Origin of the sequence: Mycobacterium barrassiae, assembly GCF_025822765.1 — a bacterium.
In the GTDB taxonomy this organism is placed as follows: Bacteria; Actinomycetota; Actinomycetes; order Mycobacteriales; family Mycobacteriaceae; genus Mycobacterium; species Mycobacterium barrassiae.
Map to the genome: position 1 here is coordinate 344,260 of NZ_JACKUK010000016.1, position 57,671 is coordinate 401,930.

General features: G+C 64.5%; 47 protein-coding genes, 1 tRNA gene and 6 pseudogenes (2 of these 54 only partly in view). 27 read left to right on the forward strand and 27 right to left on the reverse strand.

The features are described 5' to 3' along the window. A protein-coding gene (locus tag H7J93_RS07520) for a 3,4-dihydroxy-2-butanone-4-phosphate synthase (RefSeq protein WP_267305654.1) crosses the window boundary here: on the forward strand, window positions 1-444 show its 3' end. 666 nt of this gene lie to the left of the window's left edge; 444 of the gene's 1,110 nt are visible here — the last part of the coding sequence; its start codon lies beyond the left edge, outside the window; the stop codon is at window positions 442-444. 52 nt (window positions 445-496) lie between these two features. Then, entirely contained in the window at window positions 497-1,267 is a 771-nt protein-coding gene (locus tag H7J93_RS07525) for an SDR family oxidoreductase (RefSeq protein ID WP_267305655.1), read from the forward strand. On the opposite strand, the gene H7J93_RS07530 is transcribed toward H7J93_RS07525, so the two are convergent. After that, the gene (locus tag H7J93_RS07530; RefSeq protein WP_267305656.1) at window positions 1,253-2,458 is read right to left on the reverse strand and encodes a TetR/AcrR family transcriptional regulator; all 1,206 of its coding nucleotides are present in this window, start codon (window positions 2,456-2,458) and stop codon (window positions 1,253-1,255) included. The genes H7J93_RS07525 and H7J93_RS07530 overlap by 15 nt on opposite strands. Before the next feature lie 147 nt (window positions 2,459-2,605). Further along, window positions 2,606-2,998, reverse strand: a complete 393-nt coding sequence (locus H7J93_RS07535) for a limonene-1,2-epoxide hydrolase family protein (RefSeq protein WP_267305657.1) — start codon at window positions 2,996-2,998, stop codon at window positions 2,606-2,608. Window positions 2,999-3,528: 530 nt separating this feature from the next. Between H7J93_RS07535 and H7J93_RS07540 the strand changes: the two genes are divergently transcribed. From H7J93_RS07540 to H7J93_RS07575, 8 genes are all read left to right on the forward strand, one after another. Then, on the forward strand, window positions 3,529-4,314 hold the full coding sequence (locus H7J93_RS07540; protein WP_267305952.1) for an MlaE family ABC transporter permease: 786 nt from the start codon (window positions 3,529-3,531) through the stop codon (window positions 4,312-4,314). A gap of 64 nt (window positions 4,315-4,378) precedes the next feature. Further along, window positions 4,379-5,188 (forward strand): ABC transporter permease, encoded by an 810-nt coding sequence (locus tag H7J93_RS07545; protein WP_267305953.1) that lies wholly within the window; start codon window positions 4,379-4,381, stop codon window positions 5,186-5,188. A gap of 4 nt (window positions 5,189-5,192) precedes the next feature. Next, complete coding sequence (locus H7J93_RS07550) at window positions 5,193-6,566, forward strand: MCE family protein (protein ID WP_267305658.1); 1,374 nt, start codon at window positions 5,193-5,195, stop codon at window positions 6,564-6,566. A 51-nt stretch (window positions 6,567-6,617) separates the two neighbouring features. Then, complete coding sequence (locus tag H7J93_RS07555; RefSeq protein WP_267305659.1) at window positions 6,618-7,643, forward strand: virulence factor Mce family protein; 1,026 nt, start codon at window positions 6,618-6,620, stop codon at window positions 7,641-7,643. Beyond that, window positions 7,628-8,956 (forward strand): MCE family protein, encoded by a 1,329-nt coding sequence (locus H7J93_RS07560; RefSeq protein ID WP_267305660.1) that lies wholly within the window; start codon window positions 7,628-7,630, stop codon window positions 8,954-8,956. The genes H7J93_RS07555 and H7J93_RS07560 overlap by 16 nt, the downstream gene beginning before the upstream one ends. Window positions 8,957-8,967: 11 nt before the next feature. Continuing rightward, on the forward strand, window positions 8,968-10,251 hold the full coding sequence (locus tag H7J93_RS07565) for a virulence factor Mce family protein (protein WP_267305954.1): 1,284 nt from the start codon (window positions 8,968-8,970) through the stop codon (window positions 10,249-10,251). Window positions 10,252-10,289: 38 nt separating this feature from the next. Continuing rightward, window positions 10,290-11,405, forward strand: a complete 1,116-nt coding sequence (locus H7J93_RS07570; protein ID WP_267305955.1) for a virulence factor Mce family protein — start codon at window positions 10,290-10,292, stop codon at window positions 11,403-11,405. A gap of 1 nt (window position 11,406) precedes the next feature. Next, complete coding sequence (locus H7J93_RS07575; RefSeq protein WP_267305661.1) at window positions 11,407-12,867, forward strand: MCE family protein; 1,461 nt, start codon at window positions 11,407-11,409, stop codon at window positions 12,865-12,867. On the opposite strand, the gene H7J93_RS07580 is transcribed toward H7J93_RS07575, so the two are convergent. The 3 genes from H7J93_RS07580 to H7J93_RS07590 are packed head-to-tail and all read right to left on the reverse strand — an operon-like array spanning window position 12,868 to window position 14,698. Continuing rightward, complete coding sequence (locus H7J93_RS07580) at window positions 12,868-13,062, reverse strand: ferredoxin (protein WP_267305662.1); 195 nt, start codon at window positions 13,060-13,062, stop codon at window positions 12,868-12,870. Further along, window positions 13,059-13,466 (reverse strand): nuclear transport factor 2 family protein, encoded by a 408-nt coding sequence (locus tag H7J93_RS07585; RefSeq protein ID WP_267305663.1) that lies wholly within the window; start codon window positions 13,464-13,466, stop codon window positions 13,059-13,061. The genes H7J93_RS07580 and H7J93_RS07585 overlap by 4 nt, the downstream gene beginning before the upstream one ends. Beyond that, window positions 13,463-14,698: a cytochrome P450 gene (locus H7J93_RS07590; protein WP_267305664.1), complete on the reverse strand. Its 1,236-nt coding sequence runs from the start codon at window positions 14,696-14,698 to the stop codon at window positions 13,463-13,465. The genes H7J93_RS07585 and H7J93_RS07590 overlap by 4 nt, the downstream gene beginning before the upstream one ends. 124 nt (window positions 14,699-14,822) lie before the next feature. Between H7J93_RS07590 and H7J93_RS07595 the strand changes: the two genes are divergently transcribed. Beyond that, the gene (locus tag H7J93_RS07595; RefSeq protein WP_267305665.1) at window positions 14,823-16,013 is read left to right on the forward strand and encodes a LuxR C-terminal-related transcriptional regulator; all 1,191 of its coding nucleotides are present in this window, start codon (window positions 14,823-14,825) and stop codon (window positions 16,011-16,013) included. Here the strand turns inward: H7J93_RS07595 and H7J93_RS07600 are convergent. From H7J93_RS07600 to H7J93_RS07615, 4 genes are read right to left on the reverse strand one after another with little or no spacing between them, the layout of a single operon-like run. Next, complete coding sequence (locus tag H7J93_RS07600; protein ID WP_267305666.1) at window positions 16,010-16,972, reverse strand: Gfo/Idh/MocA family protein; 963 nt, start codon at window positions 16,970-16,972, stop codon at window positions 16,010-16,012. The genes H7J93_RS07595 and H7J93_RS07600 overlap by 4 nt on opposite strands. Continuing rightward, on the reverse strand, window positions 16,969-17,850 hold the full coding sequence (locus H7J93_RS07605) for a sugar phosphate isomerase/epimerase family protein (RefSeq protein WP_267305667.1): 882 nt from the start codon (window positions 17,848-17,850) through the stop codon (window positions 16,969-16,971). The genes H7J93_RS07600 and H7J93_RS07605 overlap by 4 nt, the downstream gene beginning before the upstream one ends. Beyond that, window positions 17,847-18,854, reverse strand: a complete 1,008-nt coding sequence (locus tag H7J93_RS07610) for a Gfo/Idh/MocA family protein (RefSeq protein WP_267305668.1) — start codon at window positions 18,852-18,854, stop codon at window positions 17,847-17,849. Before H7J93_RS07610 ends, H7J93_RS07605 begins: the two co-directional genes overlap by 4 nt. Then, window positions 18,851-20,014, reverse strand: a complete 1,164-nt coding sequence (locus H7J93_RS07615) for a phytanoyl-CoA dioxygenase family protein (protein ID WP_267305669.1) — start codon at window positions 20,012-20,014, stop codon at window positions 18,851-18,853. The genes H7J93_RS07610 and H7J93_RS07615 overlap by 4 nt, the downstream gene beginning before the upstream one ends. Before the next feature lie 153 nt (window positions 20,015-20,167). Here H7J93_RS07615 and H7J93_RS07620 point away from each other — a divergent pair, with 153 nt between their 5' ends. The 6 genes and pseudogenes from H7J93_RS07620 to H7J93_RS07645 all read left to right on the forward strand — a co-directional run bounded on the left by H7J93_RS07620 (window position 20,168) and on the right by H7J93_RS07645 (window position 27,200). Next, window positions 20,168-21,172, forward strand: a complete 1,005-nt coding sequence (locus tag H7J93_RS07620; protein WP_267305670.1) for a LacI family DNA-binding transcriptional regulator — start codon at window positions 20,168-20,170, stop codon at window positions 21,170-21,172. A 314-nt stretch (window positions 21,173-21,486) separates the two neighbouring features. Continuing rightward, the gene (locus tag H7J93_RS07625; RefSeq protein ID WP_267305671.1) at window positions 21,487-23,436 is read left to right on the forward strand and encodes a 2-oxoacid:acceptor oxidoreductase subunit alpha; all 1,950 of its coding nucleotides are present in this window, start codon (window positions 21,487-21,489) and stop codon (window positions 23,434-23,436) included. Beyond that, window positions 23,433-24,503, forward strand: a complete 1,071-nt coding sequence (locus H7J93_RS07630) for a 2-oxoacid:ferredoxin oxidoreductase subunit beta (RefSeq protein WP_267305672.1) — start codon at window positions 23,433-23,435, stop codon at window positions 24,501-24,503. The genes H7J93_RS07625 and H7J93_RS07630 overlap by 4 nt, the downstream gene beginning before the upstream one ends. Window positions 24,504-24,513: 10 nt before the next feature. Next, window positions 24,514-25,104 carry a molybdenum cofactor guanylyltransferase gene (mobA, locus tag H7J93_RS07635; RefSeq protein WP_267305673.1) on the forward strand — a complete coding sequence of 197 codons (591 nt, stop codon included), beginning with the start codon at window positions 24,514-24,516 and terminating at the stop codon, window positions 25,102-25,104. Between the two features lie 1,116 nt (window positions 25,105-26,220). Next, window positions 26,221-26,454 (forward strand): annotated as a pseudogene (locus H7J93_RS07640) (transglycosylase family protein); the annotation flags it as partial. Window positions 26,455-26,672: 218 nt separating this feature from the next. Beyond that, complete coding sequence (locus H7J93_RS07645) at window positions 26,673-27,200, forward strand: transglycosylase family protein (protein ID WP_267305674.1); 528 nt, start codon at window positions 26,673-26,675, stop codon at window positions 27,198-27,200. Here H7J93_RS07645 and H7J93_RS07650 read toward each other — a convergent pair. Both H7J93_RS07650 and H7J93_RS07655 read right to left on the reverse strand, forming a co-directional pair. Continuing rightward, on the reverse strand, window positions 27,166-27,750 hold the full coding sequence (locus H7J93_RS07650) for a VOC family protein (RefSeq protein ID WP_267305675.1): 585 nt from the start codon (window positions 27,748-27,750) through the stop codon (window positions 27,166-27,168). The genes H7J93_RS07645 and H7J93_RS07650 overlap by 35 nt on opposite strands. After that, window positions 27,747-28,913 carry an FAD-dependent oxidoreductase gene (locus tag H7J93_RS07655; RefSeq protein WP_267305676.1) on the reverse strand — a complete coding sequence of 389 codons (1,167 nt, stop codon included), beginning with the start codon at window positions 28,911-28,913 and terminating at the stop codon, window positions 27,747-27,749. The genes H7J93_RS07650 and H7J93_RS07655 overlap by 4 nt, the downstream gene beginning before the upstream one ends. Window positions 28,914-29,053: 140 nt before the next feature. On the opposite strand from H7J93_RS07655, the pseudogene H7J93_RS29395 reads away from it, so the two are divergent. Then, a pseudogene (locus tag H7J93_RS29395) lies at window positions 29,054-29,395 on the forward strand (helix-turn-helix domain-containing protein); the annotation flags it as partial. A 136-nt stretch (window positions 29,396-29,531) separates the two neighbouring features. Here the strand turns inward: H7J93_RS29395 and H7J93_RS07660 are convergent. The 9 genes and pseudogenes from H7J93_RS07660 to H7J93_RS07700 all read right to left on the reverse strand — a co-directional run. Beyond that, window positions 29,532-30,185: pseudogene (locus H7J93_RS07660) on the reverse strand (IS256 family transposase); the annotation flags it as partial. Continuing rightward, window positions 30,158-31,452 (reverse strand): IS3 family transposase gene (locus H7J93_RS07665; RefSeq protein ID WP_267305677.1). Its coding sequence is split into 2 segments (ribosomal slippage): window positions 30,158-31,179 and window positions 31,179-31,452, totalling 1,296 coding nucleotides; the frame shifts between segments, so codons are not numbered across the junction. The pseudogene H7J93_RS07660 and the gene H7J93_RS07665, both read right to left, overlap by 28 nt. Before the next feature lie 50 nt (window positions 31,453-31,502). Continuing rightward, window positions 31,503-31,940: pseudogene (locus tag H7J93_RS07670) on the reverse strand (IS256 family transposase); the annotation flags it as partial. Between the two features lie 17 nt (window positions 31,941-31,957). Then, window positions 31,958-32,353, reverse strand: a pseudogene (locus tag H7J93_RS07675) (transposase); the annotation flags it as partial. A gap of 150 nt (window positions 32,354-32,503) precedes the next feature. Further along, window positions 32,504-33,457: pseudogene (locus H7J93_RS07680) on the reverse strand (acyltransferase family protein); the annotation flags it as partial. Between the two features lie 245 nt (window positions 33,458-33,702). Beyond that, the gene (locus tag H7J93_RS07685; RefSeq protein WP_267305956.1) at window positions 33,703-34,773 is read right to left on the reverse strand and encodes an NAD-dependent epimerase/dehydratase family protein; all 1,071 of its coding nucleotides are present in this window, start codon (window positions 34,771-34,773) and stop codon (window positions 33,703-33,705) included. Window positions 34,774-34,878: 105 nt separating this feature from the next. After that, on the reverse strand, window positions 34,879-37,833 hold the full coding sequence (locus H7J93_RS07690; RefSeq protein WP_267305678.1) for an MMPL/RND family transporter: 2,955 nt from the start codon (window positions 37,831-37,833) through the stop codon (window positions 34,879-34,881). Window positions 37,834-37,842: 9 nt separating this feature from the next. Further along, window positions 37,843-40,725: an MMPL/RND family transporter gene (locus tag H7J93_RS07695; RefSeq protein WP_267305679.1), complete on the reverse strand. Its 2,883-nt coding sequence runs from the start codon at window positions 40,723-40,725 to the stop codon at window positions 37,843-37,845. Continuing rightward, complete coding sequence (locus tag H7J93_RS07700) at window positions 40,722-41,153, reverse strand: MmpS family transport accessory protein (RefSeq protein WP_267305680.1); 432 nt, start codon at window positions 41,151-41,153, stop codon at window positions 40,722-40,724. Before H7J93_RS07700 ends, H7J93_RS07695 begins: the two co-directional genes overlap by 4 nt. A gap of 625 nt (window positions 41,154-41,778) precedes the next feature. Between H7J93_RS07700 and H7J93_RS07705 the strand changes: the two genes are divergently transcribed. Continuing rightward, window positions 41,779-42,117 carry a hemophore-related protein gene (locus H7J93_RS07705; RefSeq protein ID WP_267305681.1) on the forward strand — a complete coding sequence of 113 codons (339 nt, stop codon included), beginning with the start codon at window positions 41,779-41,781 and terminating at the stop codon, window positions 42,115-42,117. A 147-nt stretch (window positions 42,118-42,264) separates the two neighbouring features. Here the strand turns inward: H7J93_RS07705 and H7J93_RS07710 are convergent, their stop codons facing one another. Continuing rightward, entirely contained in the window at window positions 42,265-43,044 is a 780-nt protein-coding gene (locus H7J93_RS07710; RefSeq protein WP_267305957.1) for an alpha/beta fold hydrolase, read from the reverse strand. Between the two features lie 164 nt (window positions 43,045-43,208). Here H7J93_RS07710 and H7J93_RS07715 point away from each other — a divergent pair, with 164 nt between their 5' ends. The 5 genes from H7J93_RS07715 to H7J93_RS07735 all read left to right on the forward strand — a co-directional run bounded on the left by H7J93_RS07715 (window position 43,209) and on the right by H7J93_RS07735 (window position 47,192). Then, window positions 43,209-44,255: an acyltransferase family protein gene (locus H7J93_RS07715; RefSeq protein ID WP_267305682.1), complete on the forward strand. Its 1,047-nt coding sequence runs from the start codon at window positions 43,209-43,211 to the stop codon at window positions 44,253-44,255. 63 nt (window positions 44,256-44,318) lie between these two features. Beyond that, on the forward strand, window positions 44,319-45,614 hold the full coding sequence (locus H7J93_RS07720) for a sensor histidine kinase (protein ID WP_267305683.1): 1,296 nt from the start codon (window positions 44,319-44,321) through the stop codon (window positions 45,612-45,614). Continuing rightward, entirely contained in the window at window positions 45,605-46,249 is a 645-nt protein-coding gene (locus H7J93_RS07725) for a response regulator transcription factor (RefSeq protein WP_267305684.1), read from the forward strand. Before H7J93_RS07720 ends, H7J93_RS07725 begins: the two co-directional genes overlap by 10 nt. Window positions 46,250-46,266: 17 nt before the next feature. Next, window positions 46,267-46,725, forward strand: a complete 459-nt coding sequence (locus H7J93_RS07730) for a DUF6197 family protein (RefSeq protein ID WP_267305685.1) — start codon at window positions 46,267-46,269, stop codon at window positions 46,723-46,725. Beyond that, window positions 46,722-47,192 (forward strand): hypothetical protein, encoded by a 471-nt coding sequence (locus tag H7J93_RS07735; RefSeq protein WP_267305686.1) that lies wholly within the window; start codon window positions 46,722-46,724, stop codon window positions 47,190-47,192. Before H7J93_RS07730 ends, H7J93_RS07735 begins: the two co-directional genes overlap by 4 nt. A 399-nt stretch (window positions 47,193-47,591) precedes the next feature. Here H7J93_RS07735 and H7J93_RS07740 read toward each other — a convergent pair. The 3 genes from H7J93_RS07740 to H7J93_RS07750 all read right to left on the reverse strand — a co-directional run bounded on the left by H7J93_RS07740 (window position 47,592) and on the right by H7J93_RS07750 (window position 51,938). Next, window positions 47,592-47,665: transfer RNA gene (locus tag H7J93_RS07740), tRNA-Met, on the reverse strand. Between the two features lie 161 nt (window positions 47,666-47,826). Beyond that, entirely contained in the window at window positions 47,827-50,835 is a 3,009-nt protein-coding gene (locus H7J93_RS07745; protein ID WP_267305687.1) for a UPF0182 family protein, read from the reverse strand. An 80-nt stretch (window positions 50,836-50,915) separates the two neighbouring features. Next, a complete protein-coding gene (locus H7J93_RS07750; protein ID WP_267305688.1) occupies window positions 50,916-51,938 on the reverse strand; it encodes a YlbL family protein in 1,023 nt (340 codons plus the stop codon). Window positions 51,939-52,125: 187 nt separating this feature from the next. On the opposite strand from H7J93_RS07750, the gene H7J93_RS07755 reads away from it, so the two are divergent. Genes H7J93_RS07755 through H7J93_RS07765 form a run of 3 tightly spaced genes read left to right on the forward strand, consistent with a single transcriptional unit; the run spans window position 52,126 to window position 55,771 of the window. Continuing rightward, the gene (locus H7J93_RS07755; RefSeq protein WP_276021455.1) at window positions 52,126-53,493 is read left to right on the forward strand and encodes a zinc-dependent metalloprotease; all 1,368 of its coding nucleotides are present in this window, start codon (window positions 52,126-52,128) and stop codon (window positions 53,491-53,493) included. 57 nt (window positions 53,494-53,550) lie between these two features. Next, a complete protein-coding gene (locus tag H7J93_RS07760) occupies window positions 53,551-54,387 on the forward strand; it encodes a cyclodehydratase (protein WP_267305690.1) in 837 nt (278 codons plus the stop codon). A gap of 43 nt (window positions 54,388-54,430) precedes the next feature. Further along, window positions 54,431-55,771, forward strand: coding sequence for a macrolide-binding ATPase MABP-1 (locus H7J93_RS07765; protein ID WP_267305691.1), 1,341 nt, complete (start codon window positions 54,431-54,433; stop codon window positions 55,769-55,771). Between the two features lie 95 nt (window positions 55,772-55,866). Here H7J93_RS07765 and H7J93_RS07770 read toward each other — a convergent pair whose 3' ends face one another. The 3 genes from H7J93_RS07770 to H7J93_RS07780 form a co-directional block, all read right to left on the reverse strand. Beyond that, on the reverse strand, window positions 55,867-56,181 hold the full coding sequence (locus H7J93_RS07770) for a WhiB family transcriptional regulator (protein ID WP_267305692.1): 315 nt from the start codon (window positions 56,179-56,181) through the stop codon (window positions 55,867-55,869). Window positions 56,182-56,337: 156 nt separating this feature from the next. Next, entirely contained in the window at window positions 56,338-56,532 is a 195-nt protein-coding gene (locus H7J93_RS07775; RefSeq protein ID WP_264073137.1) for a hypothetical protein, read from the reverse strand. A 128-nt stretch (window positions 56,533-56,660) separates the two neighbouring features. Further along, on the reverse strand, window positions 56,661-57,671 hold the final stretch of the coding sequence (locus H7J93_RS07780; protein ID WP_267305693.1) for an ATP-dependent DNA helicase UvrD2. The gene runs 1,092 nt beyond the window's last position; the window shows 1,011 of its 2,103 coding nt (coding positions 1,093-2,103); its start codon lies off the right edge, out of view; the stop codon is at window positions 56,661-56,663.

The following is a 57,671-nucleotide window of genomic DNA, read 5'->3' on the forward strand; positions in this document are numbered from 1 at the left end:
GCCGCCCGCGTGATCGGCTTCCGGGATGTGCGTAACGGCGGCGAGCACCTGGCCGTGATCATCGGAACGGCCTGCGCCGACGTGCCGATGCTGCTGCACGTCCACGTCGAGTGCCTCACCGGCGACGTCTTCGGATCCACAGGGTGTCGATGTGGCGCCGAACTCGACCGCGCGCTGACGACGATGAGGGCGCGGGGGAGCGGCATGATCGTGTACCTACGGCCATCCGGACAGCTGCACGCCTGTGGACTGCCCGGCCGCGACGAAATGCTGGCAGGCGAACCCGTCTCGCAGACCGTGGCGTGGATCCTGCGGGATCTCGGGGTGCACAGTGTCCGGCTATCCGACGACGCGCAGGGGTTCGGCCTTGTGATGTTCGGGTCGATCCGGGAACACGGTCTACAGGCTGGCGGCACAGTCACGCCGTTGGCGTCGGCAGGGTGAGCAGGATGAGGATGAGAAAGACTACAGCGCAGACACATTCACGAGGGGACTCATGACGCACCCAGACCTGGCAGGCAAGGCCGCGATTGTGACGGGTGCCGGCGCCGGGATCGGTCTCGCGATCGCGCAGCGGCTCGCCGACGAGGGCTGTCGCGTGCTGTGCGCGGACATTGACGGTTCCGCCGCCGAAGCCGCGGCGATGAAGATCGGTGGCGGCGCGATCGGCCACCGCGCCGACGTCAGCGACGAGAGCCAGGTGGTCGGAATGGTCGAAGCCTGTGTCGCCGAGTTCGGTGGCGTCGACAAGCTCGTCGCAAACGCGGGCATCGTGCATTTCGCTCCGCTCACCGAGACGACCGTCGAGGACTTCGACCGGGTGATCGCGATCAATCTCCGTGGTGCGTGGTTGTGCACGAAACATGCGGCGCCCAGGATGGTCGAGCGGGGCGGCGGGGCGATCGTCAACATGTCATCGCTGGCGGGCCAGATCGCCGCCGCCGGCTCGGCCGCCTACGGCATGTCCAAGGCCGGGATCATCCATCTCAGCCGCATCACCGCCGCCGAATTACGTTCGAGCAACGTGCGTTCCAACGCGGTGCTGCCCGCATTCGTCGACACACCGATGCAGCAGACCGCGATGACGATGTTCGACCAGGTGCTGGGCGAGGGTGGGGCGGACACGATGATCGAACGCCTCCAGGGTCGGATGGCCGGACCCGAAGAGATCGCAGGCGTCGTCGCGTTCCTGCTGTCGGACGACGCCTCGATGGTGAACGGAACCGCTCAAATCGCAGATGGCGGAACCCTTTCAGCGCTGTGGTGAGCTCCTGCTCATCAGGATGGCCAGCACGAGGGCGGTGATCTCATCCTCGACGCCGACGTAACGCCGAAGATGCCAGGTCCGGACGGCGTCGTCGATGAAGTTGGTCGCGGCCGCGACGAGCAGCCGAGCCTGGGGGACGGTGGTCTGCGGTACCTGCTGACAGATGAGGTCGATCCAAACCGCCTCGCGGTCGGCCTGATTTCGCGTGTAGCCGTCGCTGACTTCAGTGGATGCGTGCGACAGCTCGGTGATCGACACCGACACGAGGTCGGGATCGTCCAGGCTGATGCGGGTGCGGCCCTCGATGAGGCTACGCAGGCACTCAGCCGGTTCTTGATCCCTGCGCAATGCGCGGATGGTCTCGAGGTTCCACCACTCGTCGAGACGCCGGATCAGCGCGTCCAGAATGGCCTGTTTGGACGAGAAGGTGCGGTACAGGCCCGGCCCCGCAATCCCCGCGCCCTTTCCGATCTCGCTGGTGCTGACGGCGGGGTAGCCCTGGGCGCGGAACAGCCGTGCGCCGGTGGCCAGCAAGGTCTCGTGGCGGGAGAACAGCGCACGTGTCTCGTCCGGCGCCGCATCCAGCGGCGCCAATTCACGAACTGGCGGGGTCAGTGCCGCAGCCATGCACGCTCGTGACAGGAGGTCTGTCAGCTCGTCTTTCGGCAGGGTCAGGTTGTGCCGGCCGAGGCTGGTCAGCGTGCTGGCCACCGCCCACGCGCGAAGTTCGGTGTGTGCGGGGCTCAAGTCGCCGGTCTCGAGCCGGACCCCTTCGTGCATCCCGGCGACGATCGCATTGATGCGTCGGCGCACCTCGGCCCGCTCGGTGTCGTCGAGGTAGCGGGCCTCGCGCTGCCACAGCACCGACAGTGATCGAGACGCGACGGCTGCAGCGATCAGGTCTTCCAGCTCGGCGCTCAGCGGCTTGGGGGTCGACGGTACGTCGCCCTGGGCGTCCATCCGCGCGCTCTGGTACTGCTCCTGGCCCATCTGGATGGCCGCGGCAAGCAACGCCTGCTTGTTGTCGTAGTGGCGATACAACGCGCGCGCGGTGACGCCGGCCGCCTCGGCGATGTCCTCGAGCTTGACCGAGTGGAAGCCACGATCGATGAAGAGCCGGACCGCCTGCTCCAGGATCTGCTGCTTCCGGTCCTTCGGCCTGCGCTTGACGGTTGAGACCGCGGGCTCCACCGCGCGTTGCCCCCCTTCTCGCTTGCTCGGATCACCAAATCCTGCCAGACGCCTCCGTTTTTGAGCGGACGCGACCTGCGCTGGCGCAGGGGACGAATTGCGGGGCATGGCGAATGCGAGGACGTCGAACCGGGGCCGTCTCAGCGCCTACAGCTTGAATCCGCTTTGGCGTTCGAAGTCCGCGAGGTCGAAATAGTCGGAGAAGCGGGTGATTTTGTCGTTCTTGACGACGAACACCCCGGTGACCGGCAGCACGACCTTCCTGCCGTCTTTCATCGTGAAGTAGTCGACGCGCTCGGCGAGCACCAGACCCGGTTCGGCCGCGAGCGTGATGATGTCGAGCTTGGCTTCGGCGAACGCGTCGAGGAATGCCTGAAAGATCGCGCGGATGCCGGCGATGCCCTCGATCGGCTTGACGGGCACGTTGTGGTACACGGCGTCGTCGGCGAAGGCACCGCAAATGGTGTCGAGGTCGCGGCCCTCCCATGAACCGAGGAAGTCGCGGACAAGTTTCTCGCTGGCCTGCTTGGTGGGGGTCATCTGGATGCCTCCTCGGTGGCGATACGAGGCGGCCTCACGCTCACCACCTCAAGTGTGACGTACCAAACAGTACTATCAAGATACATCTATGAGCACAAGTAGCGATTTTCATCGTGCTTTGCCAAGCAATGAACTATAAATAAGCGTATTAACTATGGACATAAACGGATACAGCCGCGTACCCTCTCGGTTGTCACCGACCGACTTCGACCTGTCCGGATGGCCACTATGAGCTGCTCCACTCGTCGTCGCGCCGTCGCACCCGTGTGGTTCGCGCAGGCGCTGCCATTCGTGGTGGCAGCGTCGTCGCACACTCCGCAGCAAACCGCAGAGACGCCTCTGCGCATAGGTCTATGCCTCGTACGGGAGAGACTTATACCTCTTTCTGGAAGCAGCAACCGGCCCACCAAGGTCGATAGCGTTCCGCCTATGCCGTCCGGCGCTGACGACTTCCCGCAAAGATGCAAGGTCCCGACGACCCGTTGCTCGGTGGGTGCTTCGCGCCGTCCTCGCCCCGGGACGGCCACGCGATGGACGCGAACATGGTGATCTCTACGCAGACGGCGACGAAACCTGTCCGGGCGGTCGGCGGGTTCTTCGCCATGGCCCTCGACACTTTCGTGCTGATGTTCAGGCCGCCGTTCGCTTGGCGTGAGTACTTGGCGCAATGCTGGTTCGTTGCGCGGGTATCGACTCTCCCTGCGGTCCTGATGACGATCCCGTGGGCGGTGATATCGGGGTTTCTTTTCAACGTTCTGTTGGCCGATATCGGTGCCGCGGATTTCTCAGGAACCGGAGCGGCGATCTTCACGGTGTCCCAAAGCGGCCCGATCGTCACGGTGTTGGTGGTCGCCGGCGCGGGCGCGACGGCCATGTGCGCCGACCTTGGCGCGCGGACCATTCGCGAGGAACTCGATGCGCTTCGGGTGATGGGCATCAACCCGATTCAGGCGCTGGTGGTTCCGCGCGTACTCGCGGCCACCACGGTGTCGTTGGCGCTGAGCTCGGTGGTCATCATGACGGGTCTGGTCGGAGCGTTCATCTGCTCCGTGTATCTGATGCACGTCTCGGCGGGCGCGTGGGTGGCGGGACTGACAACGCTGACTCACATGACCGACGTGATCATCTCGATGATCAAGGCGACCCTGTTCGGATTGATGGCGGGGCTGATCGCCTGCTACCAAGGCATTTCGGTGGGTGGTGGCTCCGCCGGCGTGGGCCGTGCGGTGAACGAAACGGTGGTGTTCGCCTTCCTCGTGCTGTTCTTGATCAACATCATCGTCACCGCGGTCGGCGTCCCCTTCATGGTGTCGTGAGGTGCAATGAGGTGATGTCGTGACGTTGAGTGTTCCGAGCGGGCTCTATCCGCGGTTGCAGCGCATGAGGCACACCGTTGTGTCGGGGTGGGACCAGGTGGGTGCGCAGACGCGGTTCTATGCCACCACGTTGGCCGGGATTCCCGATGCCGTCGTCAACTACCGCAGCGAGTTGTTACGGGTGGTCGCCCAGATGGGTTTGGGCAGTGGGGCTCTCGCCGTGATCGGCGGAACCGTTGTGATCGTGGCCTTCCTGACGATGACCACCGGCGCGATTGTCGCTGTGCAGGGCTACAACCAATTGGCGTCGGTTGGTGTGGAGGCACTGACGGGCTTCGCGTCGGCGTTCTTCAATACCCGCGAGATCCAGCCGGGAACCGTGATGGTGGCGCTGGCGGCCACCGTCGGCGCAGGCAGCACCGCCCAGCTGGGGGCGATGCGAATCAACGAGGAGATCGATGCGCTGGAGGCCATCGGCATTCGCAGTGTGAGCTATCTGGCGTCCACCCGGGTGCTGGCCGGGGTGATCGTGGCGATTCCGTTGTTCTGCATCGGGCTGATGACGGCGTACTGGGCCGCCCGTATCGGCACCACCGCCATCTATGGCCAGGGCTCCGGTGTCTACGACCACTACTTCTATACGTATCTGAGCCCAACCGACGTCCTGTGGTCGCTGGGCGAAGTGGCCGCAGTCGCGTTGATGATCATGTTGCTGTGCACCTACTACGGCTACACCGCGCGCGGTGGGCCGGCGGGTGTGGGTGAAGCCGTCGGTCGGGCCGTGCGCGCATCGATGGTCATCGCGTCGGTCTTGATCCTGGTCATGACGCTGGCCATCTACGGGCAGTCCGGCAACTTCCACTTGGCCGGCTAGTGGCATGAAGCGCAGGGCAGGGACGTACCGCATCGCCACCGGTTGGTGGACGGTGATCTTGTTGGCGGCGATTGTCGCGTTCCTGGCGGTGACCGCGGCGTCGTTCGACGAGACCTTCCGTTCGTATGTGCCCGTGACGCTGAAATCGGATCGGGCGGGCTTGGTGATGGATACCAACGCCGATGTCATGATGCGTGGTGTCCAAGTCGGTCGGGTCAGTGAAATCGGCGGCGGGAAAGACAAAGCCAGCCTGAAGCTGGAGATCGATCCGGAGCAGATCCGCTTCATCCCGGCCAACGTGGAAGCTCAGATCAGCGCGACGACCGCGTTCGGCACCAAGTTCGTCGAGCTGGTGTATCCGCCGGACCCGAGCCCCAAGCGGCTGGCCGCCGGCGCGGTGTTGCATTCGAAAAACGTCAGCACAGAGATCAACACAGTCTTCGAGAACGTCGTCGAACTGCTCAAGCTGGTTGATCCGCTGAAGCTCAACGCGGTGCTGACCGCGGTCGCCGAGGGGGTGCGTGGCCAGGGTCCCAGGATGGGCCAAGCCGCAACGGATCTCAACGAGGTCTTGAAGGCACTGACTGCGCGTGCCGACACCATGAAAGAGAACTGGCGCTCGTTGAAGGATTTCGCCGATACCTTTGACGCCGCCGCCGAGGACATCGTGTCGATCCTCGACACCGTCAGCACCACGAGCACAACCATCACCGACCACGCGAGCGCGCTGGACGGGTTACTGCTCAACGTCACCGGTCTTTCGACGGCCGGTACAAATCTGCTGGCCTCCAGCAAGGACAATCTCGTCAAGGCGGTCAACACCCTCGAGCCGACGACGAACCTGCTGCTGCAACACAATCCGGTGTACACGTGCTTCCTGAAGGGCACCACGTGGTATCTGGAAAACGGCGGCTATGCGGCGTGGGGCGGCGATGGCCGCACTCTTCAACTCGACGTCGCCCTGCTGCTGGGTAACGATCCCTACGCGTATCCGAACAATCTGCCGATCGTCGCCGCCAAGGGCGGACCCGGCGGTGCACCCGGTTGCGGGTCGCTTCCGGACGCGACCAAGAACTTCCCGGTGCGCCAGTTGATCACCAACACCGGTTGGGGCACCGGACTGGACATCCGGCCCAATCCCGGTATCGGGCACCCGTGCTGGGCGAATTACTTCCCGGTGACCCGCGCCGTGCCCGAGCCGCCCAGCATTCGTCAGTGCCTTCCCGGCCCGGCGATCGGACCGGTCCCGTATCCGGGCGCACCGCCGTACGGCGCGCCGTTGTACGGGCCGGGTGGGGTGCCGTTGTGGCCGGGAGTGCCGCCGGCCCCGCCGCCGCCTCCGGCGCCACTCGAGCACAACGGGCAAGGGCCACCGTGATCGCCGAAGTCATCGCGACCGTCGACGATCCACCTGGGGAGGGGAGGTGCCGTGGCTGACTTCAGGGGGACCATTTGGCGGCTGGGCATCTTCCTGGCCGTGTGTGCGTTCGTTGCGTTCCTGACGCTGGCGATCTTCGGGCAGTTTCGCTTCGGCGGGGGCAACAGCTACTACGCCGAGTTCACCAATGTCTCCAACCTGAGGAAAGGCACGATCGTGCGGATCGCTGGGGTGGAGGTCGGCAAGGTGGAGAACATCTCGATCAACCCCGATGCGACTGTGCGCGTGCAGTTCTTCGCCGACAAGTCGGTCGTGCTGACGCGAGGCAGCAGGGCGGTGATCCGATACGACAACTTGTTCGGCGACCGCTATCTGGCACTGGAGGAAGGCACCGGCGGAGTCGAGACCTTGAGTCCCGGAGCGACGATCCCCCTGACCAACACCCAACCCGCGCTGGATCTGGACGCGGTGATCGGCGGTTTCAAGCCGCTGTTTCGCGCGTTGAACCCGGAGCAGGTCAACGACCTCACCCAGCAGTTGATAGAGGCGTTCGAGGGGCAGGGCCCCGCGATCGGGACCTTCCTGCAGCAGGCCGCGGTGGTGACGAATACGTTGGCGGACCGCGATCTGCTGATCGGACAGGTCATCGACAACCTCAACGTGGTGCTGGGCACGCTCGGCGGGCAGAGCGACCGGTTGGACAAAGCCGTGACATCGCTTTCCGAGTTGATCGGCGGGCTGAACGCACGCAGGACGGACATCGTCAACGCGGTGGCATACACCAACGCCGCCACCGAATCGCTGGCCGACCTGTTGGCGCAGGCCCGTGAACCGTTCAAAGAGGTTGTGGCACAGACCGATCGGGTGGCAAAGATCGCGGTGGATGACCACGAGTATCTCGACAACCTGCTCAACACGCTGCCCGACAGGTACCAGGCGCTGGTGCGGCAGGGGATATACGGCGACTACTTCAGCTTCTACCTGTGTGACGTCGTGCTCAAGCTCAACGGAAAAGGCGGTCAGCCGGTGTACGTCAAGGTAGCCGGGCAGAGCACGGGGCGGTGCGCGCCCAAGTGAAGTCATTCTCCGAGCGCAGTCCCCTGGTCATCGGTGCCGCGGGCATCGTGACCGTCGTCGTGATGGTGGTGGGCGCGCTGCAGTATCAGAACCTGCCGTTCCTCAACTCGGGCAGGCAGTACTCGGCGTATTTCGCCGACGCCGGCGGGTTGAACTCCGGTGCAGGCGTTGAAGTCTCGGGCTTCGTGGTGGGCAACGTGTCGTCGATCGAACTCGACGAGACCGGGGTGCTCGTCAAGTTCACGATCGACTCCGATGTGCGTCTCGGTGACCGCACCGAGGCCGCGATCAAGACGAAGAGCTTGTTGGGCGCCAAGATCGTCGACGTGACACCCCGGGGGAGCGGGGCACTCGACGGGCCTATTCCGCTCGACCGCACGGTGTCGCCGTACCAGCTGCCCGATGCGCTCGGTGACCTGGCGACGACGATCAGCGGCCTGAACACCGACCAGCTGTCGGACTCTCTGGCCACCTTGGCGAACACCTTCTCGGGTACCCCGCCCGCGCTGCAGGACGCGGTGGCGGGCGTGGCGCGGTTCGCGCAAGTACTCGACACGCGCGACACCCAGCTGCGCAAGCTGCTGGACAACGCGGCCCAGGCGACGGACGTGCTGGCAAAACGCACCGACCACATCGTGAGCCTGGTGAAGGACACCAATGCGCTCCTTGCGGCGCTGCGGACACAAAGCGCTGCCCTGGACCAGATTTGGGCGAACATCTCGGCGGTGTCGCGACAGCTGAACGGGTTCATCGCGGAGAACCGCGAGGAGTTGCAGCCGGCGCTGGACAAGCTCAACGGAGTATTGGTGATCATCGATGACCGCAAGGAGCGGGTGCAGCAGTCCATCAAGCTGATCAACACCTATGTCATGTCGCTCGGCGAGTCGCTGTCGTCCGGCCCGTTCTTCAAAGCCTATGTGGTCAACCTGTTTCCGGGTCAGTTCGTGCAACCGTTCGTCGACGCCGCGTTCTCGGATCTCGGGCTGGATCCGGCCACGCTGCTGCCCTCGGAGCTGACCGATCCGCAGATCGGCCAACCGGGGACACCGGCGATGCCGGTGCCGTATCCGCGAACCGGTCAGGGCGGGGAGCCGAGGCTGCATCTGCCCGACGCGATCACCGGTAAACCGGGGGATCCGCGCTACCCCTACCGCGAACCGCCCCCAGCCCCACCGCCTGGCGGCCCACCTCCTGGACCGCCCGCGCCGCCGCCGCCCGGGATGGCGTCGGTGCCCGAACCCGTTCCCTCACCGGTTTACATGCCCGCGCCGGGTGAGGCGCCCCCCGTCGCGCAATCGGAGGCCCGCCCATGATTCGGGCCCAGATGAGGTCGCGGCGCACCGCCCGTGTCATCCTCGCGGCGCTGCTCGTTCCGGTGCTGGCCGCGGGTCTGATCGCCGCGGCCCGCATGCCCGCGCAGATCGCGCGGACGACCGTCGTCGCCTATTTCGAAAACAGCACAGGGTTGTTCGCCGGCGACCACATCCTCATCCGAGGCGTGCCCGTCGGCAAGATCGAAGCGATCGAACCCCAGCCCGAGCGCGCCAAGATCACCTTCTGGTTCGACAGCAAGTACAAGGTGCCGGCAGACGCCAAGGCCGTGATCCTGGCGCCGCAGTTGGTCACCGGCCGGACGATCCAGCTCACCCCGCCCTACACGGGCGGGCCGACGATGGCCGACGGCGCAGTGATCCCGAAGGACCGCACCGCGGTGCCCGTCGAATGGGACGACCTACGCGTTCAACTCGAACGGCTGACCGAGCTGCTCAAGCCGACCAAGCCCGGTGGCGTGAGCACGCTGGGTGCACTGATCAACACCACCGCGGACAACCTGCGCGGGCAGGGCCCCACCATCCGCGACACGATCATCAAACTCTCACAGGCGGTTTCGATCCTCGGCGATCACAGCGATGACATCTTCGCCACGTTCAAGAACCTCTCGACGCTGGTATCGGCCCTGAGTGACAGCGCCGATCTGCTCGAAGCGCTCAACCGCAACCTGGCTGAAGTGAGCACGCTGCTCGCCGACGATCCGGACAAAGTCGGACGTGCGGTCGAGGACCTGAACGCGGTCGTGGCTCACGTGAAGGACTTCGCTGCCGACAACACCGAGGCGATCGGCACGGCATCGGACAAGATGGCCTCGGTCACCCAGGCATTGGTCGACAGCCTCGACGACGTCAAGCAGACACTGCACATCGCCCCGACGGTGCTGCAGAACTACAACAACATCTACGAGCCCGCCAACGGTTCACTGACCGGCGCACTAGCCATCAACAACTTCGCGAACCCGATCTCGTTCCTGTGCGGTGCAATTCAATCAGCATCGCGGCTGAACGCCGAACAGTCGTCGAAGTTGTGCGCGCAGTACCTGGCGCCCATCGTGAAGAACCGGCAGTACAACTTCCCGCCGCTCGGGGAGAACCTCTTCGTCGGCACGCAGACCCGGCCCAACGAGGTCACCTACAGCGAGCCCTGGATGCGGCCCGACTTCGTACCGCCTGCCACCACACCGCCGCCGGGCGCCGCGTTGGCCGCCGAATCATCTGCCACCGACCCGGCCGACGGTCTGCGAGGCATGATGGTGCCGCCCGGAGGTACCCCGTGACCCGGCGACGCTGGCAGCGCGGGGCTGCCAACCTGACGATGGTCCTGATCGTGGCTGCGCTGGCCGGATGCGACTGGCGCGGGCTGAACTCGCTGCCGCTGCCCGGCACACAGGGCAGCGGCCCCGGTTCGTTTGTCATCCAGGCTCAATTGCCTGACGTCAACAACATCGAGCCGAACTCGCGGGTGCGGGTAGGTGACGTCACCGTCGGCCACGTCACCACGGTCGAGCGCCAGGGGTGGCACGCGTTGCTGACCATCCGCCTCAACGGTGATGTCGACCTGCCCGCCAATGCCACCGCCAAGATCGGTACCACCAGCCTGCTGGGTTCATTGCACATCGAGCTGGCGCCACCGACGACCGAACCGCCGAAAGGCAAGCTGCACAACGGATCACTTATCCCGCTGTCGCAGGGCGGCGCCTACCCGAGCACGGAGCAGACGCTGGCGGCGCTGTCGATGGTGCTCAACGGCGGGGGTCTGGGCCAGGTACAGGACATCACCGAGGCGTTCTCCACCGCGTTCCGGGGCCGCGAACAAGATGTGCGGAGCCTGATCACACAGCTGAACGAATTCACCGCCCACCTCGATGACCAGACCGGCGACATCATCGCCGCCACCGAGAGTCTCAACCGCCTCGTCGGGAAATTCAGTGCGCAGCAACCCGTTCTGGATCGCGCGCTCGCCACCGTCCCCGATGCGCTGGAAGTGCTCAACACGGAACGCGACAACCTGGTGCAGGCCGCCGATCAGCTGAGCAAGTTCAGCGCGCTGACCGTGGACACCGTGAATCAGACGAAGGAGAACCTCGTCAAGGAATTGCAGCAGGTCGGTCCGGTGCTGGACTCGCTGGCCAATGCGGGCCCAAGCCTGACCCGGTCGCTGAGTCTGCTTGCCACCTTTCCGTTTCCGAACGAGACCTTCGAGAACTTCCAACGCGGTGACTATGCCAATCTGACGGCCATCGTCGACCTGACGCTCAGCCGCATCGATCAAGGAATCTTCACGGGTACCCGATGGGAGTGCGATCTGACGTGGCTCGAGCTGCAGTGGGGCCGAACGATCGGCCAGTTCCCCAGCCCCTGCATGTCAGGCGGTCCGAACACCCCCGGGAATCCGCTTGCGATTCCTTACCGGTGGGATCAGGGGCCCTGACATGCATTTGAGCAGACGGGTCTGGATCCAGCTGACCATCTTCACGGTCGTGGCGCTCACCGCGGTCGGGATGATTGTGCTGCACTTCATCAACCTGCCCGCGATGCTGTTCGGGGTCGGCCGGTACACGGTGACGATGGAACTGCCGAGATCCGGTGGGCTGTACGAATCGGGCAACGTCACATACCGAGGTACCAAAGTCGGCCGGGTCGAGGCGGTGCGGCTGAGCGATACGGGCGTCGAGGCGGTGCTGTCGCTGCAGTCCGGCATCGAAATCCCGTCAGACCTCAGAGCCGAGGTGCACAGCCAGTCCGCGGTCGGTGAATCGTATGTCCTGCTGTTGCCGCGCAACGGCACCTCGCCCGCGTTGAAGAACGGTGACGTGATCCCGCTTGCCGACACCTCGGTACCGCCGGACGTCAACGCTCTACTCGCCGCCGCGAACACCGGCCTGCTGGCTGTACCCCGCGACAACCTCGAGACCGTGATCGACGAGGCTTACACGGCTGTCGGCGGGCTCGGCCCGGAGTTGTCACGCGTCGTCCAGGGCGCATCCACCCTGGCGATCGACGCTCGCGAGAATCTCGATCCGCTGACCACGCTGATCGACAAGGCCGACCCGGTGTTGGATTCGCAGACCAACACCTCGGATGCGATCCAGACGTGGGCTGCGCAGGTGGCCAGGGTGACCGCCGAATTGGAGACCCACGACGAGGCCGTCGCCAGCCTCATCGAAGAGGGCGGCCCCGCGGCCGCTCAGGCGCGCCAGCTGATCGAGCGGGTGCAGCCCACCATGCCGATACTGATGGCCAACCTCGTCAGCGTCGGGCAGGTCGCGCTCACCTACCAGAACGACATCGAACAGCTGCTGGTGGTGTTCCCCCAGGCCATCGCCGCGGGACAGGCCGGCATCGTCGGCAATCTCAACACCAAACAGGACTACAAGGGCCAGTACCTGAGCTTCAACCTGAACCTCAACCTGCCGCCACCGTGCACCACCGGGTTTCTGCCTGCCCAGCAGCAGCGCGTGGCATCGCTCGAGGACTATCCGCAGCGGCCGCCCGGCGACCTGTACTGCCGGATCCCGCAGGAATCGCAGTTCAACGTGCGCGGTGCCCGCAACATCCCGTGCGAAACGGTGCCGGGGAAACGTGCGCCCACGGTCAAGTTGTGCGAGAGCGACGAGGCGTACGTCCCGCTGAACGACGGGTTCAACTGGAAGGGGGATCCCAACGCCACGTTGACGGGGCAGGGGGTCCCGCAGTTGCCGCCCCCGCCGCCCAAGGCTGCGCCGCCCGCGACGCCGGTCCCCGTCGCGTCGTCCCCGATCGCCGCCGCCGAATACGACCCTGCGACAGGTAGTTTCATCGGGCCTGACGGTCGCCGGTACACCCAAACGGATCTCGCTGCCGGCGCGTCGAGCGACAAGACGTGGCAGACGATGCTGCTGCCACCGAGCTGATCAGTCGGACACGATACGAAGCGCGCCGGACGGGCACATCCTGACCGCGTTGCGGACGAGCTTCTCCTCGCCGGCAGCCACCTGATCGGAGGTGAGCACCACGATGCCGTCGGCGTCCTGGTCGAAAGTCGCGCCCGCGGTCATCACGCAAACGCCGGTGCCCATGCAGATCTCACGGTCACCCGCGATTCTCATCGAGAAAACGCCTGCAGGGTCAGCGCCGAGTTCATGAAGTCGCGGAAGTAGAGCCAGCGGCCGGCACGCAGCGTGATGATGTGCGCGAACTCCGATTCCCATTCGTACCCGTTGTCGAGGCGTCGGAATCGTTGGTGGCCCCACGTCGCCAGCTCGTCGCCCTGGGCGATGAACTTCCAGGCCTCCATCTCGGTGATGGCGATCGATTCCCCGACCCTGGTGAAGAACTTCACCGCCTCATCGAAGCCCTGGTAGTCACCCGCGTAGGGAATCCCGTCGGTCCCGTAGTAGGTGATGCGCACCTCGGGATCGAGGAGATCCAACGCGGTTTGGAGATCGCCTGCGGGCACCGCGGCGTAGATGGCTTTGGTCGTCGCGATGTTGGTCGCCTCGTCGGGAGTCATGAAAGGTGAAGGGGGAGGCGAACATAGGCATGGGTGAGCAGGCTCGCGGTCTGCTTGGTGCCGGGGTCGTCGGTCAGCGAGATCGTCTGATACCGATCGAGCACCGCGTTGATCACCGCCACGACCTCGAGGCGGGCTAGTGATGCGCCGAGGCAGAAGTGCAGGCCGTGCCCCATCGACAGCTGCTGGCGGATGTTGGGCCGGTCGATGTCGAGCTTGCCGGGATCTGGGAACACGTCGGGATCTCGATTGGCCGAGCCGAAAAACAGTGCGACCCAGTCACCTTTGCGGATCTGCTTTCCGCCGACCTCGACGTCCCGGGTGGCGATGCGGAACAGGCGCTGCGGCGGCCCGTCGACCCGCATCGCCTCCTCGACGAAGACGTTCACCAGTGTGCGGTCGTCACGCAGCCGCGCGGTGGTTTCGGGGTCGCGCGCCATCGCATGCAACAGGTTGCCGATCAGGAACGTGGTGGTCTCACTGCCCGCCACCACCAGCGTCACGCAGAATCGCACGATCTCCTCGGGCGTGAGGCGCTGCCCGTCGACCGCGGCCCGCAGCAGTGCGGAGATGAGGTCCTCGGCGTCCTCGACATCGTCGGTGGGGGTGCGCTCCGCCAACCGGGCGGTGTGCTCGGCGAGCCGGGTGGCGAACGTCGTCACCATCTCCTCGTTGCTCGCGATGCGTTCCTCAGGGGTCAGGGACGACGACAGCATGAACGCGTTGGCCCACCGACGGAAGCGGACGTGATCGCCGTCGGGCAAGCCCAGCAGCCGCACCATCGCGCGGGTCGGGATTTCGGCGGCGAACTCCATCACCTCGACATCGCCTTCGCCGAGGTCATCGAGCAGTTGCGGCACCAATTCGTCGAGCCAGGACTCGAGGCGCTTGACGCGGCGCGGCGAGAAGGCCTGGCTGACCAGTTTCCGTTCGACCTCGTGTTTGGGCGGATCGGTGTTGACGAGCATGAGGCTCGGCGCCGACGACGCCTCCTGCAGCGGATCACGCGACGAGAACGTCGCGCTGTCACGTGCGGCCTCGAAGACCTGGTCGTAGCGGAACAGCGCCCACGCGGTGACCGGTTCGTCGGCACCGGGGATCGTGCCGGGTGGCCAGTCGCGGTAACCCGCGACCGGCGACAGCGCCCGCAGCTGGTCGTACAGCGGATACGGATTGGCAATGCCCGCAGGCGTGGTGAGCAGCTCGAGGGCCGAAACGGTCGTTGATGACATGGCAATAGCCTGTGTCAGCGACCTGGGCAAATCGATCCCCCGATGGGGAGGACTCGTACCCCCTTACGAGGTTAATTGGCGGATCCGACCCCATTTACACAGTGTTGGGAGGACAGTCAAGGGCGTGAGTGCTGTGACCGAAGAGCCTGATACGCCCGAGCTCGGCACCCTGACAGATGGTGATCATCCGGGTTGGGCGTCGCGCCCGGTGAAGGAGTCCGAGGCGGCGCGCCGGTATCGGGAGACGTTCGAGGGCTGCGAGATAGACCCCGCCGAGGATCCGTTGGCGGTGGTGGCCGAGGCGGTCGACGCCAAGGCGACCCTGGTGCGCAATTCGCTGGAAGGGGTGGGCGACGAGGACGCACTGAACGCGCTCGACGCGGTGCTCGATCTGGTTGCGCTGGAACGCGAGTTGATCGAGGACGGTGCGCGACGGCGCACCTTCGCGCTGTTGGCCGTACAAGAAGGGCTGAGCAAGCTGCGGGTCATCGACGACGTCGCCACGATCGTCGACCGTGCGCCGCGCGAGTTGGTGGAGTCGTGCGGCTTCGACCGGGCCGTGCTGTTCCGCGTTCACGAAGGCCGGATGGTCATGGAGTCAGCGTATTTCGGCGACGACTGCGAGGGCGCGAAGAAGATGGTCGCCTTCGCGCAGTCGGTGGCGCCGCCGCTGAACCACATGCTCCTGGAGACCCAGATGATCCGTCGCCACGCGCCCGCGATTGTGCGCGACGCCCGCAACGATGCACGCGTCAACCGGCCGATCGTCGATTTCTCGCTGACGCATTCCTATGTGGCGGCGCCGGTGATGCCGACGGGCAAGGTGATCGGATTCCTGCACGCCGACCGGCTCTACTCCGGTCGGACCGTCGACGAGATCGACCGCGACACCGTGTGGGCGTTCGCGGAGGGCTTCGGGTACGCGTACGAGCGCACCGTTCTGCTCGAGCGCATGCGTCGCCAGCGGGCAGAAGTCCGGCGCGCGTTGGCATCTGCCGACGAGGCCGCACGCGCGCTCCAGGATGCGGATCTGGACCTCGCCAAGATCGAGCCGGTCGAACGCAGCCCGGCTGCGCAGTCGCTGGCCGAGGTCCAGACGCGGGTGATGGCGATGCTGACTCGTCGCGAGATCGAGGTCCTTCGCCTGATGGCGGCTGGCCGCACGAATCAGCAGATCGCCGACGAGCTCGTGATCTCTGCCGGCACAGTCAAGTCTCACGTCAAGCGGGTACTGAGGAAGCTCCATGCGACCAACCGCGCCGAGGCCGCTTCTGCATACGTGCGATTGGCCAGCATCCCGCAACCAAACGGCTAGCGCGGATCCATACCCGCTGCGCGATACGCGGCGTCGACGTAGGCCATGTTCTCCACCGCGTCTGCGGTGTCGAGCGGCAGCGGCGCGCCGTGAAGCACGTGCGCGGCGAACGCCTCCAACTGGTAGGTGTACGACGGGCGCGTGCCCAGATGGTCGACGGTGGTGCCGGCCGGCGTGCGGACGGTGATGCGGTCGTCCTCGTGGGGCTTGATGAAGTTGTGCACGTGCACATCTCCCTTGGTGCCGACGATGTCGATCGTGAACGCGTAGTCGTCGGCGACCATCGAGTTGGTGCTCAGTCCCGTCGCCCCGTTGGGGAAGGCGAGCTCGACATCGCACCACGCGTCGATGCCGGGGCGGTACTCCTTCGCATGTGCCCGCACGATCGACGGATGGCCCAAACGCCGCATGATGTGTAATCCGTAGCAGCCCAGGTCCATCAGCGCACCGCCCGCCAGCTCGAGCGACCACCGCGGGTCGTCGGCGCCCGGTTCCGGCATGGCCATGTGCACCTCGGCGCGGGTGATGTCGCCAAGGGTGCCGTCACCGGCCAGTTCCAGGGCGCGGCGCGTCACCGGGTGGAACAGATAGTGAAATGCTTCCATGACGGGGACGCCGGCCGCGTCGGCTGCCTCGGCGACGCGTATCGCCTCAGTACGGTTGCGGGCGAACGGTTTCTCGGTGAGCACCGGCTTACCCGCTGCCACCGCCGCGAGATTCCACGGCGCGTGCAGCGCGTTGGCCAACGGGTTGTAGACGACATCGACCTCGGGATCGTCGATCACATCCTGATACGTGGCCACCACGCGTTCCACGTCGTGTTGTTCGGCGAACGCCTGCGCGCGGTGCTGATCGCGCGCCGCCACGGCCACCAGCCGGTGACCCAGTTCGCGTGCGGGGCAGACGATCGCGAACTCGGCGATACGGGAGGCCCCGAGCACGCCGATGCGCAAGCTCATGCCGGCACGCGGCCGCACACGTCATGCAGGAACGCCACACTGGTGCGCACGTCGCGCACCGGACCCTCGTCGGTGGGCTCGCCATCGAGGATGGTGTCCTGCTCCATGACGAACCAGCCGTCGAAACCGTTGCTGCGCAGAGCGGTAACGATGCCCGCGATGTCCACGTCGCCCTGCCCGAGCGGCGTGTACATGCCCTGCCGTACCGCCTCGGTGTACGTGAGCTCGCCGGACTGTACCCGGGTGGCGAGTGCCGCATCGACATCCTTGAGATGCGCGTGTGCGATTCGACTCGGCACCTCACGGGTCAGCGCCAGCGGATCCGTGCCGCCGATCAGCAGGTGCCCGGTGTCGAGGCACAGCTTGATACTGGTGCCCTCCAGCACCCGGTCCACCTCGGCGCGCGTCTCGACCATGGTGCCGACATGAGGATGGAGCACCGCGAGCACGCCGCGCTCGGCGGCCGCATCGGCGAGGCGGTCGAGATTGGTCAAGAGTGTGGCCCATTGGTTGTCGTCTAGCGTCGGCCGTGCGTCGTACCCCTCTGCGCCCGTCGCCGCCGCCAGCACGAGCACGTCGGCGCCACAGGCGATCAGCGCGTCGAGCGGGCCCGCGATGTCGGCCACCGGGTCATGGCCGGCGTCGTGAAGCACCACGGGGACGAACATGCCAACGCAGCGCAGGTCGTGTGACGCGAGCAGCGCGGTCAGCTCGCCCGGCTCGGACGGCAGAAAGCCCTCAGGTCCCAACTCGGTGGCGGACAACCCGACCTCGCGCATTTCGGTGAGCACGCGATCGGCGTCGAGCTGATGGCCCCAGCCGGATACCTCACATACTCCCCACGAAATCGGTGCGCCTGCGATCTTCAGTGTGGTCACCGTGACCTGACCTCCTTGATGCTCACGGGAACTCGGCGCTGCAGTGACTCGGTGGCCGCTTCGGCCAGCCAGGCGACCTCGACCGCGTCCGCCACCGTGCATGCCGGGGCGGCCTCGCCCTTGACCACGTCGACGAACGCGCTGAGCTCTGCGCGGAACGCCGCGGTGAAGCGGTCCATGAAGAAGTGGTGGGCGGGCCCGTGCGGAAAGTCGTTGCCGGGGTCGACGTTTCGCACCGGTACGCCTTGATCCCAGCCTGCGACAACCGTGTCGTGGAACCCGTGCACCTCGAGACGGCAGTCGTAGCCGTGTGCGTTGTACCGCGCCGCCGACACCACTCCGAGCGTGCCTTCCTCGAAGGTGACGACAACGGCGGCGGTATCGACATCGCCCAACTCGGCGAACTTCGGGTCCCCCTGAACGCTTCCAGTGGCGTACACCTCGACGGCCTGTTGCCCGGTGATCCAGCGGAGCACGTCGAAATCGTGTACCGCACAGTCGCGGAAGATCCCGCCCGAACCCGCGATGTACTCCATCGGCGGGGGAGCCGGGTCCATCGTCGTGCTGCGCACGGTGTGCAGGGCGCCCAGTGAACCGTTGTCGACCGCACGCTTGGCGGCGGCGAACGCGGCGTCGAACCGTCGCTGGTAACCCACCTGAACCGGTACGCCCGACCGCGCGATGACGTCGGCCACCCGCGCGCTCTCCACCGCCGTCGAGGCGATCGGCTTCTCGCAGAACGTGGGCAGCCCCTTGGCGACCGCGGCAAGCGTCAGCTCCGCATGCGCCGGCGTCGCCGCCGAGACGACGACACCGTCCACGCCGGACGCCAGCAGTGCGTCAACCGAATCGACAGGTTTTGCACCGTATTTGGCGGCCACGGCGGTGACGACCTCGGGACATTCGTCGGTGACGACCAACCCGTCGATGCCCTCCAGCCCCGAGAGGGTGTCGGTGTGGAAGGCGCCGATGCGGCCCAATCCGATCACGCCGAGGGTGGTCATGGCAGTCTCCGTTCTTCTTGGGTGCGCAGGACAACGTCGAGTTCGTCTGCGCTGAGGTCATCGGCGAGCGCCGCCAGCACCGTGTCGACCTGGCTGGGCGGGGCCAGGCTGCCGATGGGCTGATCGCTGTCGAGGTTGGTGGGGAAGGCGTAGCCCTCCGCGGTGGCGACCACCGCGTTGTAGAGGTCCCGCCGCGGGCGACCGGCGGCCTTCATCGCCAGCAGCGAGGGATAGATCGCGCGGATCATCGCCGTGCGGTCCAGTGCTTCCATCGCCCGGCCGAATGGTGACGAAATCTGCAGCAGGTTCGCGATCCGGCGGATGTCGCTCGAAACATTCGACCCCGCACCGTGATACAGGGCCGGGTTGAAGAACACCGCATCGCCCTTGCGCAGGGGGAGCTGCACGTGATGGTCGGCGAAGAAGCTGACGAACTCGGGCCGATTGAACGCGAGGTATCCGCCTGCGAACCGCTGCGAGTACGGCAGGAGCATCGTCGGGCCGCTCTTCACAGGCATGTCGCAGTGGGCGACGGCGCCCTGCAGCGTCAACACCGGAGATGTGCGGTGCAGATGCGCCGGGTACTGCGCGAGATGCTCGGCCGGTACGAAACCCAGGTGATAGTCACGATGCGGAACCTGCTGTATGCCACCGGGGTTGACGACGTTGGCCTGCGAGGTGACCTGGTAGCGCGGCCCCAGCCAGGCCTCGCAGACGATCGCGAGGGTGTCGTTGGCGTAGTACTCGGCGAACACATCGGGCGCGTGCAGCGCCAGCTTCTGTGCGGCGTTCCAGATCCGGTCGTTGGCGCCGGGCCTGCCGAAATGATCGCCCGCGGCCGTGCCGGCGTCGCGCTGTGCGGCGATGATCGAGAAGAAGCCTTCGTTGGCGCGGTCGACGACGTCGGGGGAGAAGGCGTTCTCGAAGACCACCACGCCGGGGCCGTCCGCGAGGGCGTGGATCAGCTCGGACTGCAGGTCGCGCCGGTCGGCGTCCGCCACCGCCGCGGCGGAGTACACCGGCACGTTGTGTCGCACGTCGCTGGCGTTCGGGTAGTCGCCGGGTGCCGTGTCGCGAAGCACCTGGGCGCGGAAGTCGTCGAGCCGGCAGTCGGACTCGTCGATCCACGCTGCGTGAGTCGTCGTCGCTGGTGCGGCCATGGCAGTTAGTCTTGCTGTGATACTCGCCGCAATCAACGCCATAAATCCATCAAAAACACCTCAAGAATCGTGGCGAGCAGACGCAAACTGCCCCGTTCTGCGGCGTGTCGGGGGACCTTTACGTCTGCTCGCGCGAAACAGGGGGACCGCGCGATGGCGCATCGCTACAAGATCCGCGAGATCGCTCAACAGAGCGGGCTCAGCGAAGCGACGGTCGATCGCGTCCTGAACAAGCGTCCCGGCGTCCGCGCGAACACGAGGGCCGAGGTCGAGCAGGCGATCGCCGATCTCGACAAGCAACGGGCCCAACTGCGCCTCAACGGCCGCCGCTACCTCATCGACGTCGTGATGCAGACGCCTGCGCGGTTCTCCGACGCGTTCCGGGCCGCCGTCGAAGCCGAACTGCCCGCGTTCGCGCCGGCCATGCTGCGGGCCCGGTTCCGGCTATGGGAGTCGGGGACGACGGAGCAGATGGTCGAGGCGCTGAACCGCATCCGCGGCAGCCACGGCGTGATTCTCAAGGCGCAAGACGATCCCGCCGTGGCCGAGGCCGTCGACCGCCTGGTCGAAAGCGGTGTGCCGGTGGTGACGTACACGACCGACATCCCCGCGAGCGCGCGGTGCGCCTACGTGGGCATCGACAACCATGGAGCCGGGGTGACGGCGGCTTATCTGATGCGCGAGTGGCTCGGCCCGGCGCCGTCGGACATCCTCATCACGTTGAGCCGCGCCGTGTTCCGCGGCGAGGGGGAGCGTGAGGTGGGCTTCCGCTCGGCGATGCGCGGTACAGGCCGAACGATCGTCGAAGTCACCGACAGCGACGGCATCGACGCGACCAACGAGCGGTTGGTGCTCGAGGCGCTCGAGCGGCATCCGGGAGTCGAGGCGGTCTACTCGGTCGGCGGGGGCAACACCGCGACGATCGCGGCGTTCGAGCGACTGGGACGTGATTGCAGAGTGTTTATCGCCCACGACCTCGATGCCGACAACAGAAAGCTGCTGCGTGACGGCCGTATCTCGGTGGTTCTGCACAACGACCTACGTGCCGACGCACGCCTGGCGATGCGGCTGATCCTCCAGCAGCAGGGCGCGTTGCCGGCCGAGCAGGCCCGGCCCGTCCCGATCCAAGTCATCACTCCTTACAACCTGCCGCCCTGAGCATTAGGCGAGTGCTAGCAACGCGCTACTGATCGGTAGCAATTTCCTTATTAATGACACCGAGTGCCACGTGACGCAAAACACAATTCTGTCTCGTGCGGCCGACTGAGACGGGTGCTGAGCAGCGGCTTCGGTAAGCCGACACCTGCAGGTAACCCGCGAGTCGTGTGAAGGCCTACCTAAGAGAAGTGCAATAATCGGTACTGCCAGTGACATCAAATTTCAGTGGACGTCCAACGACGGCGCGTCGCCACGACCGCGACTCGGAGAGACGTTCGCCGGGATAGCTCGGATCAGAACGGAAGGCGGTCGCAGTGGGGGCCAACGGCAACGGGGTCAGCCCGGGCACTAGGCAGAAGCTCGAGAAGGTCGTCATCCGATTCGCGGGCGACTCCGGCGACGGTATGCAGCTCACTGGTGACCGGTTCACCTCCGAGGCCGCACTGTTCGGCAATGACCTTGCGACACAACCGAATTACCCCGCTGAGATCCGCGCTCCACAGGGCACGTTGCCCGGTGTGTCGTCGTTCCAGATTCAGATCGCCGACTACGACATCCTGACCGCGGGCGACCGCCCCGACGTCCTCGTCGCGATGAACCCCGCCGCCCTGATGGCCAACGTGTCCGATCTGCCGCGCGGCGGGCTGATCATCGCCAACTCCGACGAGTTCACCAAGCGGAACCTGGCGAAGGTCGGCTACGAAGGCAACCCGCTGGAGAACGACGAGCTGAGCGACTACGTCGTGCAGGCCGTTCCGATGACCACACTCACCCTCGGCGCGGTCGAGGAGATCGGCGCGTCCAAGAAGGACGGTCAGCGCGCCAAGAACATGTTCGCCCTCGGCCTGCTGTCCTGGATGTACGGCCGGGAACTCGAGCACAGCGAGGCGTTCATCCGCGAGAAGTTCGCCCGCAAGCCCGACGTCGCCGAGGCCAACGTGCTCGCGCTCAAGGCCGGCTGGAACTACGGCGAGACCACCGAGGCCTTCGCGAGCAGCGTCTACGAAGTGGCGCCCGCCAAGCTCAAGAGCGGTGAGTACCGCCAGATCTCGGGTAACACCGCGCTGGCGTACGGCATCGTCACGGCCGGCCACCTCAGTGATCTGCAGGTGGTGCTCGGCACCTACCCGATCACCCCGGCGTCGGACATCCTGCACGAGCTGTCCAAGCACAAGAACTTCAACGTCCTGACCTTCCAGGCCGAGGACGAGATCGCGGGCATCGGCGCCGCAATCGGCGCGTCGTACGGCGGCGCACTCGGCGTCACCAGCACCTCCGGCCCCGGCATCTCGCTGAAGTCGGAGGCGATCGGCCTGGCCGTGATGACCGAGCTCCCGCTGATCGTCATCGACGTGCAGCGCGGCGGACCGTCGACCGGCCTGCCTACCAAGACCGAACAGGCCGACCTGCTGCAGGTGCTGTTCGGGCGCAACGGCGAGTCCCCGGTCGCGGTGTTGGCGCCGCGGTCGCCGTCGGACTGCTTCGACATCGCCGTCGAGGCCGCGCGTATCGCCGTCAACTATCACACCCCGGTGGTCATCCTTTCCGATGGGGCGATCGCGAATGGCTCTGAGCCGTGGCAGATTCCGGACGTCACCACGTACGAGAAGATCGAACACACCTTCGCCAAGTCGGGTGAGCCGTTCCAGCCGTACGCGCGCGACCCGGAGACGCTGGCCCGTCAGTTTGCGGTCCCGGGCACCCCAGGACTCGAGCACCGAATCGGCGGGCTGGAGGCGGCCAACGGGTCGGGCAACATCTCGTACGAGCCGAAGAACCACGACCTCATGGTGCGGTTGCGGCAGGCCAAGGTCGACGGCATCAAGGTGCCGGACCTCGAGGTCGACGACCCGACCGGTGACGCGGAACTGCTGATGCTCGGCTGGGGCAGCAGCTACGGCCCCATCGGCGAGGCCTGCCGTCGTGCGCGGCGCAAGGGCATCAAGGTGGCCCAGGCGCACCTGCGCAATCTCAATCCCTTCCCCGCCAACCTCGGCGAGGTGCTGCGGCGCTACCCCAAGGTGGTGCTGCCGGAGATGAACCTCGGTCAGCTGGCGCTGCTGCTGCGCGGCAAGTACCTCGTCGATGTCCAGTCGGTGACCAAGGTGGAGGGGATGGCGTTCCTGGCCGACGAGGTCGAAGGGATCATCGACGCCGCGCTCGATGGAACGTTGAGCGACAAGGAAATCGACAAAGCCAAGTTCGCCCGGTTGGCGGCAGCCACCATCGAAACCGAAGCGACTGGTGTGGGAGCAAGCGCATGACTGACCTGATCGGTGTGGATCTCGGGCTGACGTCCGGGACCGGCCTGGTTCCGACGACGGACGAGCCGCAGAAGTCCAAGGACTTCACCAGCGACCAGGAAGTCCGTTGGTGCCCGGGCTGCGGTGACTACGTCATCCTCAACACCATTCGCAACTTCCTGCCCGAACTGGGGCTGCGGCGCGAGAACATCGCGTTCGTCAGCGGCATCGGCTGCTCCAGCCGGTTCCCGTACTACCTGCAGACCTACGGCTTCCACTCGATCCACGGCCGTGCGCCGACGATCGCGACCGGGTTGGCGCTAGCCCGGCAGGACCTGTCGGTGTGGGTTGTCACCGGTGACGGTGACGCGCTGTCGATCGGCGGCAACCACCTGATCCATGCGCTGCGGCGCAACATCAACCTGACGATCCTGCTGTTCAACAACCGGATCTACGGCCTGACCAAGGGGCAGTACTCGCCGACGTCGGAGACCGGCAAGATCACCAAGTCCACCCCGATGGGCTCGCTGGACTACCCGTTCAACCCCGTGTCGCTGGCGCTGGGTGCGGAGGCCACGTTCGTCGGTCGCGCGCTGGACTCCGACCGCAAGGGCCTGAGCGAGGTCCTTCGCGGCGCAGCGCAGCACCGCGGTGCCGCGCTCGTCGAGATCATGCAGGACTGCCCGATTTTCAACGACGGTTCCTTCGACGCGCTGCGCAAGGAAGGCGCCGAGGAGCGGCTCATCAACCTGACCCACGGCGAGCCGATCACCTTCGGCGCCGACCGCGAGTACTGCGTGGTGAAGTCGGGCTACGGCCTCGAGATCGCCAAGACCGCGGATGTCGCGGCCGAGGAAATCGTGGTCCACGATGCACATCTCGCGGATCCGGCGTACGCGTTCGCGCTGTCGCGGCTGTCCGAGCAGAACCTCGATCACATGGTGATGGGCATCTTCCGTCAGGTCAGCAAGCCGACCTACGACGACGCCGCCCGGCAGCAGATCGCGTCGGCGCGCGACGCCAAGCCGCACGACACGGCTGCATTGCAATCGCTGTTGCGAGGCAAAGACACCTGGACCGTCGACTAATCTCACTGACGTGACGTCCCCGGTTCCGGTAGCAGCGATCATTTTGGCCGGCGGGGCTTCCCGCCGGATGGGCCGCGATAAGGCCACCGCCGTGTTCGAGGGCAAGACACTCGTCGAGCGGACGGTGTCCGCCCTGAGTCCTCGATGCGCGCCCGTCTTCGTCGTCGCCGCGCCGGGTCAGGCGCTGCCGACCCTGGAGGCGGAGATTCTGCGCGACGAGGTCCGCGGCGTCGGCCCGTTGCTGGCCACCGGTCGCGGACTGCGTGCCGCCGCACAAGCCGGGCGCGAGTACGCGTTCGTGTGCGCCGTCGACATGCCGTTCCTGTCCGCCGTCCTGATCGACGAGCTCATCGGGCCCGCCGTCCGTCTCGGCGCCGACGTGGTGCTGCCATGGGACGGCCGCACGCACTATTTGGCCGGGATCTACCGCACCGACCTGCACGAACGCGTGTCCGAGCTCGTCGATGCGGGGGAGCGCAGCATGCGGGCCCTGGTCGACACGGTCGACACGCAACGGGTCGTCATGCCCGAACAGCGAGCGCTGACGAACGTCAACACCGTCGCGGAGCTGAGGGACGCGGCGTCCCGGCGAATCGCGTAGCAAACTCGCAAATTCAATTGCACTGAATTCGATGCGATTTGTGCTGAATTCCTGGCACCGAATTGTGCCGATATTTTCCAGTGATTCACGTCGCTGGGTGGCCGGCCCGGGGGTGGAATACGACTTCTTGGCCCGACGGATGCAGTCCGAGTGGTGTTGTGCGACAGGAGCTTCGACCATGCCCCGCCAGGAGTTTGCGGTTATTTGGTCGCTTTCAAGCGCCAATTTCGTTCTGCGGCAAGCGTCGGGGAGCGAATCGCCGCCCTGAAGGGCCTGTTTTTACCGATACGGTTGTCGCGCAGGGCACCCCGGATGTGAGCTTGGCGCAGACCGTTTGGCATCGTGTGACTGTAACCCGTTGTGGAGCAATACTTTTAGGCATTCGCGGCGCGAGTCCGCTATCAGTTGATGCCTGATCCACACCTCGATGTTGTAGGTGAAATACCCAGTGAAACAAGCAGATTGGTCTGTCGTAGGCCTGAGCGCAGTTATGGCTGTCGTTGGCGAACAGAATCGACGATAAGGCGCAAGCCGGCGACTCTTCCACCTGCGCTGGGCGTTTCACCAGCGCCTAAACGCGTTTGACGGCGGTCAAACGGTGTGCTGGGTCACAAAATCCTAGTGAGATGACTCACGGATTCGCGCCTGCTCAACGGAATCCACACCGTCGTCAAACGCGGGGATGACCTGCGTGGACGCTGCGGATCACCCGCCGTGACCGTTCCGTGATCTGTCCGCGACACGTTCTTCACCGAAATGACTTTCGCCGAGTCGGTTTGTACGGTCCCTAACGGCTCCAACGGAGCAAATAATTCAAAAACCACGAACCTGCGTGTGAGTGGGGCCAGCGCGGTGACGACGCCGCCGAAGGCCGCTGGGTGTGATCGCCCGGCGAGGCTGTTCTCGCCTCCCGCTGCCGCACCTAACCGAGATGGTGTGGCCCAAAACCCAAGGCCTGGTGACCAGGCATGTGCCCGTGCGTCCGCGCATGGGTGTCAGTGGTGCGCGCTCGTCCGAAAGGGATCGAAATTGAAGAACATCCGCAAGACACTTGGTCTGGCGACCTTCGCAGGCACGCTCGCCGTCGCGCCGCTGGCGCTGGCAGGCACCGCCAGTGCGGACAGCGTGAACTGGGACGCCGTCGCGGCCTGCGAGTCCGGCGGTAACTGGGCCATCAACACCGGTAACGGCTACTACGGCGGCCTGCAGTTCACCATGGGCACCTGGCGTGCCAACGGCGGCTCCGGCTCGCCGCACAACGCCAGCCGTGAGGAGCAGATCCGCGTTGCGGAGAACGTTCTGCAGTCGCAGGGCATCGGCGCATGGCCGACCTGCGGTCGTCGTGGCTAGTCACGACCAGTAAGACTTTTTCGAGGCGGTGTCCGGGTGAAATGCCTGGACACCGCCTCTTCTTTCTCAGAGGCCTCTTACACCAGATAAGTAACGACTAAAACTTTTGACGCTCTGGTAACACGTGACTTCCCTCACCCGAAACACCGGATAGCCGCATCGAAGCAAGCGCTTCACGCGGGCCTTGAGATTCAAACGGTCGGGGAAGGACCGCAGTGATGAACATTCGTAAGGCTGTTACCAGGGGCCTGATGGCCGCCGTCATCTCCGCTGCGATGGCGATCGTCGCGATGGCACTATCCACCGCCACCGCCAATGCGGATTCGGTGAACTGGGACGCCATCGCCGAGTGCGAGTCCGGAGGCAACTGGAACATCAACACCGGCAACGGCCATTACGGCGGGCTGCAGTTCAAGCAGGCCACCTGGACCTCCAACGGTGGAGTGGGCAACCCCGCGCACGCCTCGCGCGCCGAGCAGATTCGCGTTGCCGAGAACGTTCTGCGTACCCAGGGCCTCAAGGCCTGGCCGAAGTGCGGTCCCCGTGGCGCCCAGCCGGCGGTCTGGCGGAATCCGGGCACGTCGATGCCGTCTGCGCCTGCTACGTCCTCTACGTCCTATACGCCGGCTGCTACCGCCACCGGCTGCGCGTCGATGCCCTCCAGCGGACTCTTCGGCTTCATCAACCCGCGGCAGATGTGCACCGCGCTGCTCAATCCGATGGGCACCCTGGGTACCACACGCTGATCTCGTTGCCATGCGGATCGACCCGCATGCCCGGGTCTGTGCGCAGCGTCCACTGCCAGCGGTTGGGCACCACACGCTCGTCGTCGGTGCGAACGAACTTCCAGATGAGGGTCTCCCATCCGGACGCGCCGTAAAGCCACCGGGGAGTGCCGTCGGGTCCGGCCCTGACTTCGGCGCCCACCGTCTCGGCCCACCACGCGGCGAGCTGCTCGGGCCGGTCGCTGTCGGTACACACCGCGAAGGCACGCGCCGGCGGCTCGTCAGCGAGCTGCGCATCATGAAATGCGCAGAACTCGTTGCCCTCGACATCGGCCAGGGTGACCCAGTCGGGAAATTCGGCCAGGATCCGGGCGCCCAGATCCACCAACGGCGCTATGGCGCCGACATATAGGTCAAGGTGCACCCGGTTCTTCACGGTTTTGGGTAGTTGTTCGGGGCGGAAGCTCAGCAGGGCTTGTTGTGTGGGCGCACCGAGCGCTCCGGCCCAGAACGTTTGCATGGCGGCCGGATCGGCAGCCTCCACCAGCAGGGGGCCGAGGGTGTTCGTCATGCCGGTGCGAGGTCGCGGTCCGTCGGCAGCACGAACGCCGACCGGGCTGCCACCGAGGCCAGATGCCGTGTGAGCAACGCCTCGGGCCCCAGCACGGTCGCACGGCTCACCGCGGCGCTGAGCAATGGCGGCAAATTCACGATCTGGCCGATCAACTTGGATTCGCGCATCAGCGAGCGCACCCGTGGGCGGCGGAATGCCGCAAACCGGGCGAATGCGACGGCCAGGTCATCCGTCCGCTCGACGAACGACGCCAGGATCGCCGCATCCTCGATTCCCTGACAGCCGCCCTGACCCAGATGCGGCCGCATCGGATGGGCCGCGTCGCCGACCACGACGATGGGCCCCCGCGACCACTGCCGGGCCTCATCGCGGTCGTAGAGGTCGTTGCGCAGCACGCGGTCGGGGTCGGTCGCGTCGAGGACCGCCGGGATCGGATCGGCCCAGGTGCCGAATTTTTGTTTCAGATAGTTCAGCTCGCCCTGCGGCGCCTTGCCTCCCTTGGGCGTTCGTTCGGTGGCGAACCAGTAGGTGCTGTTCTCGTCGAGCGGCACGTGACCGAATTCGACGGCGGGACCGAGCACCTCGCCTGCGACATCGGGATCGATGCGGCAGTCGGCCACGCCGCGCCACGCCGTGTAGCCGACGTAGCGGCTGGCGAGTGGTCCGTTGAGGTGACGCGCGACCATCGAATTCGTGCCATCGGCGCCGACGACCGCATCGACGTCGGTCGCCGTGGAGTCCGAGAGGCTCACCCGCACACCGTCGGCGGTCGCCACCATGGACTGCGCCGCGACGCCGTATCGCAGCGTTCCCTCGGCAAGCGCACCGGCGAGCACCGAGGTCAGGGCGTTTCGGTGGATCACCACCAGCGGTTCGCCCAACGCCTTGACCAGTCGTTGCGGCGACGGGCGCCGCAGCCAGGTGCCGTCGTGCCAGCGCATCGCCCCCGCGGCGATTCGGCCTCCGGCCGCGCGGACGGCGTCGCCAAGACCGATTTCGTCGAGTGCGGCCAGCGCGTTGGGCCAGATGCTGATGCCCGCGCCCGACGAGGTGTCGGTGCGCTCCTCGATGACCGTGACGTCGTGGCCCTGCTGTTGTAGCGCGTTGGCGGTCGCCAGCCCGGCGATGCCCGCCCCGATCACCAGGATCCGCTTCGGCATGACTCGAACGTAGCGCGTCCGCCGAGACTGTCCCCAGCTTCGCGGGGGACCCAGGTTCGCCGAGACTGCTCACGGATCGCCATTTTTCGGGCGGGCTCAAGCGGTCGATGCAACACCTTTTCGATGAGGAGTGTTGTGTCATGGCTCATGTGCCGTTTCTGTCTCGGATGCCGGCGTTTTGGGATCACATCAGGCAGGGGTTGAGTCCGGCTGATGCCGGGGGCGCCGTCGGCGTGTCCGCGGGGTGTGGGCAGCGGTGGTTCCGTGAGGCTGGCGGGGTGAAGCCAGCTAAGTCGGTACGGAAGTCGTCGGGGCCGCGACCACGGTTGACCCTTGAGGAGCGCATCGAGATCCAGGCCGGGGTGTATGCCGGTGAATCGTTGCGATCGATGGCACAACGCTTGGGTCGGGCGCCCTCGACGATCAATCGCGAGATCGACAACAACGGTGAGCGGCGCAATCGCTGTACCGAATCCAGGAGCTTGTCAAGATTNCTGTGTAGGTGGCCGTTATAGGTAGGGGTTGATTCGTTCGGGGTAGGTCAGGGCCAATGCGCCCAGCGCTTGTTTCCAGCCGTTGGTGCGTGCGCCTTCGACCAGACGCCTGTGTAGGTGGCCGTTATAGGTAGGGGTTGATTCGTTCGGGGTAGGTCAGGGCCAATGCGCCCAGCGCTTGTTTCCAGCCGTTGGTGCGTGCGCCTTCGACCAGACGCTTGTTGCGTGAGCGGTCTCCGGTCTTGAGTGGGTCGTCGTAGAACTTCTGGCGTTCCCGAGCGCGTTTGTCCTCGATGTTGCAGATCGCCAGCCACAGCAGCTTGACCGCGGCCTGATCGTTGGGAAAGTGTCCGCGGTTCTTGATGATCTTGCGCAACTGGTAGTTCAGCGATTCGATCGCGTTGGTGGTGTAAATGATCCGCCGCAGATCCGGGGGGAACGCCAGGAACGGGATGAACCGCTCCCAGGCGTTACGCCAGGCGATCACTGTCGTCGGATTCGACTGTCCCAGAGGCGAATTAGCGAACTCGTCGAAAGCCTCAGCCGCCGCGTCAGCGGTCGGAGCGGTGTAGACGGTCTTGAGCGCGGCCGCGACCTCCTTGCGCTTTCCGTAGGACACAAACCGCATCGAGTTGCGGATCAGGTGCACCACACAGGTCTGCACGGTGGCCTGCGGCCAGGTCGCCTCTACCGCCTCGGCGAACCCGGTCCCGCGATTGGCCAGCTCGGCACAGTGAACCATCCCGGGTTTCATGCACCCTCGGGATTCTGTGAGCCAGCCGGTTGGCTGGCGTCCAATCGATCGTAGTATTCGACTTCCGCTTCGGCGGGCGGGATGCGTCCGAGGCGGTGCATGAGGCGCTGCTGGTTGTACCAATTGACATAGTCGGCGGTGATGAGCTCGACGTCGGCGAGGTTGCGCAGCGGGCCGCGCCGGAACGGTGAATCGGCCCGGATGCATTCGTTCTTGTAGAGCCCGATAGTCGTCTCGGCCAGGGCGTTGTCGTAGGCATCACCGACGCTGCCGATCGATGGCCGCAGCCCGGACAGGGTCAGCGTCTCACCGAAATGTATTGCCGTGTATTGCGATCCGGCATCAGAGTGGTGGATCGCGCCGTCGATGCGGCGACCTTGCCGGGCGCGTAGCGCAACGGCTTGACGGATCGCGGACTCAACGAAACGGGTCTGCTTGACGCCGGCGGCTTCCCATCCGATGATCGCCCCGGCGTAAGCATCGATGACGAACGCCACATAGACGAACACGCCGGTGACGAGCTTGACGTAGGTGAAGTCAGCGACGACCAACGCATTCGGGGTGGGCACCCGGAACTGGCGATCCACCAGATCGGGTGCCCGCTCGGCGGCCGGGTCGCTGATCGTGGTGCGCACTGACTTCTGCCGACGCACGCCCTGCCAACCGTTACGGCGCATCAGGCGCTCCACGGTGGACTTGGCCACCGGGAACCCCTGCCGCTGCAGGTGAGCCCACATCTTCACCGACCCGTACAACGACTCGGGTGTGCGGCGGCCGTCGACGTCGGGCTCGTAGAAGCCGGCCAGCACTTCGGTGATCGCAGCGTCCCACAAGGCCCGCTTCGAGGGCGCCCGCGAGGCCCAGGCGTAGAAGGTGCGCGGGGCGATCTGGATGCCGTGCTCGGTGAGCACGCGGCAGATCGGAGCGACCCCGAAACGGCCCCTATGGTCGGCGATGAAGGCGCAGACCGAACTGGTCAGCGGCGGCTGTGCGGGTCGCTCTCCCGCACGAAGAAAGACGTTGCCGCCTTGAGGATTTCGATGGTCTGTTCGAGTTCGGCATTGCGACGCTTGAGCGCCTTGATCTCCGCGGCGGCCTCGCTGGTGACCCCGTCACGCGCCCCGTCGTCGACCTGTTGTTTGCGGATCCAGTTGCGCAGCGTCTCGGCGTTCATTCCCAGCCGTTTGGACACCGCGGTGATCGCGGCCCACTCACTGGGATAGTCCTCGCGATGCTCCAACACCAACCGGACGGCCTTCGCCCGCGTCTCCGGGTCGTACTTGCTCGGCATGAAATGCACCTTCCCAAGAAAGGAGGTGCGCATCAAACGCGGGACGGTTCACAGACCCCGGCCCAGAACTTCGCGCCTTCGTTGGCCGTCACCCAGATTCCCAGCACGTGGCGGATGCCGTCGAGATCCACACCGACGGCGATGTGGGCTGCCCGGTTCTTGACCTGGTGCCCACCGTCGCGGATCTTGATCACCAGGGCATCGAGGTAGACGATCGGATACAGCTCCTCTAGCGGGCGTTTCTGCCACTGGAGGACCTCCTCGAGGACCGCGTCGGTGATCTTGGAGATCGTCTCGTGGGAGAGCTCGGTGCCGATCGTGGTGGCCAGATGATGCTGGATATCGCGGATCGTCATCCCGCCGGCGTAAAGCGAGATGATCATGTCATCCAGGCCGCCCAGGCGCCGTGCGCCTTTGGGGACCAGCGTCGGGGTGAAACTGCCGTCGCGATCGCGTGGAATCGCCAACCCGACATCACCGACCTCGCTGGCCGAAGCGAGATGATCATGTCATCCAGGCCGCCCAGGCGCCGTGCGCCTTTGGGGACCAGCGTCGGGGTGAAACTGCCGTCGCGATCGCGTGGAATCGCCAACCCGACATCACCGACCTCGCTGGCCACGGTCTTGGGCGTGAAACCGTTGCGAGCATTGGGTAGCTCACGCCCGATCGGATCGCCCTTCTCATAACCCAGGTGATCAGTCAGCTCAGCTGCCAGCCCGCGCTCGAGAACGGCTTTGACCATCTCGGGCAGAAACCCGCCTTCACCGGTCAACNGCAACTGGCCTGCGTCGATCTTGGCCAACACATCGTCCAACACACCCGCGGACTTCAACGCCTCCATGGCATCAGCGCCCGACATCGGCTCGTCAGTAGTCACATCCATCGATACTGCTCCATTCATCAGGAGCCACTGCTACACAAACCATCTGACACGCCCACACACCCGCGGACTTCAACGCCTCCATGGCATCAGCGCCCGACATCGGCTCGTCAGTAGTCACATCCATCGATACTGCTCCATTCATCAGGAGCCACTGCTACACAAACCATCTGACACGCCCACGACAAAGAACAAGACCGGCGTCAGAAACGCGAGCCCGGCGATCGCCAACAACTGCTGCATCGGGAACGCGTATATGTAGAGCCCGTAGGAAAGATCGGTGCGCAACGCGAGCCGCTTGTGGCGAAGCAACGTCCCGGAGACGATGACGGCGTACGCCAGCGGCAGCGCGCCGACAACCCGATAGTCGGGCAGCAGGATGCCCGCCAGAACAACAATGACCACGCTGACCCCCACCAGCGACCATTTCGCCGGGATCACATCTCGCCACTGATACATCACCGCCCCGGCCGCAAACATCATCACGCAACGCGCAAGCAACTGAGGAATGGTCCACACGCCGGGAAATGTGAGGGGCGGCAACATCAATGCCCCCACCAATGCGAACCCCAGGATCAGCGGCGAAATCCACCGGCGCGTGGCGAGCCCGACGATTCCGAGAACGGCGACCGCCAGGTAACACAAAACCTCCCAAATCAGCGACCACAGAGAGCCATTCCAATCGCCGGCGAACCCGACCCCAAGCGGTGTTCCGCCGACATCATGCTGAACGTAGATCACGGCGCTGTTCTTTAGGACGTACTCAAAAGGCGCCGTTGACATCAGCAGCTTCCCTGGCGAGCCTCCTTGAATCACCAAGCTAAGCGGAGCGATTACGAACGCGGTCACGATGAGGCAGACGTAAAACCCGGGAAGTATGCGCAGGGCCCGAGCACGGAGATATTCACCCACTCGCGGATTATTGAGCCAACTCCTTGCGATGAGGAACCCGGAGATCGCGAAGAACCCGTCAACCCCTACAGCGAAGAGAAGCTGAAGAAGTGCCGCAGGCGGCATGCGGCCGGTGATTGGGAAGGAGTGGAACAGGATCACCTCGGCGGCCAGGGCCAACCTCAAGGCATTCAGGGCATTGTTGCGCGGGTCGAAGGCCTGCTCTAGTTTCATCGACTTCCAGTTTCAGGACCCCCGATGGCCCCCGGCACCGCACTAGCGAACGATCGTATCGTCACTATCGAGAGCAGTCTTGCGGTTGCCTTCCCAACAACCTACAAAGCGACGTCGACTCGCGCCAGCTTGACACCTACGCGTTAGAGGAGAAGACGCCGAAAGCCTCGATGTCGTCACCCGGCTTACGAATAGCTGAGGTGGTTGGCGCAAACCATAGACAGCGCGGCTCAGCCTTGTCTGGCCTAGGTCTGGCCGGGATCGACGTGCGGCTGTTCGGCGATCCAATCGAGCAGCGACTGCAGACCGTCATCCAGCGCAGTTTTCGGACGCCAGTGCAGTTCCGTGTTCGCCGACTCGATGGTGCAACTGGCCGCGCGTACGTCCCCGTCGCGGAATTTTGGCACGACCACCGGTTCGGGGGCCTGACAGACCGCGGCAACCTTGTTTGCCAGCTCATGGATGGTTGTCCCGATTCCCGACCCGATATCGAGACAGCGCGACCCCAATGCAGGCTTCTGCAGCGCAGCGAACAACGCGTCGACGACGTCATCGATGAAGACGAAATCTCGTACGATCCTGCCGTCTTCGTAGACCTCCAATTGCTGCTGCTCACGCGCCAGGCGTGCGAACAGAGCGACGATCCCGGTGTAGGAATTGGTCAGCGACTGGCCTGGCCCGAATACATTCTGCAGACGGAGCACACTGAGGTTGGTATCGTGTGCGGCCACCCACGCAGCCAGCATGTGCTCCTGAGCCAGCTTTGTGGCCGCGTAGATGTTGGTGGGCCGAGGCTCTGTTCGGTCCGCTGAGCTCGGTACCGGCACCGCAGGTTCGTCCAAGGGCCCTCGTGGATCCCAGATGCCGGCGACCAGCTGAGCGTGGCTGCGGGGCGGCGGATAAAAGGTGCCTGTTCCGCACTGCCATGCCCCCTCGCCGTAGACGGCCCTCGACGAGGCAAGGACTAGCTGGTCGGGAACAAGCTTCGAGCGGGTCAGAGCATCAAGCAGCTGCGCGGTGCCGACGACGTTCACCGAGGCGTGACGCGTCGCTTCCGAGAGCGACTGCCCCGTTCCTGTCTCGGCAGCCAGGTGAACGATCTGCGTGGGACGGAACAGCCGAAGCACGGCATCGAGATCAGGCGCGTGAGTAACGTCGCCGGTGAACAGCCGCACTGCCGCCGGCAGATCGATCGCTTGATATCCGGTATGCACCTGGGGGTGAAGGACATCCATCACCGCGACTTCATGGCCGGCCTTGACGAGGCGCCGCGAAAGCGCGGATCCGATGAATCCGGCACCGCCGGTGATGAGCACGGAAGCTGACAAGAACGAAGCCTCTCATCCGTCTACTAGGCAGGCGGACGTCTCCGCCATCGTCCGTACTCTAGGCGAACGCCCCGAAGGCGCCCCCAGCGAACCTTAGACCGTCGGCCTCGGGAATTCGGTGGTCGGTGCATCATCGCCGTAGGTGTCTTCGCCGCGGCGCCCCTCCCCCAGCAAAGCGCGCACCGTCGGCCGGGTGCCCAACGGCTCGAGCAGGAAGCTGGCGGGGCGGGGGCGCACTCGTTGCGGCCACCAGAACCAGCGGCCGAGCAGTGCAGCAATCGAAGGCGTCATAAACGAACGCACAATCAGGGTGTCGAACATCAAGCCGAGCGCGATGGTGGTGCCGATCTGGCCAATGATGCGCAGATCGCTGACCACCATTGAAGCCATGGTGGCCGCGAACACCAGGCCGGCGGTTGTCACTACCTTGCCGGTACCGCCCATGGCGCGGATGATGCCGGTGTTCAGACCAGCGGCGATCTCCTCTTTCATTCGTGACACCAACAGCAGGTTGTAGTCAGACCCCACCGCCAACAGGATGATCACCGACATCGCCAGGACCATCCAATGCAGATGGATGCCCAGAATGTACTGCCAGACCAGCACGGAAACCCCAAACGAGGCCCCGAGCGAAAGCACCACTGTCCCGACGATCACCAGAGCGGCAATGAAGCTGCGCGTGATGATGAGCATGATGGTGAAAACGAGGCAGATGGCGGCGACTCCGGCGAGCCATAGATCGTTTACCGAGCCGTCCTTCCAGTCCTTGGCGGTCGAGGCGGCGCCGGCCAAATAAACCTGTGCGCCAGCGAGTGGTGTCCCCTTCAGCGCCTCCTCAGCCGCCGTCTTGATCTGGTCAACGCGGGCGATGCCTTCCGGAGTGGCGGGGGGACCGCGATGCGAGATGATGAATCGCGCTGCTCTCCCGTCGGGCGACATGAACGAATTCATGGCCTTTTTGAAGTCCTCGTTCTCGAAGACTTCCGGTGGCATAAAGAACGAGTCGTCATTATTGGCAGCGTCGTACGCCATGCCCATTGTGGAGAGGTATTTATTCGAGTAGTCCATCTGGTTGAAGAAGCCAGTGGTCGTACTATGCATGGTGAGGATCATGGTCCGCATGAACTTCATGATTGCGATGTTTTCCGGCATCAGCGCCGCCAGCTGCGGCAGCAGTACGTCCATCTGATCTAGATGGGTGATGAGCTGGTCGAATATGGTGCTGATCCGGTCGATGCCGTCCAATGAATCAAAAAAAGCTCTGATAGACCAGCAGATCGGAATGTTGAAACAGTGCGGTTCCCAGTATAGGTAATTTCGTAGGGGCCGGAAGAAATCGTCGAAATCGGACATGCTGTCACGTAAGTCGACGAGCGTCTCCCTCATCTCATGCGTTTTTAACACCATTTCATGAGTTAGCTCATTCATCCGCAGCATCATTGCGTACTGCGATTCCATGAGTTTGATCATTTTCGCCAAATCTTCGGCCTGTACCAACATGTCTGCCATGCGATCGTTTTGGTACTTCATCACCGTCGCCATATTGGCGTTCTGCAAACTGAGCATAAACGGTATTGACGTATTACCGATCGGTGTTCCCTCGGGCCGGGTGATGCCCTGCACACGAGAGACACCCGGCACTCTGAAAACTGCTTTAGCGATTCTATTCAACACCAAGAAATCCGCAGGGTTCCGCATGTCTCGATTCGACTCGATCATCAGAATGTCGGGCATCAAGCGCGCCTGGGAAAAATGGCGTTCAGCGGCGTTGAATCCCTCATTAGCCGGGATATCCCCCGGTATGTATTCGCGGTCGTTATAGCTCGTCTCGTAGCCCGGCAAGGTCAATAGACCGAGAAGCGCAAGCGCGAGAGAAGCTGCCAGGATGGGAGCGGGCCAGCGGACGATCGCCGTGCCAATCCCCCGCCAGCGATGAACCGCCAGCTTGCGCCTGGGGTCTAGTAACCCGAATCCGCTAGCCAGGGTTACGACTGCAGGACCGGCTGTCACGGCGACGGCGACGGCGACGACCATGCCAATCGCGCACGGAATACCCATCGTCTGGAAGTACGGCAGTCGGGTAAAGCTCAGACAGAAGATCGCTCCCGCGATAGTCAAACCGGATGCAAGGACAACGGGAGTGACGCTGCGGTACATGGTGTAGTACGCGGTTTCCCGGTCCTCACCAAGTTGACGCGCTTCCTGATATCGACCGAAAAAGAAGATTCCGTAATCGGTCCCCGCCGCGATGGCGAGGAAGACCAGCATGTTGACGGCGAACGTCGAGAGGACGAACGCATCGTTGTGGCCGAGAAACGCAACGGCCCCACGGGCTGCTGCCAGTTCCAGGAACACCGTGATCAATAGGAGAATCACTGTGACGATCGAACGGTAGACGAAGAGCAGCACCGCGAAGATGATCACGACGGTTACCGCAGTGATCTTCAAGATGGATTGGTCGCCAGCGCGCTGCATGTCTGATGCGAGCGGCGCGGCGCCTGTCACGTAGACGTCGAGTCCAGCCGGCGGTGGGTTCCGATTCACGATTTCGCGGACGGAGTTCACTGATTCTTCACCCAAGGCTGTGCCTTGGTTGCCGACCAAATTCAATTGGACATATGTGGCTTTGTGATCGGGGCTCTCCACACTCGAAGATGTGAGTCGATCACTCCACAAATCCTGTACATGCTCGACATGTTCGGGATCGTCTCGCAGCTCCTGAACCAGTTTTTCGTAGTACTGGTGAGCGGAATCATCGAGCGGTTGCTGCCCTTCCAGCACAATCATCGCCGAGCTGTCCGAATCGGACTCTTTGAAAACGTGGCCCATGCGTGTCATGGCCTGCACCGATGGCGCATCCTTGGGCATCACCGAAACGGAATGCTCTCGACCGACCTTCTCCAGCGCCGGAATCACCGACCGCCAACTTCCGTCGACGGCTATCAAGGTGGAGATCAAAATCAGCGCCACCCACGCTAAGAGGATGACCGGCGCCAGCGCGCGTGTGATACGCGCGAATACGGGCCGCCGAGAACGTTCGTCGCTCATGGGCCTTCGCTAGTCCCTCAGCAACAACGAACGAACCAACGGGCGCGGGCCGACGGACCGAAGCATGTGGCTGGCCGGGCGGGATCGCACTCGTTGGGGCCACCAGAACCAACGCCCCAGTAACGCGGCGGCCGAAGGTGTCATGAATGCGCGAACAACCATGGTGTCGAACAAAAGGCCCATCGCGATGGTTGTGCCGACTTGGCCGATGGTGAGCAGGTCGCTGACAAGCATCGAGGCCATGGTTGCTGCAAATACCAGGCCGGCTGCAGTCACGACTCTACCGGTACCGCCCATAGCTCGAATGATGCCCGTGTTCAGACCCGCGCCGATCTCCTCTTTCATCCGCGACACCAGCATCAGGTTGTAGTCGGATCCGACTGCCAGGAGCACAATCACCGACATCGCTACCACCACCCAGTGGATTTGGATGCCCAGAAGGTGTTGCCAGACGAGGATGGACAACCCGAAGGAGGCGCCCATCGAAATCACCACGGTACCGACAATCACGAGCGCGGCGATAAAACTTCGCGTCATGAGCAGCATGATGATGAAAATGAGGCACAGCGCGGCAACACCCGCAATCAGGAGGTCGTATCTGGATCCGTCGACAAGGTCCTTGACCGTCGCCGCGGTGCCCGCAAGGAACACACTGCTGGTCTCAAGGGGGGTGCCTTTGAGCGCCTCTTCCGCTGCAGTCCTTATGGGCTCAACTCGTGCCATGCCTTCGGGGGTCGCAGGGTCACCACTCTGCGATATCAGCATTCGCGCAGACTTGCCATCCGGTGACATGAAAATGTCCATGACACGTTTGAAGTCTGCGTTTTCGAAAATTTCGGGTGGCAGGTAGAAGGATTCATCATTTTTTGCCTGATTGAAGGCCTTCGCCATCGCCGTGGCGTTCTCGCTGTTGTCCTGGAACGCGCCGATCGTGCCCGACATAGTGGCGTGCATGGTCAGCATCATGGTTCGCATGCTTTCCATGATCGGAATCATGGGTTCTATTTGGGCGACCATCTGTGGCAGGAGCACGTCCAATTGGTCGAGGTTCCGGACCAGATCCTCCATTTTCAAAGTGATCGCATCGACGCCGTCAAATGCCACGAACAGACTACGGAGCGACCAGCAGATGGGGATGTTGATGCAGTGTGGTTCCCAGTGAAAATAATTGCGAATCGGCCGGAAGAAATCATCGAAATCGGAGAGGGAATCCCTCAAGTCTTCTGTGACATCCTGCAGTTCGTGCGTCGTTCCGACCATGTTGTGAGTAACGGTGACCATCTGCCGCATCAACGCCAACATGCGCTTCATGATGTCAATCGATTTGGACATTTGATTCGCCTGCTCGAGCATGTCATCCATACGCAATTCCTGGAATGGCATGTTCAGAAGTTGGCTCGCGCTCCCGACGCTGATCATGAACGGAATGGTCGTCCTGTCGATCTGCGTGCCTTCAGGACGCGTTACCGATTGAACGGTAGCAACGCCCTGGACGGCGAAGACCGCCTTTGCCAGCTTATTCAAGATCAGCATATCCGCAGGATTGCGCATGTCATGGTCGCTTTGAAGTACAAGCAGATCCGGAACCGTCAACTTTGATTCGGGGAAATGGCGCGCAGCGGCCGCATAGCCCTCATTCGCAGGGATATCTTGCGGAATGAACTTTTGGTCGTTGTAACTCGGATGGTAGCCCGGCAACGTCAATAGCCCGATAAGCGAAACTGCCAGCGTGGCGACGAGAATTGGCGCGGGCCACCGGACTGTCGCGGTTCCGATGCGCTGCCAAGCGTGAGTCCTCATCCGGCGCTTCGGATCGAACATACCGAAACGGCCGCCAGCTGCCATGATCGCGGGAACCAGCGTCAGCGCGACCGCGACAGCAACTAATATGCCGACTGCGCCTGGGATGCCCAACGGCTGGAAGAATGGCAATCGAGTGAAACTCAGACACGCGATTGCGCCAGCGATTGTGACGCCCGACGCCAGGACAACTTTGGCGACGCTCCGATAGGTGATGTAGTAGGCGGTTTCCTTGTCCTCGCCGGCTTGGCGAGCCTCCTGATACCGCCCGACGAAGAATATTCCGTAGTCCGTGCCGGCTGCGATGCCGACGGAAACCAGGAGATTGACCACAAAGGTAGTGAGACCAACGAGCCCATGCAGGCCAAGGAATGCGACTATTCCGCGCGCTACCTGTAATTCGATCAGCACCGTCAGCAAAATCACGATTGTGGTGATGATCGAACGGAAGACAATCGCCAACATTATGAAGATCACCGCGAACGTGACCAATGTGATCAGGATGATGGTCCTGTTGCCGCTCTCGCCCATATCCGCGACGATCGCCGCAGGACCAGTGACGTACGCCTTGACTCCGGGGGGAGCGGGGGTTCGCTCGACGATCTGCTGGAGAGCTAACACCGCCCTGTTGCCTTGGGGCGATCCTGTCGCCCCGACGAGGGAAACCTGGACGTACACAGCTTTTCCATCGGTGCTTTGCGCGGCGCCCGCGGTAAGCGGGTCGCCCCAGAAATCCTCAACGTGCTGCACGTGCGCCGTGTCGGCTTCGAACTGACGAACCAAATTGTCGTAGTACTCGTGAGCATCGGTGCCCAGGGGTTCCTGCCCCTCGAGCACGATCACTGCCAGGGTCCCGACGTTCGACCCCGAGAATGCCTGGCCCATTCGCTCGGCGGCCTTGGTCGACGGCGCATCCTGGGCAATCAGCGGTACCGAATGCTCTCTCTCAACCTGCTCCAAGGAGGGAACGAAGAGCGTCAAAACTACGGTGAGCGCCACCCACAGCAAGATGATCGGGATCGAAAGTCGATGAATCCAACGGGCTGCGAACGGGCGGTGGGTACGTTCTTGTACCGCGTGGCTGGTGCTCATAGTGCCGTCACGCTGCATGAAGTGAAGGCCCTGAACGCATCCTTGGTCTTCTCGGCCCTGACGGCGTTGTCTACGAGGATGCGGCAACCGATGCTGTCGCCCGTGCCTTGCGCCATCACGCTTCCTACCGCTGTCGTGTTACCGAGGGGGAACTCCAACGACCAGGGCAGGGGCACATTTTCGACGAATGTGGGGATGGAATTGACGTCGAAATAGCTGATATCGGCCACGCTGCCAGGCGACCCGAAGACCTCATACGTCACGTGCTTAGGGTTGTACGGCGCCTCTTCTTTTTGCGTGTCGGCGTAGGCAGGACGGTCGTCTGATCCGAAAATGCCGTGCAGGCGCGACACGGTGAACCCTCCGGCTACGGCGACCACCAGGACCACCAGCGGAATCCATATCCGCTTGAAAACCCTGAAAATCACAGACCCCCTCCAGCTCGCTCCGCGCCCGGCACCATGTCGGCGACCATGCAACTACACATCAGCCGCGACACGCCAGTCGGCACCCCCTCGAATGCGGTGTCGCCTTCAGGGTGGGCGACGTTACCGCAAACACGAGGACCTAGGCGAGCGCAAACCGGTCGTGACGAGTAAACCATGCCTGCGGCCTCCGTATCGGGTGGATCCCGACGCAAAATGGGATCGCAATGCGTAGCGCGAGCGTAGCGGTACGGTACGGACATTTCGCACCCGCCCGCAAATCATGAAGGTGAGCTGTATACCCGCCACGGTGAAAGGCACTTTCCAACGTGCGCTCGCTGTAAACCATCCTCCGACCTGGGGTTAGCACGACACATCGATGCCGCGCCCGGCCGAACCCGGCCGTGGGTCCAGGACCGCCGAGCTCGGTCACCAGGAAATAACCAGAACGTGACATTCTTCTGCAGCGGATGTAACACCGCGGAAACCGCGGCCGATATGCGCAGTGCGTCTCGTCGTAGGTTTCAAAACGCCGAGATGATGGTAGTCGTGCCGGTAGTGAACATTTGGCACAGGTACGTGCTGGGCAACTAGAGTTCGTAATAGTCGTGAGGGAGGAAGTTCACACATGAAGAGATCGACATTCACCCGGTTGGCCGTGGCTGCCAGCGGTCTGGCCCTGTCGGTGACCGCCGGCGCCGGTATCGCTGCCGCGCAACCGAATATCGACGCGATGGTCAATTCGCCGTGCACCTACGATCAGGCGATCCGTGCGGTGAACGCCGAGAATCCGATGGCTGCGCAGTATCTGGCTCAGTCGCCGCCGAACCAGCAGTTCGTGCGCGTGTTCTTGAGCTCTTCGAAGGACGAACGCATCTCGCTGCTCAACCAGATCAAGAACAATCCGGGTATCGACCAGGCCATTCCGGTCTTCACCCAGATGATGACCAGCTGCGTCAACTACTGAGCACCGCTCGGTTTGGGGTTTCGGCCTGAACGCCGCGGCCTAGGTTCTGAGGCCGATAGCGGCTGACTTGAGACGCTCCAACGCGGGCACCCTCGCTAATGAGGGTGTCCGCGTTGTCTTTGACAGCGAAACTTGTTGCACCGCAACCTAGGCCGTCTGAAAGAAGTCGAGAATCGCCGAGTTGACCGCATCCGGCCGCTCGAGAAATCCCAGATGGCCGGCGTCGGTTATCTCCAGATACCGTCCATTGGGCAGAGCGGCCGCAACCTCGGCGCCAAGGTGTGGGGGGATCACCAGGTCGTCGGCGAATCCGATGACCAGTACGGGTGTGGTAATCGCCCGGTAGGCCGGCAGCCTGTCGTTCAACGGAGCGACGTCATGCTGCGCGCGGACGCCGGGCGCCGACTCACTAGGCCAAAACGTGAATGTGTCGATCCAGTCCTCTACGAGAACATCGTCGTTGAGCGTTTTCGGCGAAAACCCCTCTAGCAGACGCAGTTTGGCTGCGTAGCTCGGCGGCAACTGGATGCCGGTATCGGCGAACTCTCGTTCGGCCGTATGGAAGAACTCGCGCGCACGATCATGGCGCCCCCGAGTTGCCATGAGCGCTGCCTGACGCACCAACTCAGGCCGCGCCAGCATCAACTCCTGCGCGATGAACGAGCCCATCGAGACCGTCACCAACCGGACAGGGGCGAGGTCGAGTCTCTCGATCAACTCCGCGGTATCGGCCACCATCGTTGCCGTCGTGAAAGCGCTCTCATCCGCCGTCGCGCCCACTCCCCTGTTGTCGAACGTGACGACGCGATAGCCGGCGGCAAGGAATGCGGGCACCTGGTGGATCTGCCACGTGCGTCCAGCACCACCCTGGCCAGCAATGAACAGCACCGGTTCCCCGTCACCGCGGTCATCGACGGCCAAGTTCACCACGGAGAGAAAGTACTACAGTCAGCAAACTCACACTGGGTGCGCCTGGGGGTTAACCCCCCCAAAAGTCTCTGGCAAACCTCCGGGGTTAACCCCCGCGGAAATTCGGCCCTTTTGCCGAGCCGTTTCCTGTCCACTCGCCAGCACGGCTACACTCCCAGCCCATGCGAAGTGCGCTCGGGCAAGTGTTCGATCCGCGCGAGAACGCACTGAACGCCTGGCGACTCGTGCTGGCAGCCGGCGTCATCCTGCAGCATTCGTGGCCATTGACCGGCCGAGAACTCGCCACACCCTTCACAGGGCTGCTCACGCAGGTGTGGGTAGACGCGTTCTTCGTGGTGTCAGGGTTCCTGATCACGGGGTCGTGGTTGAACAACCCCCGATTGCGGGAGTACGCGGTGGCGCGCGCCCTGAGAATCTTTCCCGGCCTGTGGGTCTGCCTGCTCGTCGTCGCGTTTGTGCTGGCCCCCATCGGGGCCGCCCTATCCGGCGGCTCGTTGCGACTGTCATCGCAGATCGCATACGTGCTGAACAACGCGGTACTCAATATCTATTACACGGGTATCGACGAGACCCCCATGAACGTGCCCTGGCCCGGCGTATGGGACGGCCCGCTGTGGACCCTGATCTTCGAGGTGATGTGCTACATCGGCGTCGCAATCCTCGGTGTCGCGGGTCTACTGCGGCGGCGGTGGACGGTTCCGGTCGTGTTCGTGTTGGGGGTCGCCGGCTCGGCAGTCGTGGGCTATCCGGTGATGTCGGTGGAGACGATTCCGCAGATGATGCTGCGTTTCATCGTCGTGTTCTCCGCCGGGGCGCTGGTGTACCAGTACCGTGACCGGATTCCGGCTCGCTGGTGGCTGGTCGCAGTGTGCGCGGCCCTCGTCGTAGTTCTCGGTCTCCTGCCGAACTATCGGGTGTACGCCGCGCTGCCGCTGGCCTACGCCGTGATCGTGTCCGGCGCGTTGTTGAAGAGACCCCGGCTGCGCAACGACCTGTCGTATGGCATGTACATCTACGCCTGGCCGGTGCAGCAGCTCCTGGCTGCGGCGGGGCTGGTCTGGCTGGACCCCCGGCTGTTCTTCGTGGTGGCTACGCTGTGCACGGTGCCGTTGGCGGCCGCCTCGTGGTTTGTTGTGGAGCGACAGGCCATGAAATTGAAGCGACGGGTGCGCCGGAAGGAGTTCGCGGAGTCCGCGCCCGGGGGTTAACCCCCGTCAACTCGGTTGGTAAACGCAGTGTTGCCGTCCCACAGCGATCCGTACGTTCGGAGTATGGTCACACTCGCGGATCAAGAAGCTGAGCCGGAGACGGCAGAGACACCCACGCCGCCGACGCGGCGTCACATCGGTTTTGCGCCAAGCGCGTCGATGATCGCCGGCGCGGCAATCGGTGTCCTCTGGGTGTGGGTGCCGATCATGATCGTCGTTTTCGGAATCTCAGCGATCCCCACCGTGATCGGGTTCGCGGTCGCCCTCGTCGTGTTCGTGTACCTGATGCGCGGCGTGGAGTGGATCGAGCGGGTCCGCAGCGAGGCCGTCTTCGGCATGGGTCTGGCCGTGCCGCCCCGAAAAATGTCTTCCCAAACCGGCTTTTTGCGTTGGGCAAACCAATTGTGGCTGGACCTCAACAGTGCCCGGTTCTGGAAGGGCTGCACACACCACTTCATTCGGCTGGCCTACGACATGGCGGCCGTTGGTCTTGCGTTCGCTCTGTTGGCCTTCTCCTTCTTCGCACCGGCCGGCGCATTCGCCATCAGTCGCAGCGGCCCCAACAGCGGAGTGACATTCCTTCCGCCCATGCTGGCGTGGCCGCTGGCCATCGTCGCGTTCGCCGTCGCGGTCGCGATTATCGTGTTCGCGCCCACTCTCGACGCGAAGATCGACAACTGGTTACTCGCGCCGTCGCCGACCGCAATCCTGAAGCATGAGATGAACGCGCTCGACGACGCCAGGCTGGGCGCGTTGACCTCGGCACAGACCGAGCGCTACCGCATCGAGCGCGATCTACACGACAGCGTGCAGCCGCGGCTCGTGTCGCTGGCGATGACGATCGGCCTCGCGCAGACCAAATTCGACACCGATCCCGCCGCCGCCAAGGAGCTGATCGCTGAGGCCCACGACGACGCGAAAACGGCTCTGCTCGAACTGCGTAACGTCGTCCGCGGTATCGCGCCGACGATCCTCGCGGACCGAGGCCTGGATGCCGCGCTCTCCGCGGTGGTGCAGCGCGCCGCCGTCCCGACACTGTTGAACATCGATCTGCCCCGCCGAATCCCTGAAGATACCGAATCGGTCGCGTACTTCATCGTCGCAGAGGCACTGACCAACGTCGCCAAGCACGCACAGGCGTCGCGGGCCGTCGTCACCGTACGGCTCGACGAGACCGAAAACATGCTCCACGTCTCGGTGTTCGATGACGGCCGCGGCGGCGCGGAGATCACCGACAGCGAAACCGCCACCGGATTACGCGGTCTGGCCGAACGGGTGCGCGCCGCCCGCGGCAAGTTCACGGTTTCCAGCCCCTTCACCGGCTCTACGACCGTCACAGCGGAGCTGCCATGCGCATAGTGATCGCCGAAGATTCGGCGCTGCTGCGCGCAGGTATCGAGCGCCTCCTGACCGACGCCGGCCACGAGGTGGTCGGGAGCGTGCCGGATGCGACGAACCTGCTGCGCCTGGTCAACGAGACCCGCCCGGATCTGGTGATCGTCGATGTTCGGATGCCGCCGACATTCACCGATGAAGGAATCCGCTGTGCAGCCGTGCTGCGCAGTCAGAACCCCGAGTCGCCCGTACTCGTGTTGTCGCACTACGTCGAGGAGCGCTACGCGTCGGACCTGATCACCTCGGACACCCGCGGTTTCGGGTACCTGCTCAAGGACCGCGTCGCCGACGTACCGGCGTTTCTGGACGCGGTCAATGTCGTCGGCAGCGGCGGGACGCTACTCGACCCTGAGGTCGTGTCGCAGATCCTCGCGCGGTCGCATCGCCGCAGCGCGCTCGATCAGCTCACCACTCGCGAGAGCGAAGTTCTTCAACTGATGGCGGAGGGCAGAACCAACTCGGCGATCGCCGCGACGCTACACATGTCGACAGGATCCGCGGAGAAACACATCGCCTCCATTTTCGCGAAACTCGGCCTGGTGCAAGACGACACCGAAAACCGCCGAGTCCTCGCCGTCCTGCGCTACCTCGAGTCGTGATCGAAAGGAATGAAGTCATGACGAACATGAAGTCCGACCGCGAGGTGATCGAGGCCGCCCTCGCGCTGATTGAGGTCGACAACGGCTGGACCCAGGGCACTTACTGGCGTGACGCCGACGGTTACGAGGTGCTGCCCTCCATCGAGACCCCGGGCGAATGGGTGCGGTTGCGCACCGAACATGTCGGCGAGGGTGGCTACCGCGCGCACACCGACGCCGGCACAGCGCCATGCAGCTTCTGCCTCCAGGGGGCGCTGCGCATGGCCGGCGGATGCTGGGGCTTCGGACAGCCCGACGCCGCACACGAACAGATCGAGCGGCTGGAGGCCCTGCTGCTGCAAATGGCCAATTCGGCCGCCACGCCGGGCTGGATGAGCTTGCCCGCCTTCAACGACGACGCGCGCACGACGCATGCCGACGCGGTACTCGTACTCAAGCATGCCGCCGCGCACCTCGAGGCGCAGGAGCAGCCGTGAGCACGGTCGACGTCGCCGAGAAGCCGCCCGAAGTGTCGGGTGGTCACCGCACGATGATGCGGTTCATGCTTGTGGTTATCGCGGTGTTGGTCTCCATCGGCAGCTTGGTCAGCCTCTGCGTTCTTGCGTTCGGGGTGAGCAGCATTCGCGTCGTCACCGACACACAAGCGCTGCCGACCACGACGCGGATGTTGGATATCGACACCGGCGATGTACCGGTAGATGTCCGCTTCATCACCGACGCCACTGCCAAGGAGCCCCGCGTCGACCTGCGTATGGTCACGCGCGGTGACGACACGCATCTGGCTGTCGCCGAAAACGCCGCGGACAGCCGAGTCACGCTGAGCGACAGCGGCTCTGGGTTCCTGTGGTTCAACCGCACCGGTGAGATCAAGGTGATTCTTCCGCCCGATCTTGCGCAGGGCATGAGCGTGAAGGTGAACAATCAGGCCCGCTCGATAGCCTGATCGAGGGCATCGTTGCGTCGTATCGTTCATCCGCGTCCGACCCTCATCGAGAGAGACAGGCACGCACCCATGGCGACGACCAGCCTCAGCCGCGCGAAATAGCATTCCGGGTCGTAGATTCGCCGAAATCGCCGCCCGGAATGCTATTTCGCATAACAACACGAGCCACTAAGCGCGCGTCGGCCCACACATCGGCTCGGTGCACTGGACGACTCCGAAGGAATCGTGCTCTCCGACAATGACGTGGCGCTTGAGGCCATCGATTTGATCGCTCGGACGGATGGCTTCTACGTGCGCGAGCTACCCGGCGCCGGCTGAGCGTGTTACGCCTGGCACCCTACGGGCGGACGCGCATGAGGAACGGCCCTCGGAGTAATCTCCGAGGGCCGTTCCACCTAGTAGCGGGGACAGGATTCGAACCTGCGACCTCTGGGTTATGAGCCCAGCGAGCTACCGAGCTGCTCCACCCCGCGTCGGGTAACCGCAAGGTTACCGAAGGCGCAGCTGCACCTCCAAATCGAGTGCTCAGCCGCCCGGTAGGTCCATGCCGCGCTGCCGCGAGCGTGCGCAAACTCGGACATTTCTGCGGCGTGTCCACCCCAGACACGCACGCTCGCGATTCTGGGGAAACCCGCTAACGGGTCGACTGGTACTTCTTCACCGCATCGTCGAGCCGTTGCAGGGCCTCACCGAACTCGGCGAAATTGCCACTCGTCTGCGCCTCCTGCAGCGCGTCGAGAGCCGTGTTGACGTCTTGCAGCGCTGCGGCTTTGGCCGCCGACAACTGCACCGGCCCACCCGGCGGTACGGCCGCGGGCACTTGCGCATCCGGTGTCCGCTGATTGCCAGGGGGCGGCGTAGCCGATGGCTGGCCGTCGGGCGGCGTGGCCTGCGGCTGCCCGTTGGTCACCGGACCCGTCGGCGCCGGACCGGTGGCGGTGGCGTCCGCACCCGGCCCGAACAGCTCGGTGAGCGCGTCGCGCACCGTCGGTCCGTAGCCGACCTTGTCGTTGTACATCATCGCCACGCGAATCAGTCGGGGGTACGACGACGCCGCGTCGCTGGCACCCGGCGACGCGTATACGGGCGCCACGTACAGCAGGCCACCCTGAGCGACCGGCAGCGTGAGCAGGTTGCCCCACCTGATGCGGTTCTGGTTGTCACGGCCGATCACACCGAGGTCCTGGCTCACCGCGGTATCGGTACTGATCGCGTTGAACGCCAACTTCGGACCGTTGACCTGGCCGGGAATGGTCAGCACCGTGATCTTGCCGTAGGTCGCTGGGTCGGAACTCGCGCTGATGTAGGCGGCGAGGAAGTCGCGACGGAACCGGTTCATCGCACTGGTGAGCTGGAATGACGCCGAACTATCGTTGGCTGCTAGGTCTTTGGCCACGATGTAGTACGGCGGCTGATAGCTGCTCGCGGTGGGGTTGGGATCGAGCGGCACGTCCCAGAAGTCAGACGTGGAGAAGAACGTCACGGGATCGTCCACGTGGTACTTGGCCAGCAGCGCACGCTGAACCTTGAACAGATCCTCGGGATACCGCAGATGCTGTTGCAGTTCGGGGGTGATCTCGCTCTTCGGCTTCACCGTGCCTGGGAACACGTCCATCCAGGCCCGCAGCACCGGATCCTGCTCATCCTGGGCATACAGCGTGACCGTGCCGTCGTAGGCGTCGACGGTCGCCTTGACCGAGTTTCGGATGTAGGACACCTGCTTGTCGATCTGCAGGCGGTTCGCGGCCACCTCGTTGGAATCCGCTGTGGCACTGGACAATGTCGTCAACTGCGAGTACGGGTAGTTGTCCAGCGTGGTGTAGCCGTCCACGATCCACACCAGCCGCTTGTTCACGATGGCCGGGTAAACGGTGGTGTCGGTGGTCAGCCACGGCGCAGCGGCCTCGACGCGCTCAGCCGGGTCACGATTGAACAGGATTTTGCTGTTCGGGCCGATCACGTTGGAGAACAAGAAGTTTCGCTCGGCGAACTTGGCGGCGAACACCGAGCGTGCCAGCCAGCTGCCGACCGGCACGCCGCCACGCCCGCCGTAGGTGTAGTTCTTGGTCTCGGTGTTGGTTTCGTAGTCGTACTCGCGGTCGACGTCGCCGTTCTTACCCACGATCGCGTAATCGGCTGCGGTGTCAGCGATCACCGGACCGAAGTAGATCCGCGGTTGGTCCAGCGGAGCCGGCCCCGGCGAGACGACACTGCCGTTCGCGCCGACGACGCTGGCCAGGAACTCGGGGTAGCCACCGTTCTGGTTCGGATCGTTGGCGACCCCGCGAACGGTGTTGGCCGGCGAGGCGATGAAGCCGTTGCCGTGCGTGTACACGGTGTGCCGGTTGATCCAGTCACGCTGGTTGTCGATCAACCGGTCAGGGTTCAGCTCGCGGGCGGCGACGACGTAGTCACGCAGATTTCCGTCGCGTCCCGTGTAGCGGTCCATCGCCAATTGGTCCGGGAAGTAGTAAAAGTTCTTACCCTGCTGGAACTGGGTGAACGCCGGGCTGACGATCGTCGGGTCGAGCAGTCGGATGTTCGACGTCGTCGCCCGATCGTCGGCCACCTGCTGGGCCGTGGTCTGCGCATCCCCGCTGTAGTCGCGGTAGGTGACCGTTTGATCGGTCAACCCGTAGGCCTGTCTGGTGGCCGCGATGCTTCTGCTGATGTACTCGCTTTCCTTCTGCGCCGCGTTGGGTTTGACGCTGAACTGCTCGACCACCAGCGGCCACCCGGCGCCGATCACCAACGACGACAACAGCAGGAGCACGACACCGATTGCGGGGATCCGCAAGTCGCGCAACACGATCGCGGAGAACACCGCCGCCGCGCAGATGACTGCGATGGCCATCAGGATCAGCTTCGCGGGCAGCACCGCGTTGATGTCCGTGTAACCGGCACCCGTGAACGGCTTGCCGCCGCGGGTGTGACTCAACAGCTCGTAGCGGTCGAACCAGTACGCAACGGCCTTGAGCAGCATCAGGATGCCGACCAACGTGATCAGTTGAATGCGTGCCGCACGGCTCAGTGCCCCGGTGCGACCCGACAACCGAATGCCACCGAACAGATAGTGGCCCAATAGATTCGCGATGAACGCCAGGAACGTGGCGACGAACAGGAAGCTCAGCACCAACCGGTAGAACGGCAGATCGAACGCATAGAAGCCGAGGTCCATGCCGAACTGCGGATCGTTGATGCCGAAGCTGCCGCCATGCAGGAACAGCTGGATGCGGGCCCAGTAGCTCTGCGCCACAATGCCGGCCAGGAACCCGATGAACGCCGGAACGCCGATGCCGACGAGCCGCAGCCGGGTCATCACTGCGGTGCGGTAACGCGCGACCGGGTCGTTCGGGCCGTTGGTCGGGACGAAGACGGGGCGGGTGCGGTAGGCCAGCGCGAGGCCGGCGAAGACGATGGCGCCGATCACCACCGCGGCGATCACGAAGACCACGAGACGGGTGACCAGCTGGGTGGTGAACACCGAGCGGTATCCGAGCTCGCCGTACCACAGCCAGTCGACGTAGGTGTCGATCAGCCGCGGCCCTATCAGTAGGAGCAAGACGAATACCGCGGCGACCACGATGAGTACTCGGCTTCGTCTGGTCAGCTTCGGCATTCTTGCCGCGGGCCGCATACCCACTCGTCAACTCCAGTTTCTAACCGTTGGCAACGTCATCACCGACGTGCCATAACTCTACGCATGCGAAAAGGGACGTCGACCTAGCAATGGGGCCGTTCGCCACCGGCGGACAAAGTCTTGAGCGCGTCGACTGCCTGGTTGAGGGTCTCGACGCGGATCAGCTCCAGCCCGTCCTCGTTGGCCGACTTGGCTTCCTCGCAGTTATCGGCAGGGACCAGGAAGATCGTCGCGCCTGCCTCCTTGGCCGCCAGCATCTTGTGCGTGATGCCGCCGATCGGGCCGACCTCGCCGTCTCCGGTGATGGTGCCGGTGCCCGCGACGAACTTGCCGTCGTTGAGGTCGCCTGTCGTGAGTTTGTCGACGAGCGCGAGGCTGAACATCAACCCTGCGGACGGCCCGCCCACGTTGGCCAGGTTGAAGTCGACGGTGAACGGCGCCCACGGCGCGTCGAGCACCCCGATGCCGAGGAAACCCTGCTCACGGTCGGGATGCTTGCCCAGCGTGATGGTGGCGGCGCCCAAGTCGCCGTTCTTGCGGCGGTAGTCCAGCACCACCGTGTCACCCGGCCTGGTCTCCTTGATCAGCGCCTGGAAGTCATCGAGGTTGGTCACCGGCTTGCCATTGACGTATTCGATCGCGTCGCCGTCCTCGAGCTTGCCCGCCGATGGGCCGTCGTCGTTGACCGACTCGACGGTGACCGTGAGCGGGTATTTGAGGTAGAGCAGTGCGGCGTATTCGGCGCTGTCCTCAGATTGGCGGAAGTCGGTGTTGTTGGCCTCGTCGACCTCGTCCTTCGTCTTGTCGGGCGGGTAGACCAGGTCGCGCGGCACCAGTTGTTCGCGGCCCGACATCCACAGCACCAGCGCCTGCCCGAGCGTCAGCCCGTCCCGCTGCGACACCGTCGTCATGTTCAGATGGCCAGACGTGGGGTGCACCTCGGTACCTTCGATGTGGACGACCGGCTTGCCATCGACCTCACCGAGGGTGTCGAACGTCGGCCCGGGCCCCAGCGCGACGAACGGCACCGTCACCACGGACAGCACGACTCCGAACGCGACGATCGGGATGAGCGCGACGAGCAACGTCAAAATGCGCCTGTTCACGCCGCCCAATGTAGAGGTTGGCGCTCGAGTGGCCACGATCACGATCTCTCTCGGCGAAATCCGGACAGGTCTGTGAGGTGGCTCGATGGAAGCTGGTGACACCGAATCCGGGCCGTTCGGCCGGGCTTCGCTGACGGTGTGACGTGCCCGCTCACGCGGCCACGCACCTGTGAGTACCGTTGAGGGTATGGCTGACCTGCCTTTCGGCTTCTCCGCCGGGGATGACCCCGAGCGAGACAAACGCAAGAAGGACCCGGATTCGGGCTCCGGCGCGAGCTCTGGGGATCCCTTCGGTCTGGGCGGGTCCCAGTTCGACATGTCCCAGCTGGGGCAGATCTTCACCCGACTCGGGGAGATGTTCAGCGGCGCGGGAAGTGTGGCGGCTGGCGGCACCGGGTCCGGCCCGGTGAACTACGACCTCGCCCGGCAACTGGCGTCGAGCTCGATCGGTTTCGTCGCGCCCGTTCCGGAGAAGACCAGCGCGGCGATCGCCGATGCCGTGCATCTGGCTGAGACGTGGCTCGACGGCGTGACGGCGCTGCCCGCAGGCACCACCAAGGCCGTCGCGTGGACGCCCAAGGACTGGGTCGAGAACACGCTGGAGACGTGGAAACGGCTGTGCGACCCGGTGGCCGAACAGATCTCGACCGTGTGGGCCTCGTCGCTGCCCGAAGAGGCGAAGTCGATGGCCGGACCATTGCTGTCGATGATGACGCAGATGGGCGGCATGGCCTTCGGCTCGCAGTTGGGCCAGGCGCTGGGCACGCTGTCACGAGAGGTGCTGACCTCCACCGACATCGGACTCCCGTTGGGGCCCAAGGGCGTTGCAGCGCTGATGCCCGACGCCATCGAGTCGCTCTCCGAGGGGCTCGAACAACCGCGCAGCGAGATCCTCACCTTCCTGGCGGCGCGCGAGGCCGCACATCACCGCCTGTTCAGTCACGTGCCGTGGCTGGCCAGCCAGCTGCTCAACGCGGTCGAGGCTTTCGCCAGGGGCATGAAGATCGATATGAGCGGGCTCGAGGAACTCGCGCAGGGCTTCAACCCGGCCGCCCTGACCGATCCGTCGCAGATGGAACAGCTGCTGAACCAGGGCATCTTCGAACCGAAGGCGACGCCGGAGCAGACCGCGGCACTCGAGCGGCTCGAAACGCTGCTGGCGCTGATCGAGGGCTGGGTCCAGACCGTCGTCACCGCCGCGCTGGGCGACCGCATCCCCGGCACGTCGGCGCTGTCGGAGACGCTGCGCAGGCGGCGCGCCACCGGCGGTCCCGCCGAGCAGACCTTCGCCACCCTGGTGGGGCTGGAACTGCGGCCACGCAAGATGCGCGAGGCCGCGGCGCTGTGGGAGCGGCTGACCGAGGCGGTGGGTGCCGACGCCCGCGACGGCGTGTGGCAGCACCCCGACCTGTTGCCCAGCGCCGAGGACCTCGACGAGCCGGCCGGTTTCATCGACCGCATGATCGGCGGCGACACCAGCGGCATCGACCAGGCGCTCGCCGATCTCGAGAAGTCCGCCGAAAACGACACTGACACAGGCGATTCCGACCACTGACCCGGTGCCTGTGGATAGATCGACGGTGTCGGGTGGATTCCGTGCCAGACTCCACGCATGGGACGCTATGTCCTCGACCCGGCTCGGCCGGTGTTATCGCGACCCGATGGGGTCGTGCAGGTGGGCTGGGATCCGCGGCGCGCGGTGCTGGTCCGTCCGCCGTCGGGACTGACCACGCGGACGCTCGCTGACCTGCTGCGTCGTCTCCAGTCGGGTGCCACGCTGGCGGAGCTGCAGGATCACGTCGACGAGGCGGCTGGCACTAACGTCGCCGATTTGGTCTCCTCACTGGTCGACGCCGGTCTGGTGACCACCACGACGCGACGACGGGCCCGCGCGGCATCCATCCGGATTCATGGGCATGGTCCACTGTCGGATCTGCTCGTCGCGGCGCTGCGCTGTTCGGGTGCCCGCGTCACGCAGAGCAGTCGGACCCATGCGGGCGCAGCGGCCGAGCCGGCCGATCTCGCGGTGTTGACCGACTTCCTGGTGTGCGACCCGCGGGTGGTGCGTGAGCTGCACGGCGCCGGCGTGCCACACCTCCCGGTGCGGGTGCGCGACGGCGCAGGCCTGGTCGGACCCCTGGTCATCCCGGGTGTCACCAGCTGCCTGACGTGCGGCGATCTCCACCGCAGCGACCGGGACGCCGCCTGGCCGGCGATCGCCGCGCAGCTGCGCGACACCGTCGGCAGCGCTGATCGCGCCACGGTGCTGGCAACGGCGGCGCTGGCGCTCAACCAGGTCGACCGCGTCGTACGAGCGGTGTCCCGCGGCGACCAGCTCACCCCGGATGCAGAGCCGCCACCCACGCTGGACGCGACGCTGGAGTTCGACGTCAACGTGGGATCGGTGGTGGCCCGCCGCTGGTCCCGGCACCCGCGTTGCACCTGCTGACAGCGTCTGTAGGCAAGTCGTTGCGGTGGGGTTCAGCGGCGTCGTGGATGATGGACTGGTGAGCGAGATCAAACGGGGTGGGGCCGCGCGTAATGCCAAGCTCGCGGGCCTTGGGGCAGGCATGGCCGGGCGGGCAGCGCTGGGCTTCGGCAAACGCTTGACCGGCAAGTCCAAGGACGAGGTCAACGCCGAGTTGATGGACAAGGCGGCCCAGCAGCTGTTCACCGTCCTGGGTGAGCTCAAGGGCGGCGCGATGAAGGTCGGTCAGGCGCTGTCGGTCATGGAGGCCGCGATTCCCGAGCAGTACGGCAAGCCGTACCGCGAAGCACTGACCAAATTGCAGCGCGAGGCCCCGCCGCTGCCAGCGGCCAAGGTGCACCGGGTGCTCGATCAGCAGCTGGGCACCAAGTGGCGCGAGCGGTTCAAGTCCTTCGACGACACCGCGGTGGCGTCGGCGAGCATCGGCCAGGTGCACAAGGCGGTGTGGGCCGACGGCCGTGAGGTCGCCGTCAAGATCCAGTACCCCGGCGCCGACGAGGCCCTGCGCGCCGACCTCAAGACCATGCAGCGGATGGTCGGTGTGCTGCGTCAGCTGTCCCCCGGCGCCGACGTTCAGGGTGTGGTCGACGAGCTGATCGAACGCACCGAGATGGAACTCGACTATCGACTCGAGGCGGACAACCAGCGCGCGTTCGCCAAAGCGTATGAGGGACATCCGCGTTTCGTCGTACCCCGCATCGTGGCCAGTGCGCCCAAGGTCGTGATCCAGGAATGGATCGAAGGTGTCCCGATGTCGGTGATCATCCGCGAGGGCACCCAGGAGCAGCGCGATCTGATGGGCACGCGGCTGTTCGAGTTGACCTACGACGCGCCCAGGCGCCTGGAGATGATGCACGGCGACGCGCATCCGGGGAACTTCATGCTGTTGCCGGACAACAAGATGGGGGTCATCGACTTCGGTGCGGTCGCACCGATGCCCGGCGGCATCCCCGCTGAGATCGGCAGAGCGACGCGCTACGCGCTCAACGATGACTACGAGAATCTGCTGAAGGAAATGCAGGCGATCGGGTTCGTCCAGAAGGGCGAGCAGGTGTCCAAGCGCGAGATGGACGAGATGATGCGGCAGTACGTCGAGCCCCTCGAGGTGGAGGTGTTCCACTACAACCGTAAATGGCTGCAGCGCCTCACCGCGGTAAACATGAAACCCGACCGTGCGGCGGGCCAGATCAAGGCGGCCCGACAGATGGACATTCCTGCCAAGTTGGCGATTCCGATGCGCGTGATCGCGTCCAACGTCGCGATCTCCTGCCAGCTCGATGCGCACATCCCCGCCAGACGCCTTGCCGCCGAGCTGATTCCGGGATTCGCAGAGGAAGCGGCCTAGCGCCGATCGCCGAAACTGTTGCCAGATCGCGATTTTCGGTGATTTCGCGATCTGTCCGCAGTCTCGGCGAAGTAGCACGGGGCAACCCGACAGCGTTACGCCGCTGCCGGGTTGTCCACAGTGTTCTTGCGCGGTCGCCCGCGCGGACGTTTACGCGCGATGACCATGCCACGGTCGAGAATCTCACCGCCCCAAACTCCCCACGGCTCACCGCGCTCGAGCGCGGCGGCCAGACACTGGCGCCGGATCGGGCAATCCGCGCACAGCGCCTTGGCGCGTTCGAGTTCGACGGGATTCTCGGCGAACCACAAGTCGGGATCACCGATATGACACGGCACCGCAAGCGTCGTCGTCTCTGGGCCTGTCTCTGATGCGATGCTCGTCGCGTGAGCGCTCATCGCAGATGACATGGCTCGTACCTCTGCTTCCTGGGTCGTAGGTTGTCGCATCTGTCTTCTGATGGATCTGTGACCTGGGATTCGGAGGTCCGAATGGTTCCCAAAAAAATTGGCCACGGATCCGGTGACTGCGGGTCCGTGGCCTCTTGGGGCGAATCGTAGGGCTGTCTAGATGTGGCCCCGATCCACGGACGTTCCAGTCGCGGCGGCGGTGCGGCGGCGCTTGGGCTGCGGCGTAATGGCAGCTGCGGCTCCCGCGGCGGCATGCGCCATATAGGCGGGATGCGCCCACGCGGCGGCGGCAGCCGGGACATGGAGGGTCCAGGAACCGCCGGCAATGCGTACGCCGTTAAACGCATTCATGCTCAACATGATCTCGGAACCCTCCTTTCACACGACAAATCACACGGCTGGTTAGGTGCGAACTTGAGGCTAAGGGTAACAGGTGAAACTGACAACCGATTTTCTGACCTGCGGTTTTGGCACGATCTTTACGAGGATTGGCGGCCTTTGACCAGTGCGAGGACGTCGGCGCCGTACTGCTCGAGCTTGCGCGCACCTATGCCGGGGATCGCGACGAGTGCGGCGTCGTCGCTGGGCAGCGTCTCCGCGATGGCGATCAGGGTGTTGTCGGTGAACACCACATAGGCGGGAACGCTCATCTCCTTGCTGGTGCGCAGCCGCCAGTCCTTGAGTTCGGCGAGCAGCGTCTCGTCGATGTCGGACGGGCACCCTTCGCAGCGACGCAAGACGATCGCGGCGGGCGCGGTCAGCGTGGCGTTGCACACTCGGCACCGCGGCGTGACGCCCTTGGATCGTCGGGGCCGACTGGGGGTGTTGTCGCCGGACGCCTGCGGTGCGACACCGTTGAGGAACCGCGACGGCTTCCGGCTCTGCCGCCCGCCCGGCGCTCGGGCGAGCGCCCAGCTGAGCGCCAAATGTATTCGCGCCCTGGTGATTCCGACGTAGAGCAGTCGCCGTTCCTCTTCGACCGGTTCGCTGTCCGGACCGTGCGCCAGAGCGTGGGAGATGGGCAGTGTGCCGTCGGCGAGACCGACCAGGAACACCGCATCCCATTCCAGACCCTTGGCGGCGTGCAACGAGGCGAGTGTGACGCCCTGGACGACGGGTGGATGTCGGGCGTCGGCGCGCTGCCGAAGCTCGACGAGCAGGGCGGGTAGGTCCAGCGACGGGCGCTGTGCGACTTCCTCGTCGACCAGTTCGGCGAGCGCAGTCAGCGCCTCCCACCGCTCGCGGGCCCGGGTACCTGCCGGCGGCTCAGCCGTCAGCCCCAGGGGTTCGAGCACGGCGCGCACGAGTTCGGGAAGCGGGCCCTCGACGTCACGCTCGGCGGCGCGCTGCAGCGCGACCAACGACTGCCGAATCTCCTGGCGGCTGAAGAACCCCTCGCCGCCGCGGACCTGGAAGGGGATGCCCGCCTCGGTGAGCGCCTCCTCGTAGACCTCCGACTGCGCGTTGATGCGGTACAGCACGGCGATCTC

What these genes read in the sequence shown, in the direction of transcription:
- H7J93_RS07525 (WP_267305655.1), top strand. Translation starts at nt 497, where the DNA reads ATGACGCACCCAGACCTGGCAGGCAAGGCCGCGATTGTGACGGGTGCC.
- H7J93_RS07535 (WP_267305657.1), bottom strand. Translation starts at nt 2,998, where the DNA reads ATGACCCCCACCAAGCAGGCCAGCGAGAAACTTGTCCGCGACTTCCTC.
- H7J93_RS07540 (WP_267305952.1), top strand. Translation starts at nt 3,529, where the DNA reads ATGGACGCGAACATGGTGATCTCTACGCAGACGGCGACGAAACCTGTC.
- H7J93_RS07545 (WP_267305953.1), top strand. Translation starts at nt 4,379, where the DNA reads ATGAGGCACACCGTTGTGTCGGGGTGGGACCAGGTGGGTGCGCAGACG.
- H7J93_RS07550 (WP_267305658.1), top strand. Translation starts at nt 5,193, where the DNA reads ATGAAGCGCAGGGCAGGGACGTACCGCATCGCCACCGGTTGGTGGACG.
- H7J93_RS07565 (WP_267305954.1), top strand. Translation starts at nt 8,968, where the DNA reads ATGAGGTCGCGGCGCACCGCCCGTGTCATCCTCGCGGCGCTGCTCGTT.
- H7J93_RS07570 (WP_267305955.1), top strand. Translation starts at nt 10,290, where the DNA reads ATGGTCCTGATCGTGGCTGCGCTGGCCGGATGCGACTGGCGCGGGCTG.
- H7J93_RS07575 (WP_267305661.1), top strand. Translation starts at nt 11,407, where the DNA reads ATGCATTTGAGCAGACGGGTCTGGATCCAGCTGACCATCTTCACGGTC.
- H7J93_RS07580 (WP_267305662.1), bottom strand. Translation starts at nt 13,062, where the DNA reads ATGAGAATCGCGGGTGACCGTGAGATCTGCATGGGCACCGGCGTTTGC.
- H7J93_RS07585 (WP_267305663.1), bottom strand. Translation starts at nt 13,466, where the DNA reads ATGACTCCCGACGAGGCGACCAACATCGCGACGACCAAAGCCATCTAC.
- H7J93_RS07590 (WP_267305664.1), bottom strand. Translation starts at nt 14,698, where the DNA reads ATGTCATCAACGACCGTTTCGGCCCTCGAGCTGCTCACCACGCCTGCG.
- H7J93_RS07600 (WP_267305666.1), bottom strand. Translation starts at nt 16,972, where the DNA reads ATGAGCTTGCGCATCGGCGTGCTCGGGGCCTCCCGTATCGCCGAGTTC.
- H7J93_RS07610 (WP_267305668.1), bottom strand. Translation starts at nt 18,854, where the DNA reads ATGACCACCCTCGGCGTGATCGGATTGGGCCGCATCGGCGCCTTCCAC.
- H7J93_RS07615 (WP_267305669.1), bottom strand. Translation starts at nt 20,014, where the DNA reads ATGGCCGCACCAGCGACGACGACTCACGCAGCGTGGATCGACGAGTCC.
- H7J93_RS07620 (WP_267305670.1), top strand. Translation starts at nt 20,168, where the DNA reads ATGGCGCATCGCTACAAGATCCGCGAGATCGCTCAACAGAGCGGGCTC.
- H7J93_RS07630 (WP_267305672.1), top strand. Translation starts at nt 23,433, where the DNA reads ATGACTGACCTGATCGGTGTGGATCTCGGGCTGACGTCCGGGACCGGC.
- H7J93_RS07645 (WP_267305674.1), top strand. Translation starts at nt 26,673, where the DNA reads ATGAACATTCGTAAGGCTGTTACCAGGGGCCTGATGGCCGCCGTCATC.
- H7J93_RS07650 (WP_267305675.1), bottom strand. Translation starts at nt 27,750, where the DNA reads ATGACGAACACCCTCGGCCCCCTGCTGGTGGAGGCTGCCGATCCGGCC.
- H7J93_RS07655 (WP_267305676.1), bottom strand. Translation starts at nt 28,913, where the DNA reads ATGCCGAAGCGGATCCTGGTGATCGGGGCGGGCATCGCCGGGCTGGCG.
- H7J93_RS07690 (WP_267305678.1), bottom strand. Translation starts at nt 37,833, where the DNA reads ATGAGCGACGAACGTTCTCGGCGGCCCGTATTCGCGCGTATCACACGC.
- H7J93_RS07695 (WP_267305679.1), bottom strand. Translation starts at nt 40,725, where the DNA reads ATGAGCACCAGCCACGCGGTACAAGAACGTACCCACCGCCCGTTCGCA.
- H7J93_RS07705 (WP_267305681.1), top strand. Translation starts at nt 41,779, where the DNA reads ATGAAGAGATCGACATTCACCCGGTTGGCCGTGGCTGCCAGCGGTCTG.
- H7J93_RS07715 (WP_267305682.1), top strand. Translation starts at nt 43,209, where the DNA reads ATGCGAAGTGCGCTCGGGCAAGTGTTCGATCCGCGCGAGAACGCACTG.
- H7J93_RS07720 (WP_267305683.1), top strand. Translation starts at nt 44,319, where the DNA reads ATGGTCACACTCGCGGATCAAGAAGCTGAGCCGGAGACGGCAGAGACA.
- H7J93_RS07725 (WP_267305684.1), top strand. Translation starts at nt 45,605, where the DNA reads ATGCGCATAGTGATCGCCGAAGATTCGGCGCTGCTGCGCGCAGGTATC.
- H7J93_RS07730 (WP_267305685.1), top strand. Translation starts at nt 46,267, where the DNA reads ATGACGAACATGAAGTCCGACCGCGAGGTGATCGAGGCCGCCCTCGCG.
- H7J93_RS07755 (WP_276021455.1), top strand. Translation starts at nt 52,126, where the DNA reads ATGGCTGACCTGCCTTTCGGCTTCTCCGCCGGGGATGACCCCGAGCGA.
- H7J93_RS07760 (WP_267305690.1), top strand. Translation starts at nt 53,551, where the DNA reads ATGGGACGCTATGTCCTCGACCCGGCTCGGCCGGTGTTATCGCGACCC.
- H7J93_RS07770 (WP_267305692.1), bottom strand. Translation starts at nt 56,181, where the DNA reads ATGTCATCTGCGATGAGCGCTCACGCGACGAGCATCGCATCAGAGACA.
- H7J93_RS07775 (WP_264073137.1), bottom strand. Translation starts at nt 56,532, where the DNA reads ATGAATGCGTTTAACGGCGTACGCATTGCCGGCGGTTCCTGGACCCTC.